Consider the following 57,671-nt stretch of genomic DNA (forward strand, 5'->3'; position numbering starts at 1 on the left):
GATAATGCGGTCATTGAAAACTTCTTTGGCTTATTAAAATCCGAATTACTCTATCTTCAAGAATTTGAAAGCATGGAGCATTTCAAACAAGAACTGGAAGAATATATCCATTACTACAATCATCAACGAATCAAGGGAAAATTAAAAGGCATGAGCCCAGTAGATTACCGGGTTCATGCCCTCAAGGCTGTCTAAGTAAATATAGTGTCTAACTTTTTGGGTTCACTTCACTTTTGGCGGTCTTTTAATATGTTAAAAGTTGCCATGAAAAGCTATAATGAACAAAGAGGAAAGGAGAGATATGCATGAGCGTGGTCGAAGAAAAAGAAATCGTATCTTACATAAAAGAATTGGTGTCCATACCCAGCCCCTCCGGCTATACTGAGCAAGCCATTAAATACGCGGCCGATTTCATGGAGCAGAGGAAGGTTCCTTATAACATCACGAATAAAGGGGCATTGCTTGCTACATTAAAAGGCAAAGATGATAACAAACATCGCTTGCTGACTGCCCATGTCGATACTCTGGGAGCCATGGTAAAGGAAATCAAGGCGAATGGCCGCCTTAAATTGACGATGATCGGCGGTTTCCGCTGGAACTCAGTGGAAGGGGAGTATTGTAAAATCCATACAGCTGACGGAGCCATTATCACCGGGACCATTTTAATCAATCAGACCTCTGTCCACGTATATAAAAATGCCGGGGATGCCAAGCGAGATGATGAGACAATTGAGGTCCGGATAGATGCTGTCGTGAAAACCAAAGCGGAAACCGAGGCCATTGGCATTTCTGTTGGAGATTTTGTCTCCTTTGAACCGAGAGTGGAAATGACGGATACAGGCTTTTTGAAATCAAGGCATTTGGATGATAAAGCTAGCGTTGGCATCCTCCTTCATATCATTGACCTCATTTCTGCAGGAAAGATAAAATTGGCATACACGACCCATTTCCTGATTTCCAACAATGAAGAAATCGGCTATGGCGGAAATTCCAATATCCCTGAGAAAACAGTCGAATATCTAGCTGTCGATATGGGCGCGATCGGTGATGGGCAATCGACGGATGAATTCAGCGTTTCCATTTGCGCAAAAGACTCCTCGGGTCCTTATCATTATAAACTGCGTCAGCAACTGGTCTCACTTGCCCAAGCAAATGCTGTCGACTACCGCGTCGATATTTATCCATATTATGGATCGGACGCTTCCGCTGCAATCCGGGCAGGATATGATGTCGTACATGGCCTGATCGGACCGGGAATCGATGCTTCACATGCCTTCGAGCGGACCCATGTCTCTTCATTAAAGCATACAGCCGATCTGATTTTGCATTATATTCAATCAGAGTTGGTATAATTGTTAAAAGCCCGCACTCCTATCATAGTAGTGCGGGCTTTTCTGATTTTGTACTTGTGAGTTTTGGTGTTTTACCTGTGAGTTTCTGGCGTAATGCTCGTGAATGACAAATTATAATGATAATTCTTGAGGAGGTTCACCATTGTTGTTCATCAACCGAATGCTTTCCGGCTTAATTTGCAGGATTAAATAATTTGGATCTTTCGGGCCTTCGAACCACTCTTCAAATGATTCGTTCCATAATTTATCTTTCAATTCTTGTGAATCGTTTACTTTCGACGTACCTGATATTTCCAGGTAAGAATCGCCTAATCCTTCATTATCATAACCGATCAGGATATGAACATTAGGGTTCTTTTCAATTTCATCGATTTTTTCCGTCTTTCCGCTCGTTGGTGTATATAATGTTAAATCATCGTTAAAAAATGTCATATAGCGTGAATGTGGTTTGTTGTTTTCAACTGAAGATAAAACTCCTATTTTATGGTCACGGATGATGTTCAGGACTTTTTCTTTTATTTGGTTTTGGCTCATTTTTGCACACTCCTTTTATTTTTTAACTCTGTTACTTTTCCTCTTTTACTTTTCCTCTTTTTTCATTAAGTTAAACAAAATTATGCGGTTTGCCATTTTTATGAATGAATACTGAAAGAAGTTGCCATACTAGTCATTATGTGTTTTGTTTAGAACAATTTCATGATGTGAATCCATTTGTAAAGGTGAGTATGATGAATGAATTGTGGTGAATTACTTATCATTGGCGGGGCAGAGGATAAGTGCCTTGAAGGTGAAGTATTAAATAAATTTGTCGAGCTTGCAACCCGTAATAGTGATGGCGGAATAGGAATATTGCCTACAGCGAGTGAAATTCCTGAAGAAGTGAGTACAGAGTATATCAAGATTTTCAGGGGTTTAGGCGTGGACAGGGTGGAAGTGATCAAGTTGGATTCAAGGCAGGATGCAGACGATCCGGCAATTTGTGAACTGCTTACATCTTTTTCCGCCATCTTCATTTCAGGAGGAAACCAAAGCCGATTGTCTGAACTGATTGGAAAAACCAAGTTCCACGATGCCCTTTCTAAAGCCTGGCATGAAGGAATGGTGATAGCAGGGACAAGTGCCGGCGCTTCCATTTTAGGTAAGTATATGATCGTAGCTGCTGACACGATGCTGAATGACAATAAGTTAAAGGTTGAAATTGGCGTAGGTTTCGGCTTCCTGGACGGACTGATAATCGATCAACATTTTTCCCAGCGTGGCCGCTTTGACCGTCTGTTAAGTGCGATAGCAGGGAAAAAAGAAATTATGGGTATTGGCATTGATGAAAATACAGCAATTTTAGTTAAAGACGGTCATTTTGAAGTGGTCGGCCAACATCAAGTATTGGTTCTTGATGGCAGCACCAGTGATTATATCAATATCACATCTTCTGATAATGGCAGTGAAGAGTTGACTCTTTCGGGATTTATCCTTCATGCACTAACCAGGGGATACCGTTTTGACCTGCTTACCAGGAAATTGTTGATGAAAAAGGGGATCCAACAATGAAGATCAATCGAGTCCGTTATTTAAAAGGACCTAATTATTTTGCTTATACACCTACGATTTGCATTGAATTGGATATAGGGGAACTGGAACAGAAACCATCTGATTCAATACCTGGATTCAATGAAAAATTGTTAAAGGCGCTCCCGAACTTGGGAAGCCATACATGTTCAAAAGGGTATCGAGGCGGTTTCGCCGAAAGGCTGAGAAAAGGAACATGGATGGGACATATATTGGAGCATATGACGATTGAGCTTCAAAACTTGGCCGGAATCGAAGCCATCCGTGGAAAAACGATAATGATGGAAAAGAAGGGTTTTTATTATGTTACCTTTGACTATCAGGAGCCTCACTCGGGTCTCCAAGCTTTTTTAGCAGCAAAAGATATCGCGGAAGCCATCCTGAATGGTGAAAAACTTATAAATGTACAATCTTATGTAAAACAAATAGAGCAGTTATATTATAAAAATAAACTGGGTCCAAGTACCGAAGCCATTTTTAAGGCAGCGCAAGCAAAAGGTATCCCCGTCGAGCGAATGGGTGATGAAAGCTTATTGCGTTTAGGAACAGGTACAAGGCAGAAGTATGTCCAGGCGACAATTTCTAGCCAGACCTCGAATATTGCCGTTGAGAATTCATGTGACAAATCATTGACCAAATCAATTTTAAGAGGATGTGGCCTCCCTGTACCTGAAGGGGAAGTTGCCCATTCCATTGAAGATATCTTTGCCTCGGCGGACAGGCTGGGTTTTCCGCTGGTCATAAAACCGTATAATGGGAGACAGGGGCAGGGGGTCATCACCCATATCAAAAATAAGGATGAACTATTCAATGTAATCAATTGTTTGGAATTGCATGTGGAGAAGTACATTGTCGAACGGCATATTGAAGGACATGATTATCGGTTATTGATAGTCAACGGAGATCTTATCGCCGCTAGTTTGAGGCTTCCTCCCTATGTTATTGGCAATGGCAAGGAAACGATACGCAGTTTAATAGAAAAGGAAAATTGTAATGATTTGCGGGGAGAAGGCCATGAAAAGCCGATGTCAAAAATCCCACTTACACATACCGTGACGTGTTACTTGGAAAAATCGAATCGGACGCTCGATACCATTCCGAATCAAGGGGAATTGGTTCAAGTTGTCGGCAATGCAAATCTTTCGACTGGTGGAAAGGCAATCGATGTAACGGACCAGGTTCATCCCACCATTAAGAATATGGCTGTTGCTGCCGCGAAAGCGATCGGTTTGGATATCGCCGGAATAGATTTTATTTGTGAGGATATATCAAAACCAATTGAACATTCAAGGACTGCAATTATTGAAGTGAATGCTGCACCGGGAATTCGAATGCATCATTATCCGAGTGAAGGGAAAAAAAGGGATGTAGGCAAAGCCATTGTCGATTATTTATTTCCGACTCGGAAAGAGGCGGCTATACCGATCATTGCAGTGACCGGAACAAATGGAAAGACGACAACAACCCGATTGATTCATTATTTCCTTACTAATGAAAAAACAAAGGTGGGTATGACAAATTCTGATGGAGTATATATCGGTGATGAGGTATTGGATCACGGTGATTGCAGTGGCCCTGTCAGTGCAAGAATGGTATTGGCCCATCCTGAAGTTGATATAGCCGTATTGGAAACGGCCCGGGGAGGGATTCTGCGTGAAGGTCTGGCTTTTCGTAAATGTGATGTGGGGATCATTACCAATGTAAGTGAGGATCACCTCGGCCGTGATGGAATCGATACATTGGATGATCTCATTAAATTAAAGAGGCTGGTAGCCGAAGTTGTAATGAAAACAGGCTTTTGTATACTGAATGCAGATGATCCGAATGTAGCAGCCATGAATGCTTATACAGATGGGGAGGTCATATACACCTCTACAGATGCCACCCAGCCTCACGTAAAGGCTGCGATAAATAAGGGATGTAAAGTTTGGTACGTCAATGAAAAAGGCGTGATTTGTCATTCAGCTGATGGTGTCATCCAACAATTTATGGATTGTACCATGGTTCCAATAACGATTTCCGGCATGGCACGTCATAATATCGCCAATTTACTTCAGGCGTTAGCCGCAGCTGAAACACAAGGCATTTCCATGGAAGAACTAAGAAAGAAGGCTGCCACATTTATGCCTGATACGAATTTGTCCAAAGGACGGTTCAATTTAAAAAAGTTGAAAGATCGCACGATCATCATCGACTATGCCCATAATGAAGCGGGATTGAAGGCCATATTCGAAACGGTCAGTGCCTATAACAAAAATCGCCTTATCACTGTTTTGGCAGGACCGGGGGACCGTATTGATGAAGAGCTTATCAGGCTCTCCAAGGTAGCGGCCATTAATTCTGATCTGTTCATCATTAAAGAAGACGATGATTTGCGGGGAAGGGAGCCGTTAGAAGTAGCCGGGCTGCTTCAGGAAGCTGCGGAAGAAGCCGGGTTACAAAAAGATCGGATATTCATCGAACCTAATGAATTGGACGCATTCATAAAAGCCTGGGAAACATCACAACCGGGTGACCTATTATTGTTCTTTTACACGGATTTCGAATATGTAGAGAGGTTTTTCGAAAAGGTTTCAACAAATCCGTTGCCGAAGAAATAAAACAAAGTGGGTTTCGCCCTTAAAAACCCTTTACTGTCAAACGCAAGCTTGAGGAGTTTCAGAGAAGTGGGAAGTAAATGTTGAAAAAAGCTAATCCAAGTGGATTAGCTTTTTTTCATGACCGTTTCATTTGCAGCCGGGACAGCGGCATGGTCTTTTTTATATATTCGCTGAAGCACGATTGACTGAACAATCATGAATATACCTCCGATTGACCAATATAGCGGCAATGCAGCAGGAGCGGAGAAAGAAATGAATAAAATCATTGCTGGTGAGAGCAAGCTCATCATCTTCATTTGTTTCTGCTGTTCTTCCGGCATTTGTCTCATGGAAATGACCGATTGGAAGTAATAAATGACACCAGCGATAATCGCCATGGCAATATTCGGCTGGCCTAGGCTGTACCAAAGGAAACTATGTGTAGCAATTTCATGGGAACCTTGAATCGCATAATAAAAGCCCATTAGAATCGGCATTTGAATTAAGAGCGGCAGACAGCCCATGTTTAAAGGATTGACTCCATGTTTTTGGTAAAGCTGCATCATTTCCTGTTGGAGGGCCTTTTGTTTAGCAGGGTCTTTCGTCTCTTTGATTTTCTGCTGGATTGCTGTCATTTCCGGTTTCAGCCCATTCATCTTCGTTTTCATGCTAAGCTGTGTTTTATATTGCTTGGCAGTAAGTGGAAGCAAGACAAGGCGAATCAAAAATGTCATCATGATGATGCTTAAACCATAGTTGCCATTAAATAAATCAGCATTAAATTCTAGCATTTTTGTCATGGGGTTAACCAATGCAGTATGAAATGGACCGCTAGTTGCTGCTGAGCAACCTGTCAAAAGGGTCGTTGCCAAAAATAGGACGGCAATTAAAAACATGTTTTTCTTCTTCAATATAATTTCCTCCTCGAATTGTTATTGTTTAAACAACTAGAAGGAGGCTTGGCTCATCGGAATCATCTGGTGAATCCTTTTGCCGGATAAATGTGAAAAAGCGCTGTGCACCGCGCCAGTCAAAAATGCTGCCTGCATGAACAGGGGATTTACTTTTATCTGTATGAACTGAAGCTTGATATTTGTCATTCAAGAGCGATTGCTTTTTATTTAAGAAGTAAAACGCGGCCAGTGGTAAGACAAAGGTAAATAAGTAACCTGCCCATACCGCATGGCGAACGGTCTGATAATCGAATTCTAATAATAATTCCCACATAGGAATCCCTCGTTTTTTCTAAGATAAGAAAATTTGTTCAAAAATGATTTAGGGCCTGAAATGACTTTTGACCATATTGAGTTTAAATCATTAATAACACTATATCAATTCTAGTGCAAGAAAGCTAAAAATTATAGGGATTTTTTCAAAAAATAAACAGGGAATATTTTCTGAGGCATTATTTTTAGATAATGGATCAAATAGAAACCAAATTCGAGTTTGTACAGAGCAAAGATTGCACACATGGTCGTTCATCTACATACGGATAAAAGGAAGTTCATATATGAGGTGAAAAGGTATGAAACCATACGGTTCATTCGATCAACGGAACCACGATAACGGTAATGGCCAAAATGCACATCCCCGAAAAATGGGCAATGATTTCTTGGCAGCGCCATATCCATTAGAAAATCAGATAATGGATGTAAGGACCCCTCCTGGCCCGCCTGGTCCGTCCTACGGAGGGGGCCAGCCGCCGCCACGGCCGCCCATGAGATACAATTCTTTCATTGTTATTAAAAAAACAATCCGCATTTGAGGATTGTTCAGTTTGTAGACAAAAGGGGGGATTCGGAATGGTCTCACCCTGAGCCGTGTAAAGAACTAGTCATCCTTCATGTTTTTTCACTTATCATCCAAAGTTTCAATCCAAAAAGTAATCAGGAAAATCAGAAATGATACCATCTAACTGCATCATTTTGAACATGCGTATTTGTTTTTTATTGTTGACGGTCCATGTAAATACTTTCATCCCGTGCTTTTGGATCCGCATTTGCAGCTTCGTACTCAAAATCGTTTGCTTTGGATTCAAAAATGATGCAAACTCGGCAATTTCTTTTAATTTTTGGTCATTAATTCGACGTTTTATCAAAACGCCCACTTGTATGTCAGGCATTAATTGATGAAACCTTTTCATGGATTCCATATCGAATGAATGAACCATTATCTTATTTTTACTTGTTGAATTTTCCTGGAATTTCACTAATTCTTCTGCAAGTTTCTGTTCAATGCCGGGATAAGCAGAGGGATGCTTCAATTCGATTAAAATTCCTGCTTCAGACCCGAAATTCTCCAATACCTCACTTAGTAAAGGAATCCTTTCGTTTTTATAGCGAGAATGATACCAGCTTCCTGCATCCAGTTCCTTTAATTCGGCTGACGTGTAATCACGGAGATTCCCTTTGCCGTTTGTGGTTCGATCCAGGGTGGGATCATGATGAACCACAAGGACATCATCTTTACTAAGATGGATATCCACTTCCAGGAAGTCAGCTCCCAATTCAATTGCTTTACTATAGGATGCCATTGTATTCTCGGGGCAATATCCAGATGCACCTCGATGTCCAATTTTAAGGGGGGAATGCTTCATCATTAAGCTTTCAGGGAAATCACTCTTTGATCTTTTAGCGTAGAGAGTGAACAGGACAAGCATGGTTACCACGATAATTAGAAAAAATGCAATCATCTTTCACACTCCTATTAGGCACAATGATTAAAATTTAGCAGGACAGTCTCATTTCATAATTTTACATGTTAGGCAGGAAAAAATCATGTTTTAAACAATGTTATAATCCGACTTAAAGGATTTATTGGAAAGGTATGGAATACATATAATTTAAGTATCAATAAGGGAGGGAAAGCAGATGGAAATGCAGGTGAAACCGAAGTCTAAAAAATGGAAGGGGAATTTTGGTTTATATTTTTCCCTTCCCATTCTCTCTTGGGCGTTTTACGATTTTGCCAATACGATTTTTTCTTCTAATATCAACACGATTTTCTTTCCATTCTTCCTACAGGAACAGATTGGGGAAAATGCCGTTCTTGATCAGATTGCGAGTACCTTCATTTCCTACGCTAATGCGATTGCCAGTTTGTTTCTTGTTTTGTTTTCCCCACTGTTCGGTGTCTTGATCGATCGAACGGGAAAAATGAAAAAATACATTATGATTTTCACACTCATTTCTGTTGTGTGTACATTTTTAATGGGGGTATTTGGAGGGACGCCGTTCAATGGAAAGATTCTGGGCATTCCCATTTCCTTGGCGATCGTCATTCTTTTATTTGTGATAGCAAAGTTTTTCTATCATTCGAGTCTTGTTTTCTATGATACGATGATGAGTGATTTAGGCACGAAACAGCAATTGCCGCTTATATCAGGGTTTGGCGTGGCGGTAGGCTACCTTGGAACGTTAGTGGGACTGTCAATCTATCCATTCATAAGTAAAGGGAGTTCACATGAAGCCTTCATTCCCACGGCCATTTTATTTCTGGTTTTTTCCCTTCCCTTATTCTTTTTTTTAAAAGAGTCTCCAAAACAGCAAAAGGCGAAAGAACCTTTTTTATCCGGTTATAAGGAAATTAAATCAACATTTAAAGAGATGCAATCCTATCGATCGGTTTTTACATTCATGATTGCTTATTTCTTTTTAAATGATGCAATTGCGACCACTATCGGCATGATGGCCGTATATGCCAAGACTGTTGTTGGATTTTCCTCTAGCGGATTCATTTTGCTTTACTTGGTATCGACAATATCGAGTATTGCCGGATCGTTTCTGTTTGGATACATCACGCAGTCGAAGGGACCGCGGGTGGCTGTGACATATGTGGGAGTTTTGCTCTTGGTCGCTTTATTTATAGCGGTCTTCGCACAAACCGCCCTTTGGTTCTGGGTTGCAGGGAGTATGTTCGGCATTTCGCTAGGTTCGATGTGGGTGACATCACGGACGTATATCATTGAATTGACTCCGGATGAGAAGAGGGGGCAATTTTTTGGGCTATTTGCATTCTCTGGAAAAGTCTCTTCAATAATCGGTCCGCTATTATATGGAACGATAACGTTGATATTCCATGACCTCGGTACATTGGCGAGCCGGATGGCATTAGGGTCATTGATCATCATGGCGATAATAGGTTTGGGCTTTCTTTTGAAAATGAAGGGATTGGAAGAAGTGAAATAATAAAAAGGGAATGGAGCTGGCCTTAATGCCGCATCCATTCCCTTGCAGAAACTTTATACCAAAATCAAGGTGACATCGACGTTCCCGCGAGTTGCTTTTGAATAGGGGCAGGTCATGTGTGCTTTTTTGGCGAAGTCTTCGGCTTCTTCCCTGCTTAGGTCGGGAATCGAAACATCCAACCTTACAGCCAATTTAAAACCGCCGTCATCCTCATCTTTTCCGATCGTGACATTTGCCGTCACGGACGTATCAACCTTTTTCTTTTCTTTTTGCAGAACAAGGTTCAAGGCACTGTCAAAACATGCCGCGTAACCGGCTGCGAATAACTGTTCAGGGTTTGTGGCGCGCTCACCGGAACCACCTAATTCCTTCGGTGACCTCACATCGAAATCCAGAATCCCGTCCTCGGATTTAACATGTCCCTCACGACCACCGTGTACGGTAACTGTAGCTGTATATAATGGTTTCAATAAAAACAACTCCTTTATTATTCTTACTAACATTAGTTCCCTGCTGTATGTCTTTTAAACAAAATGAAAGCGAGTTTATGGAGACTACTGTTTGAAAATGGTATTAAATTGGTTTTAAATTGGAAGATATTGTTTTATAATGTACTGTATTAGGAGGTGTAATACACCCATTGCAAGGAGGGTTTATGATGTTTGAGTTGGATGTTCAAAGTGGAAAGCCGATATATGAGCAATTGATGGATAAGTTAAAGGAATTAATGATCAATGAAGTTTTACAGGAACATAATCAGCTCCCATCCATTCGAATATTGGCTCAGGAATTGACCATCAATCCAAACACGATCCAGAAAGCGTACAAGCAGCTTGAATCTGACGGATTTATATATGTATTACCAGGCAAAGGGAATTTCGTGGCACCTCCTAAATCCTTGAAAAATTCATTGAAAGAAGAAGAAATCAGAAACGAGCTTTCAAAGGTACTCGCTGAAGCTCTGTATATTGGAATCGATAAATATGAAATTTATAGAATAATAAAGGAAATCAGTCCATTGGCAAAGGGGGGAGATTCATGATTGAAATAAAACAGGTGAGTAAATTATATGAAGGAAAAGAAGCGATCAAAAACGTCACCTTGGTCATCCAAAAAGGCTCCATATTCGGGTTATTAGGTTCAAATGGGGCGGGGAAAACGACTCTATTAAAAATGCTTTCAGGCAATCTGATACAGGATGCAGGTGAAGTTCTTATTGATGGATCATATGTGTTTGAAAACCGTGAAGTGAAAAATCGTTGTTTCTTCCTTCCTGATACGCCTTATTTCCTGGCTAACTATACGATCATGCAAATGGCAGGTTTTTATAGCCAGATTTATAGTGAGTGGAATCAAGAACGTTTTTATCAATTACATGAAGTATTCCCGATACCCGTCCAAAATAAAATACATAAACTATCGAAGGGGATGCAGAGACAGGTTGCTTTTTGGCTAGCACTCTCGACGATGCCGGAAGTCCTAATATTGGATGAACCGTTTGATGGATTAGATCCGGTCATGCGAAAAAATGTGAGACAGTTGTTGATTCAGGATGTATCGGAAAGGAATATGACGATTTTACTATCGTCCCATAATCTCCGGGAAATTGAAGATTTAGCCGATCATGTAGGGATTTTGCATAAGGGTGAGCTTGTTATCCAAAAGGTCTTGAATGACTTGAAAGCTGATGTACATAAAGTGCAAATTGCCTTTAAACATAAAATTCCCCACGGTTTATACCGCGGAATTCAAATTCTTAACAAGGAAAGGCGCGGCAGCGTGATCGTTTGTATCGTTAAAGGTAAAGTATCCATGATTAAATCGCATTTTAATCAGTTTCAGCCAGAAATATTAGATATTCTCCCCCTTACTCTAGAGGAGATATTCATTTATGAAATGGGGGATATCGGTTATGTCATCCAGAATAACCTGGTTTAATAGGGAACTGATTATCTATATTTTCAGAAGCACTGGCTGGATTGGTTTCCTATATCTCGTAGGCCTCATATTTGCGCTGCCTCTGGAAATGTTAGCGATTATCTTGAATGAGAACAATGAATATGTGGAATTCGAAAACCTTTTTTCCTGTCAGCGGATGATACAGTTTGTCTTGGTCATCGTAATTCCAGTATTACTTGCCATCTTCCTTTTTCGGTTTTTACAAATGAAACAAGCCTCAGACTTCATTCATAGTTTACCGATTACCAGACGCAGCATCTACGTTCATATGATTGGAACGGGAATTGGCTTCATGGGTTTACCGATTTTACTTACAGGTTCAATATTGATATTATTTCACTCGGCAATTGATATAGAAAGGTTATATACCATGCCGGATATATGGTCTTGGATGGGGACTACATTTATTTTGGAAGCTTTGATCTTTTCTGTTGCCGTTTTAATTGGAATGGTTACGGGATTATCAGCCTTTCAAGGAGTGCTGACCTATATTTTTCTTACTTTGCCGGTGGGGCTTTTTGTTTTGTTTGCAGCCAATGTGAAATTTTTGATAGCAGGATTTTCTGCAGATTATTATCTAAGTGCCAATATGAATGGCATCTCCCCATTATTAGCAGCAACGGAGTTGGAGAAAATCACTTTCTTCTCTATTAATATATTAATTTATAGTATATTAACCTTTCTTTTTCTTATCAGCTCTCTTTTTCTCTATGAGAGGAGAAAGCTGGAACATGTGTCGAAGGCATTTGTTTACCCAAAGATTAAGCCAGTGTTTAAATTCGGCCTGACATTATGCATGATGCTGTTTACAGGGCTTTATTTTAGCGAAACGACGGGCGAACCTGGGTGGATTTTCTTCGGATATACCGTTGGTTCTTTGCTTGGATATTATTTAGGGGAAATCGTCCTGCAAAAGACTTGGCGAATACGGGTCAACCTGAAAGGTTATGTAGCATTTATGGTGGCTGTCATTGTGCTGGCACTCATTATAAAAATAGATCCCCTTCAGTATAAGACCAAGATTCCTGATGAAAAGATGATTAGCCAAATTTATATTGGTGATTCTCCTTTATTTTTTGAAGACGATGACACGTCGAATAATGCTCCCAATTATCTTAAAGAGAAGGAAAATATAGAAGCGATCAGGTTATTGCATCAGGAAATTATCGATAAGGGTAAAAAGGTTTCCATTGGTGAATTGAATGATGGGCAATCCGTATTTCTGATGTATGAACTCAAGAATGGAAAACGGTTGGCAAGAGAGTATCATTTGCAGAATTACGACTCATACATGCCACTATTGGCAAGAATATATGAGTCGAATGAATATAAAAAAATGGTTAATCAGTTATTGAATGTTTCCGCTGAAGACGTTACTAAAATCAAGATAACGGCGAGCGGCCAAGTGGACAAATCAATTACGATCACGGACGGTCAACAGCTGGAAGCTGCTGTAAAGGCATTGTCGGAGGATCTGAATAATCAATCATTCGCGCAAATGACTTCTTCTTTTGGTGATTATGCCTCTATCGACATTCTTTTGAGTAATAACAAAACCATTTATATGAATTGGGACTCTTCATATACTCAGTTTTCAAAATGGATGGAAAGTACCGGACAATCGGAACAAGCGCGGTTAATGGCTGATGATATCTCTTATATCCTGGTTGCGAAGACCGACTCGGAAATTTATCATTCGAATTCTGAAAGTGAACTCGCACAGCAGATTGAACAACAGCCAAATCGCTTGAAAATCAAGACCGTTTCCGAAATCGAGGCAGCCATTGATAATGCCCAGATCGATTGGGGCGGAGAGTATTCAGCTGCCTTTTATTATAAAGAAAGCAGAGATGTGGACATCAAGAGTTTTTCTGGCGAACATGTTCCCGGTTTCATTTTGGATCATTTTAATGAAAAATAACGTGAATATTTCGTATGTACACATAACGGAAAGGATGCCGCCCAATATGGGAGGCATCCTTTTGCATGGCCTATCAATTATGTTTGTGTATCTATGCTTTAGAGTTTTACGACGTTTTTAGCTTGAGGTCCGCGGTTTCCTTCTTCAATCTCAAATTCAACCTCTTGACCTTCATCAAGGCTCTTGAAACCTTCTCCTTGAATGGCGGAAAAATGTACGAAAACATCATCTTCGTTTGGTACTTCGATGAAACCAAATCCTTTGTCACTATTGAACCATTTCACTTTACCTGTTACTGTCATTCGATGAATCCTCCTAAAAAGTTAAAAAATATTAATGGTGATGATTTTACCTAGATGGAAAAATCAATTTCACACATTATCCAGCACCCTCATTCAAGTTAAAATTATCATACGATGATGCTTGATAATATGTGAAAGCCTACAGGAAAAATTAACCCACTAACCTCTGGAGCAATTTCCAGTTTTTCAGTATATACCCACCTTTATAAAGGATAAAACAAATGGAAGTAATTTATACATTCCCATTTGGGGAAAATAATATTAGACAGGTTTTATACGGGGAAATATAACGGTATTGTCGCGCAGGATTTTCCTGGATTGAAAATTGACGCTGATGCCATGTCCAATACGAAATGCCTTTATGGTTGAAATCAGGGAAACAATTTGGCATTGAAGTTTTTCACGAAAATAATCGGGTATAGGATAAGAAAGAAAGGACTGATGAAAAATGAAGAAATTATTAAAAAGGGCTCTCATTTTTGCTGCTCCAATCATATTCAAGGAAGTAAAAAAACGCTGGAAGAACAAGCGGAATCAAAAATCGATTAAAACTGCAAGGTAAATAAATAAACCATGAATAAATGAACGGTAATCATATGGATTAAGATAGGGGGCGCTGATTAAGCGTCTTTTGTTTTGCCATCTGAACAAATCCCCTAATGGGTGATTCATTCACCTCTACATCTTTCCTTCATATCGTGTTAAAATAGAAAGGTTGATTGAAATGAATGCTGAGTAGCCAATGCTTAAGCCTTATGATATATTTCTTCTTACATATATTGTGTATGATCAGGATTTTTGCATACAAAGAAAGGTTGCCATTCCAATGTAAAAAATACAGTAAAAACCTCCTATAAATTTTTTTATTGATGACTCCAATAATGAAAGGAACATATTATGAATAATTTAAAAGACGAGGTTCAATCCCGACGGACCTTCGCAATCATCTCTCACCCGGATGCCGGGAAAACGACTTTGACAGAAAAATTATTGCTGTTTGGCGGCGCGATCCGCGATGCCGGAACAGTTAAAGCTAGAAAAACAGGGAAGTATGCAACCAGTGACTGGATGGAAATTGAAAAGCAACGGGGAATTTCCGTTACATCTTCAGTCATGCAATTCGATTATGAAGATTTCCGTGTCAATATTCTAGATACACCAGGCCACCAAGATTTCAGTGAAGACACATATCGTACACTGATGGCAGTTGATAGTGCCGTGATGATCATCGACTCGGCAAAAGGTATCGAGGATCAAACGGTTAAATTATTCAAAGTATGCCGGATGAGGGGTATACCGATTTTCACTTTTATCAATAAAATGGACCGACAAGGTAAAACGCCGCTAGAATTGCTTGCCGAACTTGAAGAGGTATTAGGTATAGAAACATATCCAATGAACTGGCCGATTGGGATGGGAAAAGACTTCGTGGGCATTTACGACAGGTTCAATAATCGGATTGAACAGTTCAAAACTGAAGGGGAAGAGCGTTTCCTTCCGTTGAATGAAGATGGTGAACTCGAAGTCGATCATAAACTTAAGGATTCCCAGTTATATGAACAAACTTTGGAAGAAATCATGCTGTTGACGGAAGCGGGTAACCAATTCTCTGAAGAAAACATTGCGAATGGAAAACTTAGTCCTGTATTTTTCGGAAGTGCGTTAACGACATTCGGTGTTCAGACGTTTTTGGATGCTTATCTGAAATTTGCACCAGCTCCACAAGCAAGGATGACAACGTCAGGTGAAATGGATCCTGTCAGTAATGATTTTTCCGGTTTCATTTTCAAGATCCAGGCGAATATGAACCCCAAACACCGTGACCGAATCGCTTTCCTTCGCATTTGCTCTGGGAAATTCGAGCGTGGAATGAGCGTCAACTTAAGCAGGACAGGGAAACCGATCAACCTTTCTTCCTCTACTCAATTCATGGCTGATGATCGAAACACCGTAAATGAAGCGGTAAGTGGAGATATCATCGGTTTATATGATACCGGTAATTACCAAATTGGCGATACGATTACCACAAGCAAAGACATGTTTCAGTTTGAAAGGCTGCCTCAGTTTACACCGGAACTATTCATGAGGGTAACAGCTAAAAACGTCATGAAACAGAAACATTTCCATAAAGGAATTAACCAACTTGTACAAGAAGGGGCAATTCAGCTCTTCAAAACGGTTCGGATGGAAGAATATCTGCTTGGTGCGGTTGGGCAACTTCAATTCGAAGTATTCGAGCATCGAATGAGGAACGAGTACAATGTTGAAGTCGTGATGGAGCGCATGGGCAGCAAGATTACACGCTGGGCCGAAGATGAAAAGCTTGATGAAAATCTTCATAGCTCTAGAAGCATCCTTGTTAAAGACCGGTTTGATAAATATGCATTCTTATTTGAAAATGAGTTTGCACTTCGTTGGTTCCAAGATAAAAATCCTGACGTGGAATTATATAATCCAATGGATTTGAAATAATGAAGAAGCCCGTGTTTATACGGGCTTCAGACTGTAGACAAACTCGATGAAAATCAAGTTTGTCTACAGTTTTTTTAGGGTGTGGTGAAAACTCGAACGTTGATTTCCACTATAGGCACTCGCTTTCCGCGGGCGGTCCGTGAGCCTCCTCGACGCTTTTGCGTCTCTAGGGTCTCCCTTGGACGCGTTTTTCCCGCAGGAGTCTCGCACCTTCCGTTTCATCCAACATTGTCTTATTTTTGATAGAACTCCCTTTGTCTGTAAACTCGAACCCCGTGTGTTTTGAATACACGGGCTTTTTTCATTATCTGGAGATATTTTAACGTTACTATAACTTATCGCTTACTTTAAGGTTGACCTTACATACAAGGAATGGGAGTGCCGATTGCTTCCTAATAGTCTCTAGCGGACTTTTCTCGTAGGAATGTAGGGTGATTTCTTCATAAAGAAGAAGGTCTGTACTTAAAACAGGCTATATTGTCCTGGTCGATCATTATGATGGTATCAATTGAACATGAAGAGAAATATCATTGGTAAAATCCAAGTCTACTAAAATATTCATTTGACAATCTCCTGAAACTCCTTTATATTTAGCTAGTACTTTAGTGCTTAAAAGCGTTTCAGTAATTGTGAGGGGTGAAAAGGTCCGATCCTTACCTCAGAGAATATACAACATTGAAAGCGGGGAAATACATCATGCGTCTTGAAGATGCAAAGCTAAAACTCTCCTTACCTGAAGCAATTGGGGTTTTGGCCATTCTATTCTTAATCATTGCAACTGGTATCATACATTATGGACTTGCCCCCCATATTCCAATTATAGCGGCAATCCTTTTCTTATTTGTTTATGGGAAGTTCAAGAAGCTGCCATTTTCAATTATGGAGGCGGCTATAGTCAAAGGTGCAGTTTCTGGTATGGGAGCCATTTATATATTCTTTTTCATTGGAATGCTGATTTCCATCTGGATGGCAAGCGGGACGATTCCTACCATCATGTACTATGGGTTTGACTGGATTACTGGTGAATATTTCTATGCGATCACATTTCTGGTGTGTTCGTTAATTGGGCTCTGTATCGGGAGTTCCCTTACTACATCAGCGACAATAGGTGTTGCCTTAATAGGTATGGCGGCGGCGATGGATTTATCGTTGGCGATCACAGCCGGCGCAATCATTTCCGGTGCATTTCTTGGGGATAAAATGTCTCCATTATCCGACTCGACCAACCTTGCATCGGGAACGGTTGGAGCATCATTATTTGAACATATTAATAATATGCTTTGGACTACGATTCCAGGTTTTTTTATATCACTTATCATCTTTTACTTCCTTTCACCGAATGTCAAAGTTACTCGTGTTGAGGAAATCGAAGCCATGACAAAGGCCTTGGAAATGGAAACGAACATTAGCATATGGAGTTTGATTCCGTTTGTCATCGTTCTAGTCATGGCTTTGAAAAAGGTGTCTGCGATTCCGACATTGTCAGCAGGAATCATTTCGGCGGCTGTAATTGCTTTCATACAAACGCCAAGTTTGACCGTTGCAAAACTAGCGGATATCTTATACGGGGGTTTTGTACTGAAAAGTGGAATGGAACAACTCGACTCAATCTTATCGCGGGGCGGGATTGAAAGTATGATGTTCTCCGTTTCGATGGTGTTGTTGGCATTGGCGATGGGTGGACTATTGTTCGAATTGGGAGTCATACCTTCTATTTTAAATGCTGTCCAGGATTCATTGACGAGTGTAGCGAAAGTGATTTCCGCTACCGTATTTGCAGGAATCAGCGTTAATTTCCTGGTGGGTGAACAGTATTTGTCAGTGATACTACCTGGGAAAGCCTTTCAGCAGAAATATGAAGATTTAGGCTTGCAGCCAAAAACGCTTGCAAGGGTACTTGAAGATGCGGGAACAGTTGTGAATCCTCTGGTTCCTTGGGGTGTCTGCGGTGTATTCCTGACACAGGTATTGGGTGTTTCAACCCTTGAATATGCCCCATTTGCATTCTTCTGCCTACTTTGTCCTTTGCTCAGTCTGATTTCTGGCTTTACGAAAATCGGTATTCATTATAAATGAAAAAAACAGGCGGTCGGCTTCGACTGCCTGTTTTTTACTTCCATAACTTTGAGGAGAAGGAAAACCCCCTGACATGAACAGAAATGTCAGGGGGTAAAGGTTTTGATGTTTATTATGAAGACGCAATCTCATCTTTTGGGATGGACACGACCTTTTCTTTCTGTTCAAGTAAATTCATTCGCATGACGACATTTTGGAATATGCCCATTGAAAGCATGAGCAGCAGTAAGGAGGATCCTCCATAACTGATGAACGGAAGGGTAATCCCAGTAATAGGGATAAGTCCAGTCACTCCGCCAACGTTGATGCCGACTTGAATGCCGATCATGGATGAGATGCCGATCAATAAAAGACTTCCAAATGGATCTTTGCATTTTGCTGAAAGTACAAATCCCCTTAGGACGATAAAACCTAGTGTCAATAGTACGAACCCCACTCCGAATATCCCGAGCTCTTCTGCAATGACGGCCATGATGAAATCAGTATGTGATTCGGGCAAGTATCCGTATTTTTGTACACTGTCACCAAGTCCCACTCCAGTAAGGCCGCCGGATCCTATCGCGAATAAGGAATTCACGAGTTGATACCCGCTTTCTCCTGCCTTTCCGAAAGGGTCTGCAAACCCCGTAAAACGGGACACTTTATTTTCAGAGAGAACGGCTGAGAAATTTCCTGTCACGAGTACTCCTAATGCAAAAATGGCAACGAATATCGCAGTTATCAAAGAGAGTTTGAATATACTCTTAAAAGACATCCCGGATGATATGATCATGGTGCTCGAAATCAGGAAAATGACTGCTGCCGTTCCATAGTCAGGCTGTATTCCGATTAAAAAGCAGATGAATACCAGAAAGAAAATCGGCGGGATGACGGCTTTATCAATACTATTGATTCGATCCTGCCTTTTTCCGTAAATGGCTGCCAGATAAATGATCATGGCTAACTTGGAAAATTCAGCGGGCTGGATCGATGCTGTCCCTAACTTGAACCAGCTAGTGGCGTTTCCTGCTGTATGACCGAAGATAAAGAGCAGCAAAAGGACACCGGCCATCCCAAACATCATAGACATCAAGAACATTTTGTTTTTGTACATCTTATAAGGAAGGATCATCGTGACGATCATTGCCAGGAATGAAATGATAAAGGCCGTTTTTTGTTTCTCAAAGAAGAAATCCATAGGCTTTTCGTATCGAGCGACAGCAGTGATCATGCTCGAACTGTAAATCATGACTAAACCAAACAAACAGAGTAATACGACAGCGATGAAAATAGGGAAGTCGTATGCTTTAATTATTCTTTTCACTTGTGCGCTCACCTCGAATATGTATGCGCGAAAAAATCGCCTTCTTATATAGTAACGGAAAATCGATTATATAGATAATAATTTTTATCCGATAATATGAATTTATCCGCCATTACCTCATATTAAACACTCAAACCGATAAACTGGTCTGCCAGATTTATAGCCGAATTCGGATTCCTATACATTACCTTCGATAGCAAACGTGAATACTCCTTTTTATAGCAGAATTTTTTTACTATATATTCCATTGCGGTGCAATTATGTCTGGAAGAAGACCATTAAAGGTTATTTGTGACAAAACTTGAAGTGAAGCAGTGGATACTGTAAGCGTATTTGTTAGAGAAACTCACCGTAAGAGGTATACTTATTTTAGCACCGATTATATGGCACGGAATCGGGCAGGAATAGAGGGAACAGGTTGTGATCTTGTTTCCAAGCGATTATATCATACAGGATTGAGTCTCTGCCATTATATAAAGAGGGTTCAAGGATTAGGAAAGGTGTACCTCCTCGGTCGACCTTTATTTAAAGTATAAAAATGATATGGAGTACCGTTAAAAATAAGTTAAAGCAAGGGGAGTAGTTATGGAAGAAATACATGACAAGTTGGAAGTATTTTCTCCGGCAACAGGTGAAAAGATTGCGGAAATTGTCCCAACGCCATTGAAGTCGATTCCTCATATATATAAGAAATCAAAACATGCGTTCCAATCATGGTCGAATCTTCCCATCGAGGAACGGTTGCACTATTTAAAACGGCTCCGTTTATTGATGGTTGAAAAAATGGATGAAATAGCAGAAGTCATTTCAAAAGATGCGGGAAAAGTGAAAATAGAAGCGCTGGTTGCTGACATCATGCCAACGATTGATGCAATCAAGCATATCGAGAAACATGCAGTGAAAACTCTTTCCAGACGGAAGGTCACCACTCCACTCATGTTAATTGGTAAAAAATCTTCTATCCATTATATGCCCCGTGGAACGATTCTCGTCATTTCACCATGGAATTATCCGCTGCAGCTTTCCATGGTTCCCATTCTTAATGCTCTGGCAGCGGGAAATACAGTCATCGCCAAACCTTCAGAGGTAACTCCTTTAGTTGGAGTGTGCATCGAAAATCTGTTTCTTGAAGCTGGTTTCCCAGAAGGAACTATACAGTTTGCCCATGGAGGGAAAGAATTGGGTGCGGCATTAACTGATCAAAAACCAGATTATATATTTTTTACTGGATCGGTAAGGACCGGAAAAATGATTGGTGAGGTTGCAGCAAGACACCTGATCCCAACGACTTTGGAGCTCGGCGGTAAGGATCCGATGATCGTTCTGCGTGATGCTAACCTGGAACGGGCTGTGAACGGGGCTCTTTGGGGGGCTTTCACAAATAGTGGTCAGGTGTGTATGAGTGTTGAAAGGGTTTATGTGGAACGTCCTGTTTATAAGGAATTCCTAATGCTTCTTAAAGAAAAAACGAATTCCATGAGGCAGGGGGTGCAATCACAGGATGATATCGGTTCAATGACTTTCCCTAATCAAGTTGATATTGTGGCTGAACATCTGGAGGATGCACTGAATAAGGGGGCCGTACTTGAAACCGGAACACCTCCGAAAGAATGGAAAATGGCGCAGGGCCATTTCATTCCGCCGACAATTCTTTCCAATGTCGATCATTCCATGAAAATCATGAAAGAAGAAACGTTCGGGCCCGTGTTGCCTGTTGTGCCTTTCGATACGGAGGAAGAAGTGATCGCCCTGGCAAATGAAAGTGAATATGGACTCAATTCCAGCGTTTGGACGATGGATAGGGAAAAAGCAAGCAGGATTGCGTCACGGTTAGTAACCGGGGCGGTGACGATCAATGATGTGCTGATTACTGTTGCCAATCATCATTTACCATTTGGCGGTGCCAAACAAAGTGGGGTTGGCCGCTATCATGGCGAGCATGGATTGAAGATTTTCTGCCATGAAAAAGCGATCATGATCGATAAAGGTAAAAACGATACAGAAATACAGTGGTATCCATATGAAGGGAAATACCCGAGTTTTTTATCGCTGTTTCAGAACTATTTTTCTGCCAAACCGAACTGGATTCGTTTTGGTAAAGAATATTTGAGATTAACAAAAATGTCTAAAAGGAACCGAAAATAGAGCCTTTTATAAAAAAAGATTGTTATTTTCATATCGAGCGCGTATACTATTAATATACTTAATAACTGATTTTCCTTTTCAAAGGGGAGTAGCGTTAGGGTTCGCCCTAAAACAAAGTCGTCATTACGTGAATGTTAAACATTCATCGGCTTTGTTGACATGATTTCATGTTCAGCAAGACCTTTGCCTATACGGCAGAGGTCTTTTTATTTTGCCAATGCCAATAGGAAGGAAATACTAACTATTGGAGGTTGAATGGATGGAAGCATCAATATTATTGGAATATGGCTGGGTCCTTCTTATCTTGGTTGGATTAGAAGGGATACTTGCTGCTGATAATGCAGTTGTCATGGCTGTCATGGTTAAGCATTTGCCAAAAGAACAACAGCGAAAAGCCTTGTTTTATGGTCTGATGGGAGCTTTTGTTTTCCGTTTTGCAAGTTTATTCCTTATTTCCTTTCTTGTCGAGGTGTGGCAAGTTCAAGCAATTGGTGCGATTTATTTACTTTTCATCGCTTTTCAGCACATTTACAAAAAATACGCTGGCAAAGGTGAGAAGGAAATCACAAAACCTAAAAAGCAATCTGGCTTCTGGATGACCGTGGTTAAGGTTGAAGCGGCTGATATCGCTTTCGCAATCGATTCCATGTTGGCTGCCGTCGCATTGGCTGTTACACTTCCTGCAACAGGCTGGATGAAAGTCGGCGGTATTGACGGTGGGCAATTCACTGTCATGTTCCTCGGCGGTATGATCGGGTTGATCATTATGCGATTTGCAGCAAATGGATTCGTGAAGCTGCTTCATCAGCGTCCTTCCCTTGAAACGGCGGCATTTTTGATAGTGGGTTGGGTTGGAGTGAAGTTGGCGGTACACACACTTGCACACCCTTCACTTACTGTCATCGATCATCATTTTCCTGAATCAACTCTTTGGAAATCGATTTTCTGGACTGTATTGATTGGAATTGCAGCAGGTGCATGGATCATTTCAAGCAAAAAAGAAAAAAAAGAGAAAGAAGAGAAAAAAATACAGGAAGCTTAAAAAAAAGGCGTGCCAGTCACGCCTAGAGTTTGTAAACAAAAGTGGTTTTACCTAAAATTCCAAAAACAAAGTTGAATGGAACGGAGGGTGCGAGACTCCTGCGGAAAAAGCGCGTCGAAGGGAGACCCCGCAGGCGCTAGGAGCCGAGGAGGCTCCCGGACCGCCCGCGGAAAGCGAGTGCCTGGAGTGGAAATCAACGTTTGAGGTTTTATAAACATTCATAAAAACTGAAACAAACTTGATTTTCATCGAGTTTGTCTACAGTCTGCAGGTGTGCCGGTCACGCCTATTTTTTTTGTTTCTTAATGTATTTTATGGAGATGACCCTCAAAAGCGCAGGTATATTTACGAATGATATGTTAAAAGATGTGAATATTAAATTCCGGTTATAAAAATGACAATTGTCCCATTGTATTGGACAAATAAACGGAAAAAGATATTTTACTGTAATTGCACTGTAACAAACGAGAAAAAACTAAGTATTTTATCATGTTGATATATTATGTGATTTCATTTTTATCGCAAAAATAGTTCTTTTGGTACTGTCTTTTAGACTCCCTCCGCTTAAGATAAGTATGTTGATGCGTATTTTATGTTCAACAGGAGCGAGGTGAGCAAATGCTTGGTTTGTTGTTTACAGCATTCAAAAAAAAGCGTTCTTTAGAAGAAACCGTATTGAAAATTCAACAAGGCGATAATAGCCTTCGTAATGATACTATAGAGTCATTCAAACCTTTTATTGCAAAAACAGTCTCATCGGTTTGCAAACGTTACATATACGAATCAGATGATGAATTCAGTATTGGAATGATTGCTTTTAACGAGGCAATTGAAAAATACTCCCCGGAAAAAGGCCGTTCTTTATTGGCATTTGCCGAAACCCTCGTTAAACGAAGGGTTATAGATTATTTAAGAAGCCAGTCCAAACAAAAAGAAGTCCTATTGGATTTATCAATGAATGATGATAATGATCAAAGCCAAATATATATCGATAATGAAAATTCCATCAATGAATACGAGATGCAGAAGGAATCGGAAAGAAGAAGAGAAGAAATTCAGCTTTATATAAGCCATCTACAGGATTTTGGTCTGTCATTTGAGGATTTAGTTGAAAGCTCTCCCAAACATGCAGATGCCAGGAAGGGAGCTATTATGATCGCTAAATTGTTAATGGAAGATGACGAACTGAAGGAAATCCTGTTTGCAAAAAAGCGGCTGCCCGTAAAACAGCTTGAGGGAAAAGTGGAAGTAAGCAGAAAAACGATTGAACGGAACAGAAAATACATCATTGCTGTGGCAATCATAATAAACGGAGATTTTTTGTATTTGAATGATTATATAAAAGGGGCTATCGATGAATGAAAAAAGGAGTAATTCTTTCAGTTAATAAACGATTTGTAACCCTATTGACCCCAGAGGGTGAATTTCTGAAAACCAAAAGGCAGGAAAGGGAATATGAAGTGGGTGAGGAAATCACTTTTTCACCAGCAAAACAAAAATTCACTTTAGCCTTTTCCAATATACATTCATCTTTCAAAAAAACGGCCGTGCTAAGCATTGCTTCCACCTTCTTGATTCTCTTTTCGATTCTTCCTTCTTATTTCTCTGGTCCTGTGTCTGCATATATGACGATAGATGTGAATCCAAGCATTGAATTGGAGCTTGACGATGATTTAGAAGTTCTCAAGCTTACCGGATTAAATGAAGACGGCAAGATTGTGATTGGTCAGCTGAAGGACTGGAAAGGCAAGGATATAAAGACTGTTACAAACCGAATCGTTAAAACGACGGAGCAACTTGGTTATTTGAAAGGAAATAAACAAATAGTCGTTTCCACAACGTTAATGGAAAAAAATAAAGAACTGGATAAGAATTTAAAAGAAGAGATAAAAGAAATATCTAAGCAGGATAATGTTTCCAAAACAAGAATGAAAGTGATCCGGGCAACAAAAGGCGATCGTAAGGAAGCAAGGGAACAAGGCATATCCACGGGTAAGTATCTCGAAAAGAAGTTGAATGAAGATAAAGAAAAGGTAAAAGTCAATAAGAGGGAGCCTGCTCCAGCGCCAGATAAAAAAGTCGAGGAAAACGTTGTTATTCCGAAAGAGAAGAGCGTAACGCTGAGTACGGAAAACAAATCGGATGGAGAGAAGAAAAAAGAGAATCATGAAATTGAAATGAAGCAAACGCCGGCCAATGAAGCCAAACCGACTGAACGGAAAAAAACGGGAACGGAATGTACCAAAGAACAAACTGAACGGGAAGATACAGTTGGAAAACGGAATTCGATAAATGGATTCAAGGAAAAAAGCAACGAGACAAAAGGGAGTTCCGATAGCGATCACAGCAACCAATCAAAGAACAAGCAGAAAAATGAACAGAATGATAAAAAGTTCGATGTGAAAAAAGTTTCATCAGCCAAAGAAACTAATAATCCAAATGATCATTTAAGGCACGAAAATAAAAATAAACAAACGAAACAAGCGAATCAAACGAAACAAGTGAATCAAACGAAACAAGCGAAACAGAATAAGCAAAAAAAACAAGACAAGCAAGATTGGGATAAGTCGAAAAGGGGTAAAGGCAATAATGGAAATGGAAATGGACATAATGATTAAAAAGAGTCCAGCATGCAGCTGGACTCTTAGCCATGGATATTTAATTGTGAAAAGAATTATTGACCTTTAAGTTGAGATTGTGCTTGTTGGACAAGACGTTTCGTGATTTCTCCGCCAACTGAACCATTGGCACGTGCTGAAGTATCGGAACCTAATTGTACACCGAATTCAGATGCAATTTCATATTTGATTTGTTCTAATGCTTGTTCGATTCCTGGAACAAGAAGATTGTTACTGCTGTTAGCCATTTGAATCTCCCCTTTACTTTTTCAACGGCTTTTGCCGCTGTAATGATAGTATAAGTAGAATGTGGAGTTTTACTTATATGAGCGGCATCAAACTTATTGGTAAACCTGCCTTTTTGTTGTAAGTAAGTCAGTTTTAAAAGAGAATGGAAAAAAGAATGAAAAAAGGGTAAACTAGATTTTTAATGGTTATGTGATTCGCATAACTATAAAGGAGTAAGAAAGGAAACTCTTTATGGTTGCTATCAAAAAAATATTATCAAAGTTAACACCAGCTCAGCTTATCGTCGGTTATTATTTTTTGGCCGTCAGCATCTCGACCATACTGTTAAGTCTGCCGGTCGCTCTTAAGCCAGGCGTGGAATTTGGATTCATGGATGCATTATTCACAGCCGTAAGTGCAGTTAGTGTAACAGGTCTAACAGTTGTAAGTTTGCCCGAAGTGTATAATGAGGTAGGCTATTTCATTCTCATGTTCGTTCTCCAATTTGGAGGTATTGGCATCATGACACTCGGAACCTTTTTCTGGCTTATAGTGGGCAAGAAAATCGGCTTGAAGGAAAGACAATTGATCATGACAGATCAAAACCAATCGAATCTTTCTGGTCTTGTTAAATTATTGATCCAAATCATTCAAATATTTGTCGTAATTGAAATGATTGGAGCTCTCGTATTAGGCATTTACTTTCTTAATTATTTTCCTAACGGGAAAGAAGCCTTTTTAAATGGCTTATTTTTAGCCGTAAGTGCCACAACGAATGCTGGTTTTGACATTACCGGTATTTCGATGATTCCATTTAAAGACGATTATTTTGTACAGTTCATTACGATTATCCTGCTTACCCTTGGAGCCATTGGGTTTCCTGTCTTGATTGAGCTGAAGGAGTTTTTATCCAATAAGGCCCGTACTTATAAGTTTCATTTTTCTTTATTCACGAAGCTGACCTCAGTCACTTTCTTTTCCCTTATCGTTGGGGGAACGATCCTGATTCACCTTCTGGAAATTAATGGATTTTTCAAAGGGAAGAACTGGCATGAATCGTTCTTTTACTCTTTATTTATGTCCTCCAATACGCGAAGCGGCGGGTTGGCAACCATGAATGTGAGTGACTTTTCGGAACCGACCCTTTTATTGTTGAGCATACTGATGTTCATTGGAGCATCCCCAAGTTCAGTCGGGGGAGGAATCCGGACAACTACACTGGCCATCATGATTCTATTTTTATGGAATTTCATGAGAGGAAGGCGTTCCATAAAAGTGTTCAAACGTGAGATTCATCCCGATGATATCCGAAAAGCGACAGCAGTCATGATCATGGGATCGCTTCTTTGCATAATGGCGGTCTTCATTTTATCAATTACCGAAAATTTCACTTTGATGCAAATCATTTTTGAAGTATCTTCGGCTTTCGGTTCAGTCGGCCTTTCGATGGGAATCACGCCTGACCTCAGCAATACCGGTAAAATTGTCATTATGATCATTATGTTCATTGGCCGTGTCGGGATAACCTCCCTGCTGTATATCATAGGCCATAAAGAAGTTACGGAAAATTTCCATTATCCAAAAGAACGCGTCATCATTGGGTAAATGATTTAAGTTGAACAGTGACCTTTCCACCCTTGGAAAGGTTTTTTGTGTTGTTTGCAGGAATCATGGATAAAATGTGGAAATTTACCTATAAGTGAGTGTCCTGCCATTTCTACAGAAATATGCTCAATTTGATCCCTTACATGGAATTCGGTCGGAGAAGTATAAATCATTTTGGTAAGGAGGTGGAAAATGTGAAGAAATATACTGGAAGGATCATTGTCCCTGCTCTTTTTTTTGTATTGATATTACCCTATATAGGGTGGCTGGGTCATGAAGAACGCAGGATTTCCGCCTTTGCAGGAATATATTTAATCGTAATATTAACCATAGCATGGTGTTTGGGTGCCATTTATGATCATAAACGGAAAACGATTGCTTTATTGCAAGATAGTGAAGGGCGTTATCGCATTTTCTCCAATTACTCTAAAGAATTGGTCAATAGCTTCAATGAAGTTATTTTCCAAACGGATGATAAAGGAAAATGGCTGTACTTAAACCCGGCATGGAAATCGATGAGTGGTGCATCCGTAAATGAATCCCTGGGGCTTCACTTTTCTAAACATATGGATAACGATTCTTATCAAGACGTATTAAAGGCCTTCGCGGACTCCTTTCATCGGGGGAATAAATATTTTCGTGCGGACATTAAACTAAATGCGAAAAAGGGAACAAGTTGGGTTGAGGCATTCGTTAAACTAATTTACGATGACGCTGGGAAATTCATCGGGACAGCGGGCATATTATCGGAAATTAATGAACGTAAACATGCTGAGGAAAAGCTTGTGAGCCTAAACGAACATTTGGCGATCACATCAAGCAAGTTATCAACGGCTGCCCAGCTTGCGGCTGGGATTGCACATGAGGTCAGGAATCCGATGACGGCGATAATGGGATTTGTGAAGTTGATTAAAGATGGCGGTGCCGAAAAGCAAGAATATTACGATATTATTTTTTCGGAAATAAATCGGATCGAGAAAGTGCTGAATGAACTCTTGCTGCTATCGAAACCCGCTGGGGCGGTTTTTCTTGAGAAGGATTTGAAGGAAAGCTGCAACCATGTCGTAACGCTGTTGGAGACAAACGCCGTACTGAACAATATTCAAATTCATAAAAATTATGATCCAGAACCTATTTTAATGTACTTTGATGAAAACCAAATCAAGCAAGTACTAATAAACATGATAAAAAATTCCATAGAATCGATGCCGAATGGCGGAAATATTTTTGTGAGCATAAATGAAAAAAATGGGGAAGTTTTTTTGAGCATTTTGGATGAAGGGGAGGGCATTCCGGAAAACTCCCTTCAAAAAGTAGGAGAACCATTTTTCACCACAAAAAGATCAGGAACGGGTTTGGGTCTTTCCGTTTGTTTTAGGATCATCGAAAAGCATGGCGGTAAAGTTTTCATCACAAGTGAACTGAAAAAGGGTACGAAAATCGTTTGTATATTTCCAGCCGTCCAACAAAAGCAAAATAGTGAGAACGAAAAGGTCCAGATACAGGACCTTGAATGACAAGAAAACAAAAGGTTTAATTGTTGAAAAAATCTGAATGTTGTGTATATACTTTAAAAGTAATAACATACTAACCGGTTAGTAAGTTTAAAAGGAGGAATTCAATTTGAACTTTGAACATACTCAAAAGGTGAAAAATCTGGAAAAGAAGTTAACGGAATTCATGGAGAAGCACGTTTACCCAAATGAATCAATATACAAAAAGCAGCTCGAAACACAGGAAAGCCGCTGGAGTGAAATTCCCCCGATATTATCTGAATTGACGGCAAAAGCAAAAGAAGAAGGATTATGGAATTTATTTTTACCTGATAGCGGTTATGGCGCAGGTTTAACAAATCTAGAATATGCCCCGCTTTGCGAAATCATGGGTAGGTCGTCGATAGGACCTGAAATCTTCAACTGTAATGCGCCGGACACTGGTAATATGGAAGTGTTGGTGAGATACGGTTCGGATGAACATAAAGAACGCTGGCTGAAGCCCTTGCTTGCTGGGGAAATCCGCTCATGCTTCTCGATGACAGAACCGGAAGTGGCGTCTTCCGATGCGACCAATATCGAATGCAGGATAGAAAAGACGGGTAATGAGTATGTCATAAACGGCCGAAAATGGTGGTCTTCAGGAGCAGGCGATCCCCGGTGCAAGATTGCCATCGTCATGGGTAAGACAGATCCTGAGGCGGCCAAGCATGAACAACAGTCAATGATTCTTGTACCGCTGGACACACCTGGTGTCAAAATCGAGAGAATGCTCCCTGTGTTTGGTTATGATCATGCGCCGCATGGCCATGCTGAAATCACTTTTGAAAATGTTCGGGTCCCGGCAACGAATATTCTATGGGGTGAAGGAAAAGGATTTGCGATTGCCCAAGGAAGACTCGGACCCGGAAGGATACATCATTGCATGAGGCTGATTGGCGCTGCTGAAAGAGCACTTGAAGAATTATGTAAGCGCATTCAAAATCGTGTCGCTTTTGGTAAAACACTGGCGAGACAAGGTGTAGTCATGGAGTGGGTTGCTGATTCAAGGATTGAAATCGAACAAGCAAGACTTCTGACCTTAAAAGCTGCTTACATGATGGATACTGTCGGGAACAAGGAAGCGAAGGCGGAGATTGCGATGATAAAAGTGGTTGCACCAAATATGGCATTGAATGTGCTGGACAGGGCCATCCAAGGCTTTGGAGCTGCAGGGATTTCCGATGATTTCCCTTTTGCCGCTCATTGGGCCAATGCAAGGACTTTAAGGCTTGCTGATGGTCCCGATGAAGTTCACCGATCACAAGTTGCTAAAATAGAACTTCGAAAATATCAACAAAAGCATGAGGTGAAAATATGAAAGTTACCGACTTATTCGATCTAACTGGAAAGACGGCGATCATAACCGGTGGAGGGAGAGGGTTGGGAGCACAAATAGCGACCGGCTTTGCCGAAGCTGGGGCAAATGTCGTACTTTGTTCAAGGAAGAAGGAGGCATGTGACGAAGTTGCTTCGCAAATCCAAAAGCTTGGAGTCAAGGCGCTTTCCTTCAAGTGTGATATCACCAATCCGTCAGATGTACAGGAAGTTGTTAACGAAACTTACCGTGAATTCGGTGCCATCGACATTTTAGTGAACAATAGCGGGGCATCCTGGGGGGCACCGGCCGTCGACATGCCCCTTGAAGCGTGGCAGAAGGTGATGAATGTCAATGTAACCGGAACCTTTATCATGAGCCAGACAGCAGGCAGGGTCATGATTGAGCAGGGACATGGGAAAATCATAAACATCGCTTCCGTCGCCGGATTAGGGGGTACCGACCCGAGGGTGCTCGATACAGTCGGATATAATACGAGTAAAGGGGCTGTCATTACCTTGACGAAGGATTTAGCTGTTAAATGGGGTCAGCATAATATCAATGTCAATGCAATCGCACCCGGTTTCTTTCCGACAAAAATGACGAAAGCGGTTCTTGAGCAAGGAAAGAATCCTATCTTGGATTCCACGCCGCTAAAAAGATTAGGGAGTGATGATGATTTGAAAGGGGCAGCGGTTTTCCTTGCCTCGAAGGCATCTGACTTTGTGACTGGCAATATCTTGATCGTCGATGGTGGTTCACATGCAAAGTAATGCAAGGTAAGTAAATATGGCTGGAGGGTATGAAATGATGAATGAAAAAAAATGGCTTTCCGTTTATCCTGATTCAATTTCAAAGGAAATAAAAGTCCCTGAGTTTCCGATGCAAAGAATCCTTCAAAATGCAAGTGAGTCCCATCCAACCAAAACAGCTATTACTTTTTATGACCGAAAGATATCTTATCAGGAACTTTTTCATGCGTCGCAAGCCTTTGCTTCAGCCCTGCAAAAAAAGGGTGTTCAAAAAGGCGACCGTGTCGCCATCATGCTGCCTAACTGCCCGCAATACGTCATAGCTTATTATGGATCATTGACAACAGGAGCCATTATCACCCAAATCAACCCAATGCTGGTTGAAAGGGAGCTACAGCATATTTTACAGGACTCCGGTGCAGAAACGATTGTGGTATTGGACGGATTATACCCGAAAGTGAAAAGTGTGCAGCAACATGCAAATCTGAAAAATATTATCGTCGTAAGCCTTCAGGCATCGGATGCAGATTTCAAGCCTGATGCTTCTTTTGACCAATTCATGAAGACGGGAGACGGCAAAATCAATCCCGTATCAATCGATCCTGAAAATGATATAGCCGTTCTTCAGTATACAGGAGGAACGACTGGCCGTTCAAAAGGGGCGATGCTGACTCACAGCAATATTCTGGCCAATGTCGTTCAAACGTATGAATTCTTCAAGCATGAATTAAAAATAGGTACTGAAAGAACGCTGTCGGTCATCCCGCTATTTCATGTTTTTGGAATGTCGTCCGCAATGAATTTATCCATATATATTGCGGGTGACTCCATCATGCTGCCACGATTCGAAATAGAAGAAGTGCTGGAAACGATTAAGCGTGAACAGCCGACCACTTTTCCTGGTGTACCGACCATGTATGTAGCGTTGACGAATCATCCAAAGGCAGAAGAATATGGAATGGGCTCAATTCAGGTCTGTAACAGCGGAAGTGCACCGATGCCCGTGGAACTGCTGCGTGAGTTCGAACGAAAATCGGGTGCGAAGATATTGGAAGGCTACGGTCTTACGGAAGCTTCGCCAACAACGCATTGTAACCCGGCATTTGCAAAAAGGAAACCTGGGAGCGTCGGGATAGGCATCCCTTCGACTGAATATAAAGTGATGGACCTGGGAGACGGGACAAAAGAAGTGGCATCTGGCGAAATGGGGGAATTGGTCGTCAAAGGACCCCAAGTGATGAAAGGTTACTGGAATATGCCTGAGGAAACGGCGGTGACCCTTAGGGATGGTTGGCTTTATACGGGGGATATCGCCAAAGTTGATGAAGATGGGTATCTCTATATTGTCGACAGGAAAAAAGATTTGATCATCGCAAGTGGTTATAATATATATCCGCGAGATGTGGAGGAGGTACTCTATGAACATCCTGCTGTCCAGGAAGCGGTTGTCATCGGAGTTCCGGATGCTTACCGAGGGGAGTCGGTAAAAGCGGTCCTTGTACTTAAAAATAATAAAACGGCAAATGAACGGGAAATCATCGATTACTGCCGGGCAAACCTATCGGCCTATAAAGTTCCGCATTTCGTTGAATTTCGTGAAGAGTTACCGAAAACTAATGTCGGAAAGATTTTAAGGCGGGCTTTAAGAGAAGAACTTTCCAGGAAATAAGAGGGCTTTGATAGTACGAAAGCGTATGATATCAATTCAGCTGAAATTTTAACAGATTGCGAGGATGCAAACATGAAAGAAAAAATGACAGAACATAGCATACGCTTATTTGAAAAGAAGGGCTTTAGTGAAACGTCGATTTCTGATATCGTCGAATCGGTCGGGGTGACGAAGGGAACGTTTTATTATTACTTTACGAGCAAAGAGCAGTTGCTTATGGATATTCATCTAGCTTATATAGACGAGTTGCTTAGTGAGCAGGAAATAATCATGTTGGAACCTGGGAAAAGCTGCAAGGATAAGCTTTTCGATATCGTATTGATGCTTTTAAAAAGCATCAAAACCAAAAAGTCCAGCGCAACGGTCTTTTTCCGTGAAATGAAGAATCTAAGTGACGAAAAACTTGCACAAATCCTTCCTAAGCGGGATGAGTTCCGTAATAAAATCGAGCAAGTGCTGATAAGTGGCATCGAGAGCGGAGAACTACGTTCCAATCTCGATGCATCCATCATTTCTTTTGCTATTTTGGGTGTGGCCAATTGGAGCTATCATTGGTTCGACCCAGAAGGTGAAAAAACGGAACAGGAAGTTGCAGCCATTTTTATGGGGATGATTCTGCAGGGAATTGAAGCGTGAGTTATATACTAACCGGTTAGTAGAAGGGAGATAGAAGGCATGACCAACAAGCAAATTCAATCAATTACCGTTATTGGGGCTGGGCAGATGGGGCATCAAATTGCGATGCTTGCTGCACTTGGAGGTTACGAAACGATTCTTCAGGATGTTCAGGAAAACGCTTTGAACACAGCCAAAGAAAAACTGGACGTCATTTTGACTAAATGGGTCCAAAAAGGAAAATTGTCTGAAGATCGTAAATTGGCTGCTTTTAGCCGTCTTCAATATACCACCGATCTTGAGAAAGCGGCCAGTGGAGCTGATTTGATCATTGAAGCGGTAGTTGAAAAACTTGATGTGAAACAGGAAGTTTTCGCTAAACTTGAAGAATTGGCCCCAGCAGAAACCATCTTTGCAACGAATAGTTCAACGATTGTCAATAGCCTGATTGCGAGTGTGACGAATCGTCCGGATAAGTTCTTAAATATGCATTTCTTTTTCCCGCCTCTAGTGATGGATTGTGTTGAGGTTGTGATGAGTGACCAAACATCTGAGGAAACAGCGAAACTTGCGATGGAAGTCACGGAGAATATGAATAGGACAGGAGTTTTGTTGAGGAGGGAGATATCGGGATTCGTAGCCAACCGAATCTTGGGAGCGTTGCAGCGTGAGGCCTTATATTTGTATGAAGAAGGAATTGTTGACTATAAGGATATCGATTTGATTTGCAGGAAAGCTTTAGGCCATCCAATTGGTCCTTTTGAACTGATGGATCTATCAGGTATTGATGTGGGGTATTTTGTCATGCAGCAGCGTTACAATGAAACGGGAAATCCAGAAGACAAGCCGAATGCTTGTATAGAAGAAAAGGTGAATAAAGGACATTTAGGAAGGAAAACTGGCAAGGGATGGTATGATTATCCAAACCCAGGAGTGAAGAATTGATGACAAAATTAATTAGAGTGGTTAAGGAAAAGGAAAATAAGCTTGCGGTCATCACCATCGATAATCCTCCATTAAACGTAATCAGTAAACAAGTATTCAGGGAATTGGGAGATACATTCGATGAACTTTCAAAAGATACTGAAACTGTTGCGGTACTCATAACCGGTGCAGGCAATATCGCATTTGCGGCCGGTGCTGATATAAAAGAATTCCCTAGCATGATGGGGAACCCGAATATGAAAGAAATGGTAAAGGAAAGTCATGCCGTCCTAACTAAAATCGATCAGTTTCCTAAACCTACCATAGCTGTATTAAATGGCCTGACTTTGGGCGGCGGATGTGAACTGGCTCTGGCCTGTGATTTGCGAGTGGCCGAAACACAGGTCCAAATTGGTCTGCCGGAAGTGAAATTAGGCTTATTCCCTGGAGCGGGCGGTACACAGCGTTTGTCAAGACTTGTGGGGAATGCAAAGGCAAAAGAGATTATATTTACCGGTGATCCGCTTAGTGCCATGGAAGCGGAAAAAATCGGGCTTGTCAATAAAGTCGTTGAGCAAGGAAGCGGCTTATCGGAAGCGAAAATCTTGGCCTCACGAATGACAAGGCACTCACTTCAGGCACTTTCGAGAATCAAGAAGGCGATTAATGAAGGAAGTGAGACAACGCTTGAACAAGGTCTAGAGATTGAAACGAATCTTTTTGAAGAAATCTTCCAAACTGAAGATGTTAAAGAAGGGGTTTCCGCTTTCTTGGATAAACGTAAACCTGCATTCGTACATCGTTAATCAAGGAGGGGTCTTATGCAAGAATTGGAAGTCAATGTCCGTTTTTCCGAAACGGATGCTTTGGGCCACATCAATAACACAAGCTATTTCATATACCTCGAAGAAGCACGCATGAAATTTTTTGAAGCTTTAGGCCTAGCGACAAATGTAGAATCTTGGAATTTTTTGTTAGCCTCCACTAAATGCGACTTTATTGCTCAGGGATATTTCAATCAACTCTTGACCATTCGTACCTCTTTGACAAAGATAGGTACGAAAAGCTGTGAAATGGTCCATGATATCTTCTGTTCACAAACTGGGGAAGTGATTGCTAAGGGAAGTGCTGTATTAGTCTGTTTTAATTTTTTGAATCAAAAAAGTGAACCCATTCCAGAATTTATTAAAGAAAAGCTCATTTCACATCTTGTTTATAATTAGAATGACAAAGTCTAAAGGAGTGGAAGAACATGGTTGACGATACGATCCCTGTTCGGCCCGGCGAGGAACTGAATATTGGTGCATTAGAAGGTTTCCTAAGAAAAAATGTATTGGACCTTCCAAATGAACCTTTGGAATTACAACAATTTTCTACGGGCTATTCCAATTTGACCTATCAGCTGAAAATTGGTGAGTGGGAGGCTGTTCTAAGAAGGCCACCGCTTGGCCCTGTTGCTCCAAAGGCACATGATATGAAGCGTGAACATCATATCCTTTCCTCAATCAACCCATATTTTCAAGCAGCTCCCGAGCCTATTCTGTTCTCGGATGATGAATCGGTTGCGGGGGCCCCTTTTTTCCTAATGGAAAGGAAACATGGAATTGTAATAGATACCGAATTTCCCAAGGGAATCAAGCCGACTGTTGAAAAGTGCCGACAGCTTTCTTATGTCATGGTGAATCGGCTTGCTGATCTTCACTCGATTCCCTATGAGAAAACGGGATTGGTCGAAATTTCCAAACCTGAAGGGTTCATTGAAAGACAAGTACACGGATGGATTTCCCGCTATGAGAGAGCAAAGACAGATGAAATCAAGGAAATTCGTCCGCTTATCAATTATTTTCAACAGAATATTCCGAAGTATAGCCAGACTTCAATTATCCATTATGACTATAAAATCAATAATGCCATGTTTAATCAGGACCTTACAGAGATGGTTGGTTTATTTGATTGGGAAATGTCCACCGTTGGTGATCCGCTAGCCGATCTAGGAGTGGCTCTAAGCTACTGGACGGAAAGCGGTGACCCGGAACTTATCAAAATCGGTGTGGGTCAAGCGTCCGTCACGACTTTAACTGGTTTCCTGACACGAAGGGAATTTATCGAGACATATGCAGCAAGAAGTGGCAGAGATGTTACCAACGTCGATTTTTATTTAACCTTTGGTTATTTTAAGTTAGCTGTCATCCTTCAGCAAATCTATTATCGATTTAAAAAAGGCCAGACTGATGATCCCCGTTTTTCCAATCTTGGCAAAACGGTTAAAAGCTTACTCACTCATGCTGCAAATGTAGCTGCGAAGGAAGTTTAATAGAATGGGATATATACAAAACATTCATTTACTACTAAAAAAAGAAGAGATAGATGTGGAAAAGCTTCAAGAAGGGGAGAAAGTCGCGGTCATCCTTGATGTGTTATTAGCGACCACAACGATTATTTCAGCACTTCATGATGGAGCACGCCAGGTGATACCTGTCATGGATCCAGTGGATGCCTTGGGGAAAAGCCAGGAATTGGTCCATGGGGATTTTATAGTGGCAGGAGAACTAAAAGCAAAGCCGGTTGATGATTTAATGTATCCAAGTCCGACGCTATTGAGAAAGTTGGTACGCGGCAAAACATTAATACTGTCCACGACTAATGGAACGGTTGCGTTGAAGAATTCAGCCGCTGCCAAAAAGGTTTATATCGCTTCTTTGTTGAATAATCCGTCTGTTGCGGAAAAAATAAAAAAACATCATAAAACAGAAACGATCATCATCGTTTGTTCGGGAAATTCAGGTGAATTCAGTCTGGAAGACTTTTACGGTGCAGGTCATTTGATAGATTGCCTGATTTCTGGATCACAAGGTACGTTCATACTCAACGATGCAGCAAAGGCTGCCAATGCGCTTTATCGCAAAAATAGTGAAAATGCCTTTGATATCCTGAAATCATCGTATGTCGGACAGTTGTTTGACAAACATAGTTTGATCGCCGATTTGGAATTGGCAGCGCAAAAAGGTTCGTTGGATCTTGTGCCAGAGTTGGTTGATGGAAGGATCGAAGCAGAATTGAAAAGGCAGGAAACGTAGTTCGAAATTCGGATAAGGAGTGAAGGGCATGAGGTTTTCACAGTCAATAGCGGTGGTGACAGGTGCAGGCTCTGGTATTGGGAAAGCTACGGCGATGCGCTTGTCGGACGAAGGGGCAAAAGTGTTGTTGGTAGGGCGGACGAAAGGAAAGCTGGAGGAAGCAGCTGCAGAAATCAATGCCAGGCACACGATTCCCGTTGCTGATATTTTCCCTGCAGATGTTACCGTCGAGGAAGATGTAATAGAGCTGGCCAAGTATGTGAAGGAACAATATCGTAACCTTCACATTTTAATCAATAACGCAGGTGGTTCAAAGTCCTCGAAGCTCCTGGATACATCTGCAGCTGATTGGGATATGATTCAACATGTCAATTTGAAAAGCGTCTTTCTAGTTTCCAAGTACTTGGGGAAATTGATGGAAGAAGGAGCTACCAGCGGAAATGAAGGTTCCATCAATCGGGCAATCGTGAATGTGGCTTCACTGTCAGGGCATCAGGCAGGAGCATTCATCCCGCATTACAGCTCTGCTAAAGCCGGGGTCATCAGTTTAACGAAATCTTTGGCACTGGAACTTGCTGCAGTCGGCATTCGGGTCAATTCCGTATCACCGGGATTCATTGAAACGCCATTAACGGAGGATGGATTGCAAAATGAAAAATTCGTAAAGTCCATTCAACGGAACACGGCACTGGAAAGAGTGGGGAAAGCGGAGGAAATAAGTAATGTCATTACCTTTGCTGCTTCCCCGGAGGCTTCCTATATGACTGGGACGGATTTATTGGTGGATGGCGGCTGGTTGATCAAATAGAAAAGGGGATGTGTATATGTTAAAAGAACACTTATTGACAGAAGTAATCGATAATGTAATGATCCTGACTTTGAATCGTCCTGAAAGCTTGAATGCATTTAGTCCGGATATGATTGCAAGCTTAACGAAAGCGATTAAGGATGTAAAACAAACACCGCATATAAGGGCAGTCATCATCAAAGGTGCGGGAAGGTCATTCACTGCAGGAGGTGACGTCAAGTCAATGGGGAAGGCCTCTGCAGGTCAATTGTATGATCATGTTGGCAGAATGAATGAATGCATATTGGCTCTGGATGCTTCCGAGGTTCCCGTAATCGCTGCCGTCCATGGATTTGCTGCTGGGGCCGGATTCAATTTGGCACTCGCCTGTGATTTGATCGTAGCTTCCGATGATAGTCAATTTGCCATGAGTTTTTCACAGGTAGGCCTGATCTCCGATGGAGGGGGTTCATATTTTTTACCTAAATTAGTAGGGCCCCATCTTGCAAAGCAGCTCTTCTTTTCAGCTGAGCCAATTTCTGCGGAACGCTTATATCATTTGGGTGTCATTAATTATATATATCCACTCAATCAACTTGAAGAGGAATCATTGAAACTTGCGGAAAAGCTGGCAAATGGACCGACAAAAGCATATGGGATGATCAAAAAGCTCGTTAGCCATTCATTTACGGCTACACTTGATGAAATACTGGAACAGGAACGTATAACGCAAACATTGATGGCCTCCACAGAAGATCATCTGGAGGGAGTTGCAGCATTCAAAGAAAAAAGAAAACCGGAATTTAAAGGAAATTAATAAGGGAGGGATAAAAATGAGGGCTATTCATTTTGAAGAATACGGCGGACCGGAAGTACTGAAATTGACTGAAATGGAAAGACCTGTGCCAACAGGGCATGAAGTTCTGATTGAAATCGATTGTGTCGGCGTCAATTATGCAGATACAGCCAGGAGGGAAGGGCAATATGTAGTACCTACGCCGCTTCCGTTCATTCCAGGTGCGGAAGTGGCTGGCGTAGTAGTGGAAGTTGGTGGAAAGGTGACCAAAATCAAACCTGGAACAAGGGTCGTCAGTTTAATTGAATCTGGTGGATATTCAGAATATGCCCTTTCTGATGAATTCTCGGCCATCCCGCTTCCTGATGCCATTCAGTTCCATGAAGCTGTTGCCTTGCCCCTCCAAGGTCTGAGCGCCTATCATATTCTGAAGACAATGGGACGCATGCAACAGGGGGAAACGGTATTGGTCCATGCTGCTGCAGGGGGAGTGGGAACGATTGCCGTACAGTTGGCCAAAATCTTCGGGGCTGGAAAAGTGATTGCCACCGCCAGCACAGTGGAAAAGCTGGAACTGGCTAAAGAGATGGGAGCAGATGAACTCATCGATTACACGAAAGAAGGATGGGAAATGAAAGTCCGTGAGGTCACGGGAGGAAAGGGAGTAGACGTCGCGCTGGAAATGGCTGGAGGGGATATTTTCAATAAAACTTTGAAATGTTTGGCTCCATTTGGACGTCTTGTTGTTTTTGGTAATGCAAGTCGTAAGCCTTATACGATGAATCCGCAGCAATTAATGAGGCGCAATCAATCCGTCGTGGGTTTTTTCCTGCCACAGATCATGAAACACCCAGATTTGCTGTTGCCCAGCATTCAAGACCTTTTTGCATACGTTGCGTCTGGGGAGCTTAAGCTAACTATCGGAGGCATCTATCCAATCGAAAAGGCAGCAGCCGTTCATGAGGAAATGAACGCCCGTCAAACGAAAGGGAAGTTGATTTTGCAGGTGAAATGAGAAGAAGGGGTGTATGATGCATCCCCTTCTAGGATTTCAATTGTCCCTTTGCCCCTAAAGAACGCCTCAATCCGTATCATTGCTAACATCTTTATCTGGATGCATGAAAGGCGGCTGCGGCGCTTTTTTAGACTCTAACAGTTCACGGTTTTCAGTTGAATTCCAGCCTATATCATTGGTGGGGTGTATCCATTCGTCTCCAGCCATGATTTCCGGATCTGTATCTTCGCTCCAGTTTTCGAGTGGTGAGTTTTCAGATCCATATTTACTGTCGCCAATGACGACTCCATAATCATTGATGAATGGAGCCTGTGGTTTTATGCCGGTCCCTTTAAAGCTTGGTGCGTTAATTTGGTGTGGTTGTGTATCGTCGATAATTGGTGAATCCAATTTCTTTTTCATATCGTGTCTCCCTTTCCGTTTTACAGTTATGTTTCTCGTCTGTCCCTATATTATCCCTGAATAATTTCCGGCATTTTTACCCCAATCTAAAAGGTAAACTATATTAAAAAGGATGGATGAAAATGAAACGGAAAGCCAATGTGGATGGTGCTGTCAAAGCGAGTAAAACGCCAAAAAGAAACCAAGCTGAAAATGAATTTTCCAATGAGTTCGCAATGGAGGAAAATGCAATGAAAGGTGCCAACCGCAATTCAAAGCAAGGCAGAAAAGGAAGAAGTAATGGATAAAGAAAAACGGAACAGCGGGGAAAAGATGGGAGAACATGTACGAACTGAATTTGGAATCGAATTCAGCGGCGATATGAACGCAACTAAAATTTATGAAATTTTGGCAAAAGAAAACAAAAAACGTGAAAGTGATAAGTAAATAAGGACGGACCCGAATCTTGGGTCCGTCCTTATTCTTAAAGCATGATGCTGCCGGATTTTGAGAGAGGGAAAATCGTTGATCCTTTACCACTCGGATCAAAATAGGCAAGCATGAACGATGGTTTATCGACGATTGTTCCCTCAGCTAAATACGTTTCCAAATCAAAGGGAAGTGCCTCGAGCAAAGTGTGTTTGTGTATTTCCTTTTCGTTAAGAGCTAAAGCTGTGAAAGAGGAACCAAGCTGTTCTGGCTTATTCAGAATATATTCATATATCTCTTTCCGGCCATTTTTATCTAATGAAGCTTCCCACCAAGGTTTACGTGGTTTGTATTTTTGATTCATGAAATAATCCAATTTCATGAGTCCGATAATGTTTTTCAGTTCGGCAGATTCCCGGGAAGCCAAAAACTGCTGTAAACGTCTGAACAAGTCTTCAAGCTGATGTCCGATTCGTGACCAACCTTGTTCATCCCAATAGGTACCGAAATCTTGAAAGAAGTCAAACGGTGATTGAAATACCGTTTTGACAAGATATTCCGTAGTATGATCCATTCTATGGTCGTTCCAGTATTTTTCAAGGACATCTTCAACTTGTTTAATGCGGACGATGTCATCGAAGGATAAAACATTATTCCCCAGGATTTCATATGGAGCATGTTCGCTGTATATATATTGGTGTTCATCGGCACGTATCCGTAAGCCAGTGCCCCGAAGCATCTTTAAGAAACCAAGCTGCATCTCTTCGGGTCTGAGCTCGAAAACATCATTGAAAGTCTTTCTGAAAGAATGATAATCTTCTTCTGGCAAACCGGCAATAAGGTCTAAATGCTGATCAATTTTCTGGCCTTCTTTTACCATGGTTACGGTCCTGGTCAGTTTTTCGAAATTCTGCCTTCTCATTACTAGATCATTCGTATGATCATTCGTCGATTGTACCCCTATTTCAAAACGGAACAGTCCTGCAGGGGCATTATCGTTCAAGAACTGGATAACTTCCGGACGCATGATGTCCGCCGTGATCTCGAACTGGAAAACCACACCGGGATGATGTTCATCTATTAAGAATTGAAACATTTCCATGGCGTAACTTCGGCTGATATTGAAGGTTCGGTCAACGAACTTTATGGTCTTTGCACCATTAGCCATAAGGTACCTTATATCTTCTTTGATCTTTTCACGATCAAAATACCTGACACCCACTTCAATCGATGAAAGGCAAAATTGGCAGCTGAATGGGCACCCTCGGCTAGTTTCGATATATGTGACGCGTTTAGATAGGTCGCCACGGTCTTCCTCCAAACGATATGGAGTAGGGAGGGATTTCAAATCAACCTTGCCGTTCTGAGGCTGGATGATTTTCTTCCCATCCTGTCGATACGCAATGCCACCGATCCTCTTATAGTCATTCGAACCTTCAATTTCAGATAAAAGGGCCTTGAAGGTGACTTCACCTTCTCCAATTACGATGAAATCAGCCCCAGGAATCTGATCAAGCCATTCCCCAACATCATAAGTGACTTCAGGTCCGCCCAGAATGATAACCAATTCCGGGTTGATCTTCTTCAGCATGGCTACCACTTTCATTGTTTCCTCGATGTTCCAAATATAGCAGCTGAACCCAATGACATCAGGTTTTTTGGAATGAAGGTCACCAACTATGTTCATAATTGGATCTTTTATTGTATATTCTGCCAGCTGTACATCATAATCCGGCTGGGCATAAGCTTTTAAATATCGGATGGATAGCGATGTATGGATATATTTTGCATTAAGAGTACTGATTATTATATTCATGTTAAATGGCGTAAAAGAAACGCCTGGCTCCTTTCGTGTACATGTCTTTTTAAGCCAACAAGCACTAACGAGTAATTTTACCATAGCGTGCTTCATTTGAAAAATGAGTTATTGTATTGGGGAATCTTTACAGATTGAAATTTGATTGAAAAAAACGGATAAAGCAGAAAATGCTTCATCCGTTTTTTTTAAAAAGCTTGTTTAATATACTCTTTAGTTTTAGTCATGAAACGCTTTGGTTTGGTCGCCTTCAATTCGATGATCGGCTGGGCCATGGTAGCGATCATTTCACTTGATAATAACACGGTAATCAAGAAGGAGAGGCCGGCGAGCATGATAAAGCTCTCTGTATTGCTGAAGTATTCCTGTATGGTGCTTTCACGGAAGAACCGAATGAAGAAACCATGCAGCAGATAGACATAAAGGGTTTGTTTACCCCAATTCGTAAAGAAATATTGTCCGCGTGGGATGAATGAAAGGAAGCTGAACACTGAAATGATGCTCAATCCATAAAACCCCAGACGTTTAAACATGGACACGATTGTCGCATCTTCAAGTTCGGCATATGGTTTCGAACCGAGCAGCCATTTATAATTGATATCGGTATTTAAATAAAAACCGATAAAAATCACTAACATGATACAAAGCGAAGCCAAACGAACTTTGGGAGTGAAGAGTTTTTTTAAATGTTCCTTGCTTAAATGGTACCCGATCAAAAACATCGGGAAAAAAACGAATGTCCTGGAGAGACTGAGATAATTGGAGATATTGTCAATATATCCAACCAATAATGCGATTATAATAGATAAACCTATGCCTACTGAAGGCTTTATCTTTGAGAAACCAAGCAGCATGATGTTCCAACAGAATAAACTGATCAAGAACCACAGCGACCATTGGGGGTCAAGCAGGTCTACAGTGATGGCAGAACGTTCATATAAGAAATAATAGTAGACGGTATATATCAATTGGAAAATGATGTAGGGTAAAATCAGTTTTTTAGTAATTTTCCCTAAATACCCTTTTTGATAAAAACCTTTTGCAAAGAACCCTGATACAAGGATAAAGGCAGGCATGTGAAAGGAATAAATGGTTTTATATAAAGCATATATCGTTTCACTGTCATGTATATACGTATTCAGCAAATGTCCAAAGACGACAAAAGCCATGAGAATGAACTTGGCGTTATCAAAGAAAAAATCACGTTGTTTCATTATTGCCTCCATTTAATAAATTTTTAAGGTAGCTAGAAAGCATTGTTATTTCTTATTCCCTAAATACCTTGTACTAAATCAATATTTATTAAATTTATTATAAAAACCTTAAATTAAGCTTAACGCTAAGTTTTACAGGATTCAATATACTATAATTTGATATATAGGATAATTTTGGCTCTTGATGATTGCGCCGATTTTCGAAAAATACCGAGGAAAATCAAGATGGATGTCGAATAAAGTTGGTAAGTATGGGTTTTGATGAGGGGGGTTAATATGAATATCGGTTATAAGAATGAAACGGAGTATAAACAGGAAATCTTAAAATTGAATAAACAAATCGAAGGGTTTTTAAACGTTTTCAATTCGATGTCAGAGCCTTATATTTGGGTTGATGAGGAACTGCGTCTCACTTATGCCAATGATGCAGCTTGTGCTTTGCTGGAAACAGCGAAAGATCAGCTGGAGTCCATGAAGATTACTGATTTTCTCGATGTTATCCCATTAAATAACCAGGAAGTGTCAAGCACCCTAAAAACCTCGAATGAAAGTGAAAGGCAAATTATCCAGCTACATACCGGAGACCTTAAGCAAATAGAGTTCATACCAATGGGATCACTTTCCGAAGGACAGCAGTTCTATCGTTTGGGGGATGTGTCATTGGATGTTTCTTCGTCAAGGGAAACAGGGATGTCAAGGCAGATGTTTTTGGACATTTTCGATACAGCCATAGAAAGCATCGTTCTATTCGACAGTTCAGGAATAATAATGGAAGTGAACCATGCCTTTATCCATGTCTTGGGCATCCCGAAAAAAGAGATTGTCGGTAAAAATATGAGGGACCTCATATCCCCAGATTATAGGGGATATTGGGATGTGAGTGTACAAAGAGCCTTTGATGAGTCGAACTACAAAGGAGAGGTAGAGATAAAGGTTGGCGAAGAACTGCATCATTTTACTTTCTCGATAAGTTCAACGGTAGGAAATGAATTATATATGTCGGTGCTTCGACGAATTACAGAATCAAATATTATAGAAAAAAAGTTAGAGACGAGCGAAAGGATTTTTGCGGAATTATTCGACCAGTCCATGGATGCGATCATATTCTGGAATGATGACGGAATCATTTTTCGGGTCAATCATTCAGCATGTAAAATATTCGAATCCAGCAGAGAGGATTTGATAGGCAGTTATATCTGGAAATATGTGTACAGCAACAATCACCATTTCAGTGAGATGATGGAAACGTTTGAAAGAGACACCCAGGTGAGGGGTGAGTTGATTTATAAAATGCCAAATAACCAAATTAAATTGCTTGAATTGACTGCCAAAAAACATGAAGGTGACGGATATAACGTAACGATCTTTCGAAATGTCAGTGAGCGCTGGCTGATTGAGAAGGAATTAAGGGATAGTGAGAAGAAATTCAGGAAGATCTTTGAGGGAACATTAGATGGCTTGATTTTATGGAATCATGAAGGGTTCACGGATATTAATGAAGCGGGTCAGAAAATATTGGAGATTTCGAAGCGCAAACTGCTTTCTTTATCTGTAAAGGGATTCATCGAAAAAATTCCTGAAAATGCTCCTGACTTGAACGCTCACATTGAAAATGTTTATAAGCATGAGGTCTACTCTTCCATCATTCCGATAACATTCGAAGATGGAAGAGTTAAGCATATTGAATTTTTGACGAGGAAAAATTTATATTCGAACCTGAATTTAAGCATTTTCCGTGATGTGAGTAAAAATCTCGAAATGCAGGAACAAATACGAAAATCGGATACTCTGAATGTCGTTGGTGAATTGGCGGCAGGAATCGCTCACGAAATCAGGAATCCAATGACAGCCTTAAAAGGTTTTATACAGTTGCTTGAGGATGGTGTTAAAGGGGAGTTTTCCACATATTTTCATGTGATTACATCCGAAATTAAACGAATCGAAACCATAATCACGGAATTTTTGGTACTGGCAAAGCCGCAAGCGTTAAAAATTTTCAAACAGGATGTTCATACCATATTGAGAGAGACACTCGAATTGATGGCCGCTCAGGCACTGTTGGAAAATATTCAGTTCGAGACAGACTTTGAAGAAGATGTATTTAAGGTATTATGTGAAGCGAACCAGTTAAAGCAAGTGTTCATTAATATCATCAAAAATGCACTGGAAGTCATGCCGGATGGCGGATCTGTTCACATTAAAACAAGCCGATTTTCAGAGAAATACGTTTGCATTTCTATTACAGACAAAGGCATGGGGATTTCAACGGAAATGCTAAAAAAATTGGGTGAACCTTTTTATACGACGAAGGATAGGGGAACAGGGCTGGGGCTCATGGTCAGCTATAAAATCATTGAAGAGCACAATGGCTATATAGAAGTGGAAAGCGAAGTGGGAAAAGGGACGAGCTTTCATATTTATTTGCCATTCGAGTAATTTAGAAGGGAATGCTCTATATCTTTCTTAAGTTAACTGAAAGCATGGATATTTCATTGGGGATCCTTTATTGGATTCCTTTTTAGTTCCATCATTATTATCCTGGGATTAAAATTGAGGTTAAAACTATGATAAACATTTTTGTTTCCCTTTCAGGGGCTTTCCTTCTTTTAAATCATTGAAAGATTGGTCCTTGTTTGCTTTTGTGGGTAGCTGCCGAATTAAATAAGCGGAAACTATTAATAAGTTGGGAGATCTTTCGAAGTAATCTTCGGAGCTGTCTTCATATGGAATCTTCCTAATCAATATAAGATGCTTATGCTTAGAAATTTCCGTCATATCCTGTCTGCTGATGGATAAAGCCTTATCGCAATTTAAGAAGTTTTGTCTTTTTTTGCGAATCTATTTACATATAAGGCATATTTTGTAATACTTCTTTATTATAATGTAACTTTAAAAGGGCAGGAGTAGTGAATGTAGTTATGAATTCTAGGTGTGCAACGGAAATTTGTTCTGAGATTCGAATGAAGCGTTGGGAAATGATGGAGTTGGCCAAAATGTATGGACTTGGCCATGAGTATACCCTTCGCCAAAGTGAGCAGCTTGACAAACTTATAAATGAATATCTGATCCTTCAACATCATTCATCATTGGAAGTGAGAAATAAGCGAGACGAAATGGTTGTTATTGTACAGCAGCCCTTTAATGATGACATTACCTTTTAGAAGGAACTGAATGCATGACTTTTTAAATTAGCACGCAAGAGACAATCAACTTTGCGTAATTTCTGGTGAAATGAACCTTTGCAAACTATCATGAAAACAATTCAAAGAAAGACTTATATAAACAAGAATATATCTTATGAATTTCCTATGGATTTGATTAATCGAGGGGAGGCCACCAGAAGGTGTCCTTCATGCATTGGATTGTTTAGAAGTCTTAATTCTTCTGAATGAATTACACTGAGAAATAAAAAGTAAGGGCTGACTCACTTGATGGAGCCAGCCATGGAAGTTCCGCAATTATAAAACTTCCAATAATATTACCATGAACAAAAGGCCGACAATGAAGGAATAGGTAGATGTGCGTTCATTACCATCCCCATGGCTTTCAGGGATCAGTTCCTTATAAACGATGAAAAGCATGGCCCCGGCGGCGAAAGCTAGGCCGTATGGAACCAGGAACCCAATGTAAGAGGTTAAATAATAACCCAATAAGCCCGTAATTATTTCGATGGTACCGGTTAAGGTTGCTATCAGGAATGCTGTGAGTTTACCGATTTTTTGATTAATTAAAAACAAGGCGACAAGTAAGCCTTCCGGAGCATTTTGCAGGCCGATGGCAAAAGCGATCAAGTTACCTGTATCAGCTGTATCAGAGGCGTAACTGACCCCGACAGAAAGCCCCTCAGGAATATTATGGAGTGTAATGGCAGTGATGATGAGCAAAGCCTTTTCATCGAACTGAATGCCACTTTTCGTATGGCTGAGATCGATATGAGGAATGTTTTGTTCCATGATCGTTAATGTCATTACCCCGAGAAAAACCCCAATTACTAGCTGAACATACCCTCCGGTGGCCAGAGACTCCGGGATCAGGCTCAATAACGAAGCAGCCATCATGATTCCAGCGGTAAATGCCAGAAGTGTGTCTCTGAATCGATGTGTGATTGAACCTTGAATGAACAAGATCGGTAACGCACCAAACCCTGTAGACATAGCAGATAGGATGCTGCCTAATAAAACTCCACTCATAAATTTCTCCTTTGTAAGGTACTTATCGTTACTTCTTTGTGAATTTTTGGGTGAAACAATAATTCATTGTATTTAGACATAAAGAATATGTTCCAGGAAAAACCCATTTTGCATCAATCTTCTGCATACCATTTTTTCAATGTTAGGTCAGTCGGTAGCAATATGCTGATGATTCCCAGTAATGGCAGGAATCCCACTAGCTTAATCATGGATTCGATTCCAATTATATCTGCAATGGCCCCCAGTGAAACGGATCCAATGGCACCCATTCCAAAGGCTAAACCTACAGTCAAGCCTGCCATCGTACCGACTTTTCCCGGGACTAATTCCTGTGCGTATATTACAGTGACGGAAAAACTGCTCATTATAATGAATCCCGCCATCAATAATAAGATAAAAGCTGCCGTAGGAGGTACGAATGGTAAAAGTGCGGTTATTGGCATGCTGGCAGCGAAAGAAAAGAAAATGATATTTTTACGCCCGAATCTATCAGCAAGCGGACCTCCGAAAAACGTACCTACAGCACCAGCTGCTAAAAAGGCAAATAGGAAATATTGTGCGGCCTTTATCGTGAAAGAATACTGCTCGATTAAGTAAAAACTATAAAAGTTTGTCATGCAAGATACATACCAGGAACGGGCAAAGATTATGAATAAAATCAATACAAGGGCTTTGGCCACTTTATGCGACCGCTCTTTATTGATTATTTTTGCAGCAAGCTTTTTAGGCTGGAAGTGAACTAATTTTTGGGAATACCACTTGGCAATATACAGCAATAGGATAACGGCCATTAAGGCAACCAGGGCAAACCAGAGTGCACCTTTTTGACCAAACGGAACAAGTACGATGGCTGTGATGAGTGGGGCAAGTGCCTGCCCGCTATTCCCGCCGACCTGATAAATGGATTGTGCCAGGCCTCTCTTTGGTCCGCCTGCCATGTAGGCAACCCTGGAGCCTTCCGGATGGAATATGGCCGACCCTAAGCCCATCAAGATGACTGCACCAAGGATAATGGTATAGTTTGGGGCAATTGCGAGAATGATGACCCCGATTAAAGTACTGGTCAACCCGATGGGCAATGCATATGGAAATGGTTTTTTATCCGTATAGAACCCAACTGCCGGTTGCAGGAGCGATGAGACGATATTCAGGCAGAATGCAATCATTCCCAGCTGTGTATACGTTAGCGACATTGATTTTTCGAGGATTGGGAACATGGCAGGTACGACGGCCTGAAGAGAATCATTCATTAAATGGCATATGCCTATGATCACCATGATTTTAAGAGTCATATCTTGTTTTTGCGGTTTTGTTTTAATGGCAGCGATACTTCCCATCTGTATATTTCCTTCTTCCTGATTAAGATTTTTACCTATTCCATAAATAGATTCAAGAAGCATGCACCGTATGCATGACACCTATAAATAAATCGGAATCGTTACTAGTCTTCATGAAAAATCGAAACCCTTCAAAGTATTGCTAAGGGTGGTCTTTTATAAGCGGCAAGCTGATTGTAACGGTTGTACCGTTCAGAGGTTTACTTGAAAACTCGATGGTGCCGTTAAATGATTCAATAATTCGTTTACACACGAATAGCCCTAATCCCGTTCCTTCCTTTTTCGATGTATAGAAGGGATCGAACACCTTCCCTATATCTTTTTCATTCAGTCCTTGACCATTATCGATGATCATGATTTTAGCCCATTCATTTTCATGGTGAATTCGAATCCTTAACTTTTTCCCATCTTCCATGGCCTCGAAACCGTTTTTGGCAATGTTGAGAATGACTTGTTTGAGTTGGTCCTTTGTACAATGAACCAGGATGGGCTCCTTTATGATATTCCATTCCACTTCAATATTGAAGTGACGTGCTTCTGATTCTATTATTGGTCTCAATTCAGCAATGATACTGCGAATATCATATAAGGATAAAGTCTGTACCATTGGCTTCCCTAAAATCAAAAATTCACTGACAATACTATTGATCCGTTCAATTTCCTTCATGATGACAGAGTAATAGAACTGATCTTGTTCTTCAGGGTGTTTTTCAACCAGTAACTGCACTAGCCCCTTTATGCCGGTAAGTGGGTTTTTTATTTCATGGGCAGTACTGGCAGCCAATGTACCGACAAAATCTATTTTTTGGCTTTCGTTTAGTAACTTTTGGTTTTTGGCATTCCTGCGAACGATCAGTTCCTCCACGATGATATAGATCATGTGAGTAAAAAAGAAGGTGAAAAAGACAAGCATTAAAAAAACATTCATGTTATTTGTGTTAATCTTGTCGGGCACTTTGACGGACATTGTCCAATCGACTTCGGTCAAAGGAACATCCACCCATGTTGAATGTCCAGTGAATCCCTCGGCATTTATATCTAAAATTCGGGTTTTGTCCTTTGTTTCCAATATAAAGGTATGACCAGGGCTGAGCATTTTTAATATTTTTTCCATATGATCCAGCCTGATATGTGCCAATAAAAACCCTTGCACTTTTTTATCATGATCCAGTATGGGAGCAAAAATGGAAAAATAATTAAAATCAGCGTTATATAGCTCCTTTGTTCCTGCAACAACTGCTTTTTGAGTTTTTACTGCACGTTCAATATCATTTTGTTCAATTAAATAGGAATGATGGAAATTCTTATTTGTACCTGAAATGGAAACACCGTCGCGATTTAGCCAATATACTCCGGCATACCTGGAATCTGTATCTTTGATCCAGTTCATAAGAAGTTCGGTTTTTTTGTCATCCATATAAAGCACGGAACTACTAAGGCTAAGCAGCTCAAGGTTTTCCTTCGTTTCCTTTATAACTTGATCTATGTATTCCTGATAAACCGTTCCTGCCCATTCTGCTTGTTCCTGTCTTTCTTTTTGAAGGGAACGTTCTAAATGCATCCAATAAATGATTGAGAGAAAAATTAATGGTAAAATAACAATAAGTAGATATGTGGTGAATTTATGCCTTGTTTTCATGTTTGTCACTACTTTAGCTTTTTTTTCAAGTATATCAAAATGATTGATTAAACAATAGTGCATACTAACAGGGCAGATTGACAAAAAATCCTTTATGTCATATAATAACTTTTAATTCAAGATATTTTAATTAAAAACTTTTAAGGTTGTGAAGTTATGGAGAATAATAACATCCAACAGTCTTTGAAACTGTTCATTGTGATGTCTAGAGCTCATCGATCCATTAATGATGTGGTAAATAAACATATAGCTGAAGAGGGGTTGAATCCCACTGAGTTTGCAGTACTGGAATTACTTTATCATAAAGGGGATCAGCCTCTTCAGCAAATAGGCGGAAAAATCCTGCTAGCTAGCGGCAGCATTACCTATGTCGTGGATAAACTTGAACAGAAGGAATATCTGCAGCGTATAGCATGTAAAGAGGATCGCCGTGTAACCTTTGCAAAAATAACGGATAAAGGAAAGGCCTTTATTGAAGGAGTATTTCCAGAGCATGAAAAAAGAATCGATGATATCATGAGTGTACTTACGCAAGATGAAAAGGCCACCGTGATCGAATTGCTTAAAAAGATTGGGTATTCCGCTCAAAATTAGCTAAAGAACCAGCACCAGGATTTGACTACAGGTGCTGGTTTTTTATGTCTCATAAAACAGGAATTTGTTTTGGGGACATAAAAAGGTTTTTAATAACGCTGTGGCGAATTAAATTATATTACGATAACCGTGATAATTCTGAAGGTGTCTTGGAAACGAACTCGATTGGATAACGTCATAGAGGAAAAAATGTTTTTATATTCGAAAAGGAGCCTGCATATGAAATTTAATGAGTATGAATACAAACGTCCTGAAATGGATGAAATTAAAACCCGGTTCATGAAAGCTTTGGAAAAGTTTACTGACGCTGCAAATGCCGATGCACAAATAAAAGCCATGGAAGAAATAAACGGCATTCGAAATTATGTAGGTACGATGTTTAATTTGGTCTATATCCGTCATTCCATTGATACCAATGATGTTTTTTATAAAGCGGAGAATGATTATTTAGATGACTTTTCCCCTGAAATGGAAGAATTGACCTCCAAATTTTACAATGAACTCGTTCGCTCGAAATTCCGTAAGGAGCTTGAGGAGAAATGGGGAACTCAACTATTTGACTTGGCTGAGGCCCAACTCAAAACCTTTTCGCCCGAAATCATACCACAGCTGCAAAAAGAAAATAAATTATCAAGTGAGTATTCACAATTAATTGCCTCTGCAAAAATTCACTTTGATGGAAAAGAATTAACACTAGCGCAGCTTCAGCCTTTTATGGAGTCCTCGGACCGTGAGTTAAGGAAAAATGCAAGTGAGGCATATTACGGTTTCTTTGAAGAAAAGCAGGAGGAATTGGATCGTATATTCGATGAACTTGTCAAGGTGAGGAATGAGATTTCGACAGCGCTAGGTTATGGGAATTTCGTGGAACTTGGGTATTATCGAATGACTAGGACTGATTATGATGCTGAAATGGTTGCAGCATTCCGCAAGCAGGTGAAAGAGGAAGTGGTACCGCTTGTCACTCGGCTGAAGGATCGGCAGCGGGAACGTCTTGGAGTGGAGAACTTGAACTATTATGATGAGAATTTTCATTTCGGAACGGGTAATGCCATTCCAAAAGGCGATGCTGAGTGGATCATCGAAAATGGGAAAAGGATGTACCAGGAACTATCTCCTGAAACGAATCAGTTTTTCAACTATATGATTGATAATGATTTGATGGACCTTGTGGCGAAGAAAGGAAAAGAAAGCGGTGGCTACTGTACTTTTATAGAAGACTATAAAGCTCCATTCATCTTTTCTAATTTCAACGGTACTTCCGGGGATATAGATGTTTTGACACATGAGGCAGGTCATGCATTCCAAGTGTATCGCAGCCGTGATCTTGACATTCCTGAGTATTATTGGCCTACATATGAAGCGTGTGAAATCCATTCGATGAGCATGGAATTTTTAACTTGGCCATGGATGGAGCTATTTTTCAAGGAAGATACGGAAAAATATAAGTTTTCCCATTTAAGCGGTGCCCTCATATTCCTCCCGTATGGGGTAGCTGTTGATGAATTTCAGCATTTTGTCTATGAAAATCCTGATGCCTCCCCCATTGAAAGAAAGAAGGCTTGGCGTAAAATCGAGATGGAATATTTACCGCATCGCGATTATGAAGGAAATGAATTCTTGGAGAATGGCGGGTATTGGCAGCGGCAAAGCCACATTTATCAATCACCTTTTTATTATATCGACTATACATTGGCCCAAATTTGTGCTTTCCAATTCTGGAAAAGGTCGACTGAAAAAGATGAATCGGCTTGGGAGGATTATTTGAATCTGTGCCAACTTGGAGGCAGCAAGTCCTTCCTTGATCTCGTTGAATCTGCGAATCTGAAATCCCCATTTGTTGACGGTACTGTACAGTCCGTTGTGAAGGTGATAGACGAATGGCTCTCCACTGTAGATGATAAGGCATTATGAAATATTAGGCTTTATGATACGAACCGGAGTCTTGAAAGGAATGGCCTAACTCCGAACCAAGATTATAAAAGAAGACTTGGTTATCCTTCATGAACAGTTTTTATTTTGAAAGAAACCTATTGAATTGATGAAATTTTCCACACTCCTGCCGTAGCCGAGACCCCACAGGCGCTTACTTTGATGAAGCTTGGCAGACAGTCGTCGGAAAGAAAGCGTATTTCTGAAATCATCTGGAACTTTTATTAATTATTTTAGAGTTTGAACGCTTGGGGAGTACTCCAAGCGTTTTTTTAAATCTTTCATACGTTCGGGATGAAGGGAGTTTCAGACTGCACAATGAGAGAATGCAACCCAGGAAAAAAACAGCCGACGAAAGTAATATTGCTCGGCTTGTCTTAAATGTCTCTTCCCTACATATAAATGTAGGGAGGAGGGGAGAGTATGCTGTCAAGGTGGTCAGGGAGTTTTCAGATTGCAGCGGTTTATGTAGGCACAGTCGTCGGTGCAGGATTTGCAACTGGAAAAGAGATTGTCGAGTTTTTTACCCGTTATGGTTTTTATGGCTTTATCGGGATTTTAATAGCAGGTTATATTTTCATTTTCACTGGGACGAAAATCATGCTCATTTCCGCAAGGATCAGAGCATCTTCTTATGAGGAGTTCAATCAATTTCTTTTTGGCAGGAAAATAGCAGGAATCATCAACTTCTTTTTCCTTATCATGCTGTTAGGGGTGACGGCTGTCATGATTTCGGGTTCAGGAGCCGTTTTTGAAGAACAACTTGGCGTGCCTAAAAGTATAGGAAGTTGGTCTACGATCATACTGGCATCCTTGGTCCTGATGATGGGCATGCGCGGTGTTTTCACTGTAAACTCTTTTGTTGTACCAATCATGATTTGTTTTAGCGTGATCCTTTTTTTCTCGACTTTGGGTAATGGGGATTTCTTTAAGACCCTTACAAAAGTTCCTGATGAAGTGATCACAGTAAAAATGATTTTGTCACCCTTTGCCTATACAGCCTTTAACCTTGCTTTGGCACAGGCTGTGCTGGTTCCGGTTGCGTATGAGGTTCGAGATGAAAAAGTCATTAAACATGGTGCAATTCTTGGAGGGATATTCCTGACAATCATTTTATTGACGGGGCACTTTTCACTTATGACACTTCCTGACGTGAATAGTTTTGAAATTCCTTCAGCAGTTATTATGAGAACGGCGGCCAGTCAGTTGTATTGGATGTTCATTTTGGTGATATACGGGGAGATATTCACTTCGGTCATCGGAAACATATATGGATTACAGAGGCAAATCAGCAGTTATATTAAATTGCCAGGCATGCTGATCATAGCGGTGATTTTTTTAATAGCTTTAATCATTAGTGAATTCGGATATGGAAGGTTACTAGGATATATTTATCCGGTTTTTGGATACATAAGCCTCCTTTTTTTAGTGCTGGTCTGGAAAAGCAAGGCAGGGAAGGAGTGATGAAGAACGGGGGGCCTGACCCTAGCCCTCCGTACCAGGGGGAATCAATGATCATCCTATCATCAGCGTCTTAGCCATCTCTAGAAAGGCATCCCGGTAATCTCTATCATTTTTCGTGAACATAGTTAAGCGGACGGGTGCTTTTTCATCCTTGAGTAATATGGAAGTGATGACATCATCCCCACTTTCCACTTCAAATCCTGTACCGCTCTCGATATCAAGTGAAAAATCCCTAATCGTTTCTGAAATGCCTTTCAGCTGGGCTTGAACATTTTTTTCCACCTCATCCCAACTGACATCGGCCTTCAACAATTCGATTCTCATATAAATGGAGTCATCTTCAATCAGGAACACAATATCTTTTCCTGGTTCTTCGGCACTTAATTTGAATTGTTGCAAAACATAGAGGCTGAACGGTTGATTATCACTTTTTTTTAGGAACGCTGTTTTTTCTTTTGCTTCCCCGTTAATGTTATACTGCAGGTTTTGCTCCATCAGTCTTATTTTGTTATCGCTTCGGTTATTGCGATTGCCTCTTTGAGAAGTATTGCCTTCGTTCCCATCTTCTATTGAATCTTCCTGTGGCCCATCTGCATTTTCGTCTGTAGTCGCACCGCAGCCAGTCAGCAGAAAAGCGGCGAATGTGACACAGCCAATATAACGTGTCCAACTAGTCATGTGTTTCCCTCATCTTTCCGATAGAAATTTCAATCTGGATATTCCTGCATCACATACAGGTGCTTTGCCCTTTAATGAATTAGACGGCATGAAATGGAAATGGTTACAAAAAGCGGGGGAATCAATTGGGACGATTGCTAAAAAGTGAAAAACGGAATGGTCATCTAGTAACCATCCCGTTTGAGTACATTGAATTATCCTATGATTTTATAATTTTTATGGTTTACGACGGTTTTTTGTTCAAGTTCCAAATCACGATAATTTTCCATATACGTGACGTCCACGATTACTGAGTTCTCGTTCACTTTCTCGACGATTCCTTTTAAGCCTTCTCTAAATTCAATGATATTTCCAACTTCCGCTTTCTTCATGGTAATCATCCTTTCCCATTTTGTTTCCAATGATCAAAAAGTAACAATGGAGTAATTGGATTATTCGAACATCTTGCCGTTTAGATTTTGACGTGGGAAGTGCTAGTAAGAGAAATAGTTATCTCTTATGTCGGTACAGTAAGCTAAACTTTTAAAAGGAGGTACGATTCTTGTAATGGAGCAGTTGTAAAGATATGGCATAATTTGGTATATCTTGAAAACGCAGTTATGCGTACCAGTATGTAATTCCCAAGTACAAAAAATGCCAATCATTTTACATTATGATATTTTAATATACAGTTTGCACTATTTTAAAGCATTCGTAAAGAATAATGTAGTGAGTGGGGCTCAAAAAATTCTGATTTATATTAAGTGGCAAGCTTATGTTAAAATGAAAACGGAATTTCTCCTGTCTGAAAATGATGGAACATTCGATAATTAAGGGGGATAATATATGAACGCAGAAGAAGCAAAAGGTGTACTCGATAAATTGGCAAATCGGGAAATGGAAGAATTCCGGATAACAAAAGAAGAATTTTTAGCTTTTCGTGAGGTTCTTGTTAAAAGGGAAGACTTTAAACATTTTCGGGGGAATGCACAACATAACGGTGTGATAATTTATACGTATTTAGATGAAGCGAGAAGTTGAAGGATGTATCATTGGGGGTGGCTCATGATTGAGCCACCCCCAATTATTTATAATTGAAAAATCAATTGTTTCCTTAATTTATTTAATGCGGACTTTCTCCATGATTTGACGGCTGCAGCAGTAACTTGATATATCTCAGCGATTTCAGTAACCGTTTTGTTTTCAAGGTATGTCTGTATAAGCCAGCGTTGCTGATTCAGTGTCAATCCTTCCGTGTAGGTAAATATATTATCGATGGCAAAGGCCTCTTCATGCATTGAAAAAGGATCTTTTATCTCTAATATGAAGGAATCAAAGGGTTCGGTACGGATTTCATATTTATGTTGATGCTTTAATTCGTTCAGAATTTTGCCTTTGATTACCGTATAGGCATAGTTGGAGAATTGTCCGTATTCCTCATTGAATTTCCCTAATGACTCCCATAAAGCAATCAAGCCTACTTGAAAATATTCTTCCTTATTTTTATAAATGGAAAGTGAGCGGATAATATGATGGATCATCGGGGTGAATTCTTCCGTTAGCGTTGAGAAATCTTTCATAAAGCAAGTCACCTTTAGAAAGTGCACTTTCCTGTATTCCCGGGTGCTTCTACCATAAATAAATCGATTGGATTTAGCCAAATGGCATAACCGAAAAATGGAGGTGGAAAAAAGTGGGTTTTAAGGGTGCTATAGTGAACTATATTGAAGGAGAAAAGGATGATTAAGGTAATATTGAGTGAGGGGGTGACCAAATGAAAAAACACATCCTAATATTGGATGTGCCGAAGCATGATGTTTAGTTTTTCGACAAGCGAGTTTGGAATGGTCTCATTTAAGAACCTTGATTATAAAACAAGACAAATCACCCTTCGTGTTTTTTAGTGTAATTTTATAGGATTAAAGAAATATGCGACACTCCTGCCGAATAACAGGCTGGCCGAGACCCCGCAGGCGTTTGCTCTGATGTGGCTTGGCAGACAGCCGTCGGCGGAAAGGGAGTGGAATTCTGAAATCAACTGGATCTTTTTAAATAAAGGCTGTTTTCACATACTTTGTTGCTATTTACCAAGTAGTGCGGTGTGGTTGATTTCCCCTCCAGATGCTCGCTTTCCGCGGGGCGGGCGGTGAGCCTCCTCGGCGTAAACGCCTGTGGGGT

Annotated in this window: 54 protein-coding genes; 37 read left to right on the top strand and 17 right to left on the bottom strand. The window is 40.6% G+C overall.

Annotation, left to right across the window (positions count from 1 at the left end):
• On the top strand, window positions 1–195 hold a 195-nt coding region (locus ACIQ0C_RS08535), incomplete at its 5' end, for an IS3 family transposase (RefSeq protein ID WP_403059041.1).
• Between the two features lie 110 nt (window positions 196–305).
• A complete protein-coding gene (locus ACIQ0C_RS08540; protein WP_403059043.1) occupies window positions 306–1,352 on the top strand; it encodes a M42 family metallopeptidase in 1,047 nt (348 codons plus the stop codon).
• 111 nt (window positions 1,353–1,463) lie between these two features.
• Here ACIQ0C_RS08540 and ACIQ0C_RS08545 read toward each other — a convergent pair whose 3' ends face one another.
• A complete protein-coding gene (locus ACIQ0C_RS08545; RefSeq protein WP_403059045.1) occupies window positions 1,464–1,886 on the bottom strand; it encodes a pyridoxamine 5'-phosphate oxidase family protein in 423 nt (140 codons plus the stop codon).
• Between the two features lie 198 nt (window positions 1,887–2,084).
• Here ACIQ0C_RS08545 and ACIQ0C_RS08550 point away from each other — a divergent pair, with 198 nt between their 5' ends.
• Window positions 2,085–2,900, top strand: a complete 816-nt coding sequence (locus tag ACIQ0C_RS08550) for a cyanophycinase (protein ID WP_403059047.1) — start codon at window positions 2,085–2,087, stop codon at window positions 2,898–2,900.
• Window positions 2,897–5,518: a cyanophycin synthetase gene (gene cphA, locus ACIQ0C_RS08555; protein ID WP_403059049.1), complete on the top strand. Its 2,622-nt coding sequence runs from the start codon at window positions 2,897–2,899 to the stop codon at window positions 5,516–5,518. The genes ACIQ0C_RS08550 and cphA overlap by 4 nt, the downstream gene beginning before the upstream one ends.
• A gap of 104 nt (window positions 5,519–5,622) precedes the next feature.
• Here cphA and yidC read toward each other — a convergent pair whose 3' ends face one another.
• Both yidC and ACIQ0C_RS08565 read right to left on the bottom strand, forming a co-directional pair.
• Entirely contained in the window at window positions 5,623–6,408 is a 786-nt protein-coding gene (yidC, locus tag ACIQ0C_RS08560) for a membrane protein insertase YidC (protein WP_403059051.1), read from the bottom strand.
• Between the two features lie 28 nt (window positions 6,409–6,436).
• Window positions 6,437–6,724, bottom strand: coding sequence for a hypothetical protein (locus ACIQ0C_RS08565; RefSeq protein WP_403059053.1), 288 nt, complete (start codon window positions 6,722–6,724; stop codon window positions 6,437–6,439).
• A gap of 298 nt (window positions 6,725–7,022) precedes the next feature.
• Between ACIQ0C_RS08565 and ACIQ0C_RS08570 the strand changes: the two genes are divergently transcribed.
• The gene (locus ACIQ0C_RS08570; RefSeq protein ID WP_403059055.1) at window positions 7,023–7,262 is read left to right on the top strand and encodes a hypothetical protein; all 240 of its coding nucleotides are present in this window, start codon (window positions 7,023–7,025) and stop codon (window positions 7,260–7,262) included.
• Window positions 7,263–7,367: 105 nt separating this feature from the next.
• On the opposite strand, the gene ACIQ0C_RS08575 is transcribed toward ACIQ0C_RS08570, so the two are convergent.
• Window positions 7,368–8,189: a glycerophosphodiester phosphodiesterase gene (locus tag ACIQ0C_RS08575; protein ID WP_403059057.1), complete on the bottom strand. Its 822-nt coding sequence runs from the start codon at window positions 8,187–8,189 to the stop codon at window positions 7,368–7,370.
• 178 nt (window positions 8,190–8,367) lie between these two features.
• Here ACIQ0C_RS08575 and ACIQ0C_RS08580 point away from each other — a divergent pair, with 178 nt between their 5' ends.
• Window positions 8,368–9,684: an MFS transporter gene (locus ACIQ0C_RS08580; protein WP_402839111.1), complete on the top strand. Its 1,317-nt coding sequence runs from the start codon at window positions 8,368–8,370 to the stop codon at window positions 9,682–9,684.
• 53 nt (window positions 9,685–9,737) lie between these two features.
• On the opposite strand, the gene ACIQ0C_RS08585 is transcribed toward ACIQ0C_RS08580, so the two are convergent.
• Window positions 9,738–10,154: an organic hydroperoxide resistance protein gene (locus tag ACIQ0C_RS08585; protein ID WP_402839113.1), complete on the bottom strand. Its 417-nt coding sequence runs from the start codon at window positions 10,152–10,154 to the stop codon at window positions 9,738–9,740.
• 188 nt (window positions 10,155–10,342) lie between these two features.
• On the opposite strand from ACIQ0C_RS08585, the gene ACIQ0C_RS08590 reads away from it, so the two are divergent.
• From ACIQ0C_RS08590 to ACIQ0C_RS08600, 3 genes are read left to right on the top strand one after another with little or no spacing between them, the layout of a single operon-like run.
• Window positions 10,343–10,726, top strand: coding sequence for a GntR family transcriptional regulator (locus tag ACIQ0C_RS08590; RefSeq protein WP_403059423.1), 384 nt, complete (start codon window positions 10,343–10,345; stop codon window positions 10,724–10,726).
• Window positions 10,723–11,622, top strand: coding sequence for an ABC transporter ATP-binding protein (locus tag ACIQ0C_RS08595; protein ID WP_403059059.1), 900 nt, complete (start codon window positions 10,723–10,725; stop codon window positions 11,620–11,622). Before ACIQ0C_RS08590 ends, ACIQ0C_RS08595 begins: the two co-directional genes overlap by 4 nt.
• On the top strand, window positions 11,597–13,564 hold the full coding sequence (locus ACIQ0C_RS08600; RefSeq protein ID WP_403059061.1) for a DUF6449 domain-containing protein: 1,968 nt from the start codon (window positions 11,597–11,599) through the stop codon (window positions 13,562–13,564). Before ACIQ0C_RS08595 ends, ACIQ0C_RS08600 begins: the two co-directional genes overlap by 26 nt.
• A 98-nt stretch (window positions 13,565–13,662) precedes the next feature.
• On the opposite strand, the gene ACIQ0C_RS08605 is transcribed toward ACIQ0C_RS08600, so the two are convergent.
• Window positions 13,663–13,866: a cold-shock protein gene (locus tag ACIQ0C_RS08605; RefSeq protein WP_061462203.1), complete on the bottom strand. Its 204-nt coding sequence runs from the start codon at window positions 13,864–13,866 to the stop codon at window positions 13,663–13,665.
• An 897-nt stretch (window positions 13,867–14,763) separates the two neighbouring features.
• On the opposite strand from ACIQ0C_RS08605, the gene ACIQ0C_RS08610 reads away from it, so the two are divergent.
• Together ACIQ0C_RS08610 and nhaC are read left to right on the top strand one after the other, a co-directional pair.
• A complete protein-coding gene (locus ACIQ0C_RS08610) occupies window positions 14,764–16,338 on the top strand; it encodes a peptide chain release factor 3 (protein ID WP_403059063.1) in 1,575 nt (524 codons plus the stop codon).
• Window positions 16,339–17,034: 696 nt separating this feature from the next.
• Entirely contained in the window at window positions 17,035–18,414 is a 1,380-nt protein-coding gene (gene nhaC, locus ACIQ0C_RS08615; protein ID WP_403059065.1) for a Na+/H+ antiporter NhaC, read from the top strand.
• 112 nt (window positions 18,415–18,526) lie between these two features.
• Here nhaC and ACIQ0C_RS08620 read toward each other — a convergent pair whose 3' ends face one another.
• On the bottom strand, window positions 18,527–19,717 hold the full coding sequence (locus tag ACIQ0C_RS08620) for an FtsW/RodA/SpoVE family cell cycle protein (protein ID WP_403059067.1): 1,191 nt from the start codon (window positions 19,715–19,717) through the stop codon (window positions 18,527–18,529).
• 585 nt (window positions 19,718–20,302) lie between these two features.
• Between ACIQ0C_RS08620 and ACIQ0C_RS08625 the strand changes: the two genes are divergently transcribed.
• The 4 genes from ACIQ0C_RS08625 (at window position 20,303) to ACIQ0C_RS08640 (ending at window position 25,522) form a co-directional block, all read left to right on the top strand.
• On the top strand, window positions 20,303–21,862 hold the full coding sequence (locus ACIQ0C_RS08625) for an aldehyde dehydrogenase family protein (protein WP_403059069.1): 1,560 nt from the start codon (window positions 20,303–20,305) through the stop codon (window positions 21,860–21,862).
• 259 nt (window positions 21,863–22,121) lie between these two features.
• The gene (locus tag ACIQ0C_RS08630) at window positions 22,122–22,904 is read left to right on the top strand and encodes a TerC family protein (RefSeq protein ID WP_402839128.1); all 783 of its coding nucleotides are present in this window, start codon (window positions 22,122–22,124) and stop codon (window positions 22,902–22,904) included.
• A gap of 618 nt (window positions 22,905–23,522) precedes the next feature.
• Entirely contained in the window at window positions 23,523–24,266 is a 744-nt protein-coding gene (gene sigI, locus ACIQ0C_RS08635; protein WP_402839130.1) for an RNA polymerase sigma factor SigI, read from the top strand.
• The gene (locus ACIQ0C_RS08640) at window positions 24,263–25,522 is read left to right on the top strand and encodes an anti-sigma factor domain-containing protein (RefSeq protein WP_403059071.1); all 1,260 of its coding nucleotides are present in this window, start codon (window positions 24,263–24,265) and stop codon (window positions 25,520–25,522) included. Before sigI ends, ACIQ0C_RS08640 begins: the two co-directional genes overlap by 4 nt.
• 56 nt (window positions 25,523–25,578) lie before the next feature.
• Here the strand turns inward: ACIQ0C_RS08640 and ACIQ0C_RS08645 are convergent, their stop codons facing one another.
• Window positions 25,579–25,770 (bottom strand): alpha/beta-type small acid-soluble spore protein, encoded by a 192-nt coding sequence (locus ACIQ0C_RS08645; protein ID WP_034314196.1) that lies wholly within the window; start codon window positions 25,768–25,770, stop codon window positions 25,579–25,581.
• 232 nt (window positions 25,771–26,002) lie between these two features.
• Between ACIQ0C_RS08645 and ACIQ0C_RS08650 the strand changes: the two genes are divergently transcribed.
• From ACIQ0C_RS08650 to ACIQ0C_RS08715, 14 genes are all read left to right on the top strand, one after another.
• Entirely contained in the window at window positions 26,003–27,355 is a 1,353-nt protein-coding gene (locus tag ACIQ0C_RS08650) for a TrkH family potassium uptake protein (RefSeq protein ID WP_403059073.1), read from the top strand.
• Window positions 27,356–27,549: 194 nt separating this feature from the next.
• Complete coding sequence (locus ACIQ0C_RS08655) at window positions 27,550–28,872, top strand: ATP-binding protein (protein WP_403059075.1); 1,323 nt, start codon at window positions 27,550–27,552, stop codon at window positions 28,870–28,872.
• A gap of 106 nt (window positions 28,873–28,978) precedes the next feature.
• On the top strand, window positions 28,979–30,208 hold the full coding sequence (locus tag ACIQ0C_RS08660) for an acyl-CoA dehydrogenase family protein (protein ID WP_403059077.1): 1,230 nt from the start codon (window positions 28,979–28,981) through the stop codon (window positions 30,206–30,208).
• A complete protein-coding gene (locus tag ACIQ0C_RS08665) occupies window positions 30,205–30,978 on the top strand; it encodes an SDR family oxidoreductase (protein ID WP_402839141.1) in 774 nt (257 codons plus the stop codon). The genes ACIQ0C_RS08660 and ACIQ0C_RS08665 overlap by 4 nt, the downstream gene beginning before the upstream one ends.
• Window positions 30,979–31,015: 37 nt before the next feature.
• Window positions 31,016–32,626, top strand: a complete 1,611-nt coding sequence (locus ACIQ0C_RS08670) for a long-chain-fatty-acid--CoA ligase (RefSeq protein ID WP_403059426.1) — start codon at window positions 31,016–31,018, stop codon at window positions 32,624–32,626.
• 72 nt (window positions 32,627–32,698) lie between these two features.
• On the top strand, window positions 32,699–33,262 hold the full coding sequence (locus tag ACIQ0C_RS08675; protein ID WP_402839143.1) for a TetR/AcrR family transcriptional regulator: 564 nt from the start codon (window positions 32,699–32,701) through the stop codon (window positions 33,260–33,262).
• Window positions 33,263–33,301: 39 nt separating this feature from the next.
• Window positions 33,302–34,186: a 3-hydroxyacyl-CoA dehydrogenase family protein gene (locus tag ACIQ0C_RS08680; RefSeq protein WP_403059079.1), complete on the top strand. Its 885-nt coding sequence runs from the start codon at window positions 33,302–33,304 to the stop codon at window positions 34,184–34,186.
• Window positions 34,186–34,971: an enoyl-CoA hydratase gene (locus tag ACIQ0C_RS08685; protein WP_403059081.1), complete on the top strand. Its 786-nt coding sequence runs from the start codon at window positions 34,186–34,188 to the stop codon at window positions 34,969–34,971. The genes ACIQ0C_RS08680 and ACIQ0C_RS08685 overlap by 1 nt, the downstream gene beginning before the upstream one ends.
• Window positions 34,972–34,986: 15 nt before the next feature.
• Window positions 34,987–35,388 (top strand): acyl-CoA thioesterase, encoded by a 402-nt coding sequence (locus ACIQ0C_RS08690; RefSeq protein ID WP_403059084.1) that lies wholly within the window; start codon window positions 34,987–34,989, stop codon window positions 35,386–35,388.
• 29 nt (window positions 35,389–35,417) lie between these two features.
• A complete protein-coding gene (locus ACIQ0C_RS08695) occupies window positions 35,418–36,479 on the top strand; it encodes a phosphotransferase family protein (protein WP_403059086.1) in 1,062 nt (353 codons plus the stop codon).
• Between the two features lie 4 nt (window positions 36,480–36,483).
• Window positions 36,484–37,242: a 2-phosphosulfolactate phosphatase gene (locus ACIQ0C_RS08700; protein WP_403059088.1), complete on the top strand. Its 759-nt coding sequence runs from the start codon at window positions 36,484–36,486 to the stop codon at window positions 37,240–37,242.
• A 28-nt stretch (window positions 37,243–37,270) separates the two neighbouring features.
• Entirely contained in the window at window positions 37,271–38,050 is a 780-nt protein-coding gene (locus ACIQ0C_RS08705; protein WP_403059090.1) for an SDR family NAD(P)-dependent oxidoreductase, read from the top strand.
• Window positions 38,051–38,066: 16 nt separating this feature from the next.
• The gene (locus ACIQ0C_RS08710) at window positions 38,067–38,846 is read left to right on the top strand and encodes an enoyl-CoA hydratase/isomerase family protein (RefSeq protein WP_403059092.1); all 780 of its coding nucleotides are present in this window, start codon (window positions 38,067–38,069) and stop codon (window positions 38,844–38,846) included.
• Window positions 38,847–38,862: 16 nt separating this feature from the next.
• Window positions 38,863–39,840: a quinone oxidoreductase family protein gene (locus tag ACIQ0C_RS08715; RefSeq protein WP_402839159.1), complete on the top strand. Its 978-nt coding sequence runs from the start codon at window positions 38,863–38,865 to the stop codon at window positions 39,838–39,840.
• A 66-nt stretch (window positions 39,841–39,906) separates the two neighbouring features.
• Here the strand turns inward: ACIQ0C_RS08715 and ACIQ0C_RS08720 are convergent, their stop codons facing one another.
• The gene (locus ACIQ0C_RS08720; protein ID WP_403059094.1) at window positions 39,907–40,242 is read right to left on the bottom strand and encodes a DUF3905 domain-containing protein; all 336 of its coding nucleotides are present in this window, start codon (window positions 40,240–40,242) and stop codon (window positions 39,907–39,909) included.
• A gap of 122 nt (window positions 40,243–40,364) precedes the next feature.
• Here ACIQ0C_RS08720 and ACIQ0C_RS08725 point away from each other — a divergent pair, with 122 nt between their 5' ends.
• Both ACIQ0C_RS08725 and ACIQ0C_RS08730 read left to right on the top strand, forming a co-directional pair.
• Window positions 40,365–40,529 carry a hypothetical protein gene (locus ACIQ0C_RS08725; RefSeq protein WP_057278994.1) on the top strand — a complete coding sequence of 55 codons (165 nt, stop codon included), beginning with the start codon at window positions 40,365–40,367 and terminating at the stop codon, window positions 40,527–40,529.
• Window positions 40,522–40,668, top strand: coding sequence for a hypothetical protein (locus tag ACIQ0C_RS08730; protein WP_164468810.1), 147 nt, complete (start codon window positions 40,522–40,524; stop codon window positions 40,666–40,668). The genes ACIQ0C_RS08725 and ACIQ0C_RS08730 overlap by 8 nt, the downstream gene beginning before the upstream one ends.
• A gap of 37 nt (window positions 40,669–40,705) precedes the next feature.
• On the opposite strand, the gene ACIQ0C_RS08735 is transcribed toward ACIQ0C_RS08730, so the two are convergent.
• Both ACIQ0C_RS08735 and ACIQ0C_RS08740 read right to left on the bottom strand, forming a co-directional pair.
• A complete protein-coding gene (locus tag ACIQ0C_RS08735) occupies window positions 40,706–42,466 on the bottom strand; it encodes a B12-binding domain-containing radical SAM protein (RefSeq protein WP_403059429.1) in 1,761 nt (586 codons plus the stop codon).
• Between the two features lie 188 nt (window positions 42,467–42,654).
• Window positions 42,655–43,680: an acyltransferase family protein gene (locus ACIQ0C_RS08740; RefSeq protein WP_403059096.1), complete on the bottom strand. Its 1,026-nt coding sequence runs from the start codon at window positions 43,678–43,680 to the stop codon at window positions 42,655–42,657.
• A gap of 276 nt (window positions 43,681–43,956) precedes the next feature.
• Here ACIQ0C_RS08740 and ACIQ0C_RS08745 point away from each other — a divergent pair, with 276 nt between their 5' ends.
• The gene (locus ACIQ0C_RS08745) at window positions 43,957–46,116 is read left to right on the top strand and encodes a PAS domain S-box protein (RefSeq protein ID WP_403059098.1); all 2,160 of its coding nucleotides are present in this window, start codon (window positions 43,957–43,959) and stop codon (window positions 46,114–46,116) included.
• 482 nt (window positions 46,117–46,598) lie between these two features.
• Window positions 46,599–46,841 carry an aspartyl-phosphate phosphatase Spo0E family protein gene (locus tag ACIQ0C_RS08750; RefSeq protein ID WP_402839168.1) on the top strand — a complete coding sequence of 81 codons (243 nt, stop codon included), beginning with the start codon at window positions 46,599–46,601 and terminating at the stop codon, window positions 46,839–46,841.
• A 297-nt stretch (window positions 46,842–47,138) separates the two neighbouring features.
• Here the strand turns inward: ACIQ0C_RS08750 and ACIQ0C_RS08755 are convergent, their stop codons facing one another.
• The 3 genes from ACIQ0C_RS08755 to ACIQ0C_RS08765 form a co-directional block, all read right to left on the bottom strand.
• Window positions 47,139–47,870: a ZIP family metal transporter gene (locus tag ACIQ0C_RS08755; protein ID WP_402839170.1), complete on the bottom strand. Its 732-nt coding sequence runs from the start codon at window positions 47,868–47,870 to the stop codon at window positions 47,139–47,141.
• Window positions 47,871–47,983: 113 nt separating this feature from the next.
• Complete coding sequence (locus tag ACIQ0C_RS08760; RefSeq protein ID WP_403059100.1) at window positions 47,984–49,207, bottom strand: MFS transporter; 1,224 nt, start codon at window positions 49,205–49,207, stop codon at window positions 47,984–47,986.
• Window positions 49,208–49,349: 142 nt separating this feature from the next.
• Window positions 49,350–50,846 carry an ATP-binding protein gene (locus ACIQ0C_RS08765; RefSeq protein ID WP_403059102.1) on the bottom strand — a complete coding sequence of 499 codons (1,497 nt, stop codon included), beginning with the start codon at window positions 50,844–50,846 and terminating at the stop codon, window positions 49,350–49,352.
• A 156-nt stretch (window positions 50,847–51,002) separates the two neighbouring features.
• Here ACIQ0C_RS08765 and ACIQ0C_RS08770 point away from each other — a divergent pair, with 156 nt between their 5' ends.
• The 3 genes from ACIQ0C_RS08770 to ACIQ0C_RS08780 all read left to right on the top strand — a co-directional run bounded on the left by ACIQ0C_RS08770 (window position 51,003) and on the right by ACIQ0C_RS08780 (window position 54,836).
• Entirely contained in the window at window positions 51,003–51,440 is a 438-nt protein-coding gene (locus ACIQ0C_RS08770; RefSeq protein ID WP_034314147.1) for a MarR family winged helix-turn-helix transcriptional regulator, read from the top strand.
• 219 nt (window positions 51,441–51,659) lie between these two features.
• Complete coding sequence (locus tag ACIQ0C_RS08775) at window positions 51,660–53,354, top strand: M3 family oligoendopeptidase (protein WP_403059104.1); 1,695 nt, start codon at window positions 51,660–51,662, stop codon at window positions 53,352–53,354.
• Between the two features lie 441 nt (window positions 53,355–53,795).
• Entirely contained in the window at window positions 53,796–54,836 is a 1,041-nt protein-coding gene (locus ACIQ0C_RS08780; RefSeq protein WP_402839180.1) for a YkvI family membrane protein, read from the top strand.
• 51 nt (window positions 54,837–54,887) lie between these two features.
• Here the strand turns inward: ACIQ0C_RS08780 and ACIQ0C_RS08785 are convergent, their stop codons facing one another.
• Complete coding sequence (locus ACIQ0C_RS08785) at window positions 54,888–55,514, bottom strand: hypothetical protein (protein ID WP_403059106.1); 627 nt, start codon at window positions 55,512–55,514, stop codon at window positions 54,888–54,890.
• A gap of 194 nt (window positions 55,515–55,708) precedes the next feature.
• Window positions 55,709–55,885, bottom strand: a complete 177-nt coding sequence (locus ACIQ0C_RS08790; protein WP_064505160.1) for a YkvS family protein — start codon at window positions 55,883–55,885, stop codon at window positions 55,709–55,711.
• A gap of 454 nt (window positions 55,886–56,339) precedes the next feature.
• Here ACIQ0C_RS08790 and ACIQ0C_RS08795 point away from each other — a divergent pair, with 454 nt between their 5' ends.
• Complete coding sequence (locus tag ACIQ0C_RS08795; RefSeq protein ID WP_403059108.1) at window positions 56,340–56,534, top strand: hypothetical protein; 195 nt, start codon at window positions 56,340–56,342, stop codon at window positions 56,532–56,534.
• Between the two features lie 47 nt (window positions 56,535–56,581).
• On the opposite strand, the gene ACIQ0C_RS08800 is transcribed toward ACIQ0C_RS08795, so the two are convergent.
• Window positions 56,582–57,073 (bottom strand): sigma-70 family RNA polymerase sigma factor, encoded by a 492-nt coding sequence (locus ACIQ0C_RS08800; protein WP_403059110.1) that lies wholly within the window; start codon window positions 57,071–57,073, stop codon window positions 56,582–56,584.
• Window positions 57,074–57,671: the final 598 nt, after the last annotated feature.

The sequence above is a fragment of the Peribacillus sp. NPDC096448 genome, from assembly GCF_044762675.1.
Classification (GTDB): domain Bacteria; phylum Bacillota; class Bacilli; order Bacillales; family DSM-1321; genus Peribacillus; species Peribacillus frigoritolerans_B.

Excerpts from the sequence above, each read along its gene's own strand:
- ACIQ0C_RS08540 (WP_403059043.1), top strand. The coding sequence starts at position 306 with ATGAGCGTGGTCGAAGAAAAAGAAATCGTATCTTACATAAAAGAATTG.
- ACIQ0C_RS08545 (WP_403059045.1), bottom strand. The coding sequence starts at position 1,886 with ATGAGCCAAAACCAAATAAAAGAAAAAGTCCTGAACATCATCCGTGAC.
- ACIQ0C_RS08550 (WP_403059047.1), top strand. The coding sequence starts at position 2,085 with ATGAATTGTGGTGAATTACTTATCATTGGCGGGGCAGAGGATAAGTGC.
- cphA (WP_403059049.1), top strand. The coding sequence starts at position 2,897 with ATGAAGATCAATCGAGTCCGTTATTTAAAAGGACCTAATTATTTTGCT.
- ACIQ0C_RS08565 (WP_403059053.1), bottom strand. The coding sequence starts at position 6,724 with ATGTGGGAATTATTATTAGAATTCGATTATCAGACCGTTCGCCATGCG.
- ACIQ0C_RS08570 (WP_403059055.1), top strand. The coding sequence starts at position 7,023 with ATGAAACCATACGGTTCATTCGATCAACGGAACCACGATAACGGTAAT.
- ACIQ0C_RS08575 (WP_403059057.1), bottom strand. The coding sequence starts at position 8,189 with ATGATTGCATTTTTTCTAATTATCGTGGTAACCATGCTTGTCCTGTTC.
- ACIQ0C_RS08580 (WP_402839111.1), top strand. The coding sequence starts at position 8,368 with ATGGAAATGCAGGTGAAACCGAAGTCTAAAAAATGGAAGGGGAATTTT.
- ACIQ0C_RS08590 (WP_403059423.1), top strand. The coding sequence starts at position 10,343 with ATGTTTGAGTTGGATGTTCAAAGTGGAAAGCCGATATATGAGCAATTG.
- ACIQ0C_RS08595 (WP_403059059.1), top strand. The coding sequence starts at position 10,723 with ATGATTGAAATAAAACAGGTGAGTAAATTATATGAAGGAAAAGAAGCG.
- ACIQ0C_RS08600 (WP_403059061.1), top strand. The coding sequence starts at position 11,597 with ATGTCATCCAGAATAACCTGGTTTAATAGGGAACTGATTATCTATATT.
- ACIQ0C_RS08605 (WP_061462203.1), bottom strand. The coding sequence starts at position 13,866 with ATGACAGTAACAGGTAAAGTGAAATGGTTCAATAGTGACAAAGGATTT.
- ACIQ0C_RS08610 (WP_403059063.1), top strand. The coding sequence starts at position 14,764 with ATGAATAATTTAAAAGACGAGGTTCAATCCCGACGGACCTTCGCAATC.
- nhaC (WP_403059065.1), top strand. The coding sequence starts at position 17,035 with ATGCGTCTTGAAGATGCAAAGCTAAAACTCTCCTTACCTGAAGCAATT.
- ACIQ0C_RS08625 (WP_403059069.1), top strand. The coding sequence starts at position 20,303 with ATGGAAGAAATACATGACAAGTTGGAAGTATTTTCTCCGGCAACAGGT.
- ACIQ0C_RS08630 (WP_402839128.1), top strand. The coding sequence starts at position 22,122 with ATGGAAGCATCAATATTATTGGAATATGGCTGGGTCCTTCTTATCTTG.
- sigI (WP_402839130.1), top strand. The coding sequence starts at position 23,523 with ATGCTTGGTTTGTTGTTTACAGCATTCAAAAAAAAGCGTTCTTTAGAA.
- ACIQ0C_RS08640 (WP_403059071.1), top strand. The coding sequence starts at position 24,263 with ATGAAAAAAGGAGTAATTCTTTCAGTTAATAAACGATTTGTAACCCTA.
- ACIQ0C_RS08645 (WP_034314196.1), bottom strand. The coding sequence starts at position 25,770 with ATGGCTAACAGCAGTAACAATCTTCTTGTTCCAGGAATCGAACAAGCA.
- ACIQ0C_RS08650 (WP_403059073.1), top strand. The coding sequence starts at position 26,003 with ATGGTTGCTATCAAAAAAATATTATCAAAGTTAACACCAGCTCAGCTT.
- ACIQ0C_RS08665 (WP_402839141.1), top strand. The coding sequence starts at position 30,205 with ATGAAAGTTACCGACTTATTCGATCTAACTGGAAAGACGGCGATCATA.
- ACIQ0C_RS08670 (WP_403059426.1), top strand. The coding sequence starts at position 31,016 with ATGAATGAAAAAAAATGGCTTTCCGTTTATCCTGATTCAATTTCAAAG.
- ACIQ0C_RS08675 (WP_402839143.1), top strand. The coding sequence starts at position 32,699 with ATGAAAGAAAAAATGACAGAACATAGCATACGCTTATTTGAAAAGAAG.
- ACIQ0C_RS08680 (WP_403059079.1), top strand. The coding sequence starts at position 33,302 with ATGACCAACAAGCAAATTCAATCAATTACCGTTATTGGGGCTGGGCAG.
- ACIQ0C_RS08685 (WP_403059081.1), top strand. The coding sequence starts at position 34,186 with ATGACAAAATTAATTAGAGTGGTTAAGGAAAAGGAAAATAAGCTTGCG.
- ACIQ0C_RS08690 (WP_403059084.1), top strand. The coding sequence starts at position 34,987 with ATGCAAGAATTGGAAGTCAATGTCCGTTTTTCCGAAACGGATGCTTTG.
- ACIQ0C_RS08695 (WP_403059086.1), top strand. The coding sequence starts at position 35,418 with ATGGTTGACGATACGATCCCTGTTCGGCCCGGCGAGGAACTGAATATT.
- ACIQ0C_RS08700 (WP_403059088.1), top strand. The coding sequence starts at position 36,484 with ATGGGATATATACAAAACATTCATTTACTACTAAAAAAAGAAGAGATA.
- ACIQ0C_RS08705 (WP_403059090.1), top strand. The coding sequence starts at position 37,271 with ATGAGGTTTTCACAGTCAATAGCGGTGGTGACAGGTGCAGGCTCTGGT.
- ACIQ0C_RS08710 (WP_403059092.1), top strand. The coding sequence starts at position 38,067 with ATGTTAAAAGAACACTTATTGACAGAAGTAATCGATAATGTAATGATC.
- ACIQ0C_RS08715 (WP_402839159.1), top strand. The coding sequence starts at position 38,863 with ATGAGGGCTATTCATTTTGAAGAATACGGCGGACCGGAAGTACTGAAA.
- ACIQ0C_RS08720 (WP_403059094.1), bottom strand. The coding sequence starts at position 40,242 with ATGAAAAAGAAATTGGATTCACCAATTATCGACGATACACAACCACAC.
- ACIQ0C_RS08725 (WP_057278994.1), top strand. The coding sequence starts at position 40,365 with ATGAAACGGAAAGCCAATGTGGATGGTGCTGTCAAAGCGAGTAAAACG.
- ACIQ0C_RS08730 (WP_164468810.1), top strand. The coding sequence starts at position 40,522 with ATGGATAAAGAAAAACGGAACAGCGGGGAAAAGATGGGAGAACATGTA.
- ACIQ0C_RS08735 (WP_403059429.1), bottom strand. The coding sequence starts at position 42,466 with ATGAATATAATAATCAGTACTCTTAATGCAAAATATATCCATACATCG.
- ACIQ0C_RS08740 (WP_403059096.1), bottom strand. The coding sequence starts at position 43,680 with ATGAAACAACGTGATTTTTTCTTTGATAACGCCAAGTTCATTCTCATG.
- ACIQ0C_RS08745 (WP_403059098.1), top strand. The coding sequence starts at position 43,957 with ATGAATATCGGTTATAAGAATGAAACGGAGTATAAACAGGAAATCTTA.
- ACIQ0C_RS08750 (WP_402839168.1), top strand. The coding sequence starts at position 46,599 with ATGAATTCTAGGTGTGCAACGGAAATTTGTTCTGAGATTCGAATGAAG.
- ACIQ0C_RS08755 (WP_402839170.1), bottom strand. The coding sequence starts at position 47,870 with ATGAGTGGAGTTTTATTAGGCAGCATCCTATCTGCTATGTCTACAGGG.
- ACIQ0C_RS08760 (WP_403059100.1), bottom strand. The coding sequence starts at position 49,207 with ATGGGAAGTATCGCTGCCATTAAAACAAAACCGCAAAAACAAGATATG.
- ACIQ0C_RS08765 (WP_403059102.1), bottom strand. The coding sequence starts at position 50,846 with ATGAAAACAAGGCATAAATTCACCACATATCTACTTATTGTTATTTTA.
- ACIQ0C_RS08770 (WP_034314147.1), top strand. The coding sequence starts at position 51,003 with ATGGAGAATAATAACATCCAACAGTCTTTGAAACTGTTCATTGTGATG.
- ACIQ0C_RS08775 (WP_403059104.1), top strand. The coding sequence starts at position 51,660 with ATGAAATTTAATGAGTATGAATACAAACGTCCTGAAATGGATGAAATT.
- ACIQ0C_RS08780 (WP_402839180.1), top strand. The coding sequence starts at position 53,796 with ATGCTGTCAAGGTGGTCAGGGAGTTTTCAGATTGCAGCGGTTTATGTA.
- ACIQ0C_RS08785 (WP_403059106.1), bottom strand. The coding sequence starts at position 55,514 with ATGACTAGTTGGACACGTTATATTGGCTGTGTCACATTCGCCGCTTTT.
- ACIQ0C_RS08790 (WP_064505160.1), bottom strand. The coding sequence starts at position 55,885 with ATGAAGAAAGCGGAAGTTGGAAATATCATTGAATTTAGAGAAGGCTTA.
- ACIQ0C_RS08795 (WP_403059108.1), top strand. The coding sequence starts at position 56,340 with ATGAACGCAGAAGAAGCAAAAGGTGTACTCGATAAATTGGCAAATCGG.
- ACIQ0C_RS08800 (WP_403059110.1), bottom strand. The coding sequence starts at position 57,073 with ATGAAAGATTTCTCAACGCTAACGGAAGAATTCACCCCGATGATCCAT.